This is a genomic window from Methyloceanibacter sp., assembly GCF_049590335.1.
Taxonomy (GTDB): domain Bacteria; phylum Pseudomonadota; class Alphaproteobacteria; order Rhizobiales; family Methyloligellaceae; genus Methyloceanibacter.
Genome location: NZ_JBAWCQ010000083.1, coordinates 1 through 51,921, shown reverse-complemented (window position 1 = coordinate 51,921; position 51,921 = coordinate 1). Strand labels below are relative to the sequence as shown.

Sequence of the window (51,921 nt, the reverse complement as noted above, 5' to 3'; positions counted from 1 at the left end):
CAGAATGACTGCGGCGACGACGACGGGTCCGGCCCATGGCCCGCGCCCAGCCTCGTCGATTCCCGCCACGGGAGCCTGGTGGAGATCCATCATCTCCGTCTCGAGATCGAAATTCGGATAACCGGAGTCATGCCGGGGTAAGGGTTCCATGGCGGAACTGTCCGACGAACCTCGGCCCTCGCGCAACCGTTCGCGTGCGGAGCCGCAGCACGCGTTGTGGAAAAGCTTCTAAAGCAGGCTGAGCTGCTGGCCGGGCAGGGTGGGCGGCGTGAAGAGATCGGTCCGCAACGTATGGGGTTTGTCGAGGCCGAGCCGTTCAGCGGCCATCTGAAAACGCCGGCCGATCATCCAGGCATAGGGGCCATCGCCCTCCATGCGGCCTTGCCACTGCCCGTCGTAGAGCTTGCCGCCCCGCGTCTGCCGCATCAGGGACAGCACGCGGTCTGCGCGGTCCGGGCAATTGGCTCTGAGCCATTCGACGAAGAGATCGCCGGTCTCCAACGGCAGCCGCAGTAGGATGTAGCCTGCCTCACAGGCGCCGGCGGCGGAGGCGCGCTCCAAAATGCGCTCGATCTCCGCATCCGTGAGGCCCGGCACAACCGGCGCGACCATGACGGAGGCGGGGACGCCGGCACGCGCGAGCGTCTCGACGGCCTCAAGCCTTTTGTCGGGCGTGCTCGCGCGCGGCTCCATGGCCCGGGCCAGCTTGCCGTCGAGCGTGGTGACCGACAGCGCCACCTTCACCAGACCGCGCTCGGCCATGGACTGCAGAATATCGAGGTCGCGCAACACGAGCGCCGACTTGGTGACGATCCCCACCGGGTGGTTGTTGGCGCTCAAGACCTCGAGAATGCGCCGCATGATTCGGTAGCGCCGCTCCACGGGTTGATAGGGATCGGTGTTCGATCCGATCGCGATTATGCGGGGCACATAGCCGGGCGCAGCACTTTCGCGCTCCAGCGCCTGCGCCGCATTGGTCTTTGCGAACAGCTTCGTCTCGAAATCGAGGCCGGGCGACATGCCGAGAAACGCATGGGTCGGGCGGGCAAAACAATAAATGCATCCGTGCTCGCAACCCCGGTAAGGATTGATTGACCGGTCGAAGCCGATATCCGGGGATTCGTTCTTGGTGATGATGCGGCGGGCAGGGACCTCCTGAACCTCGGTCCGGAGTGCCTCCAAGTCACCCTGAGACTCCCAGCCGTCATCCACCGGCTCATAGGTTTTTGGCTCGAAGTGCCCTGAACGGTTGGTTTGGGCGCCCCGGCCATGGCGGCGGCCATACGCGATGCCGCCCGCCTCATGCGGCAGGCTCTCATCGCGGCTCGGTTTTCGAATGGCAATGCTCATGCACGCAATATAGGCAAGGCATAAGAACAAATCAAGAACATGAGGGCGCCGGCATGGCTCGAATCCCTTGCGGCGATTGCCGCGTAGGGGGGAGCCGCTATAGTCCAGCCGATGATTTCAGTCGTAATCCCAACGTTCAATGCCGAGCGTGCCCTCGTTCCGACCTTGTCGGCGCTCGTGCCCGCGGTGGTCGATGGCATCGTCCAGGAGGCTATCATCTCCGATGGCGGCTCGACGGACGATACCTATGTGATCGCCGATGCGGCGGGCACTCATCTGGTCCAGGCACCGCGAGGCCGGGGAATCCAGCTTGAGGCGGGGGCGGCGGTCGCGAAGGGCGATTGGCTGCTCTTTCTTCATGCGGACACGGTTCTTGAGCCCGGCTGGGCCACCGAGGCCGCGAACTTCATCGAGCGCATCGAGACTGGCCGCCGCCCGCTCGCGGCCGCCTATTTCCGATTCGCGCTCGACGACGAAGGCTTCATGCCCCGTCTGATCGAGCTCATGGTCGGCCTGCGCTGCGGGCTGTTCTCGCTCCCCTATGGCGATCAGGGTCTATTGATTTCGCGCACGCACTATCGAAGGCTCGGCGGCTTCCAGCCGCTCCCCTTGATGGAGGACGTGGACCTTGTCCGCAGGCTGAAGCGCCGGGAGCTTTACGGGCTCAAGACGCGGGCGGTGACCAGCGCCAGGCGCTACCACGATGACGGCTATCTGATGCGCAGTAGCCGCAATATCGGACTGATGTTTCTGTATCTTTTGCGCGTCCCGCCGCGCGTGCTTGCCCGCCTCTATGATTGACGCCGGACATGCCTAGCGTGCCACCCACGCGTCGCGTCGCGTTTGCGCCGCGTCTCATCGTCATGGCCAAGCAGCCACGCGCGGGCGCCGTAAAGAGGCGTCTTGCGCGGGGGATCGGCACCGTTGCGGCCACGCGGTTCTACCGGACCACGCTGCGCCATACGCTCATGAGACTTGGCGCCGATCCGCGCTGGCAGACCTATCTGGCGGTCTCGCCCGATCGCGCGCTGCGCGAGCCCTTTTGGCCACGTGTGACGCGGATTCCGCAAGGTGAGGGCGATCTCGGTGCGCGCATGCAGCGCCTGTTCGATGCGATGCCTCCCGGGCCCGCTGTCCTTGTCGGCAGCGACATTCCCGCTATTTGCCCTACCCATATCGCCGAGGCCTTCCGGTGTCTCGGCCGCGCTGACGCTGTGTTCGGCCCGGCGGAGGATGGCGGTTACTGGCTGGTCGGGTTCAGACGAAGACCCGGGCGGCTGTCGCCGTTTGATGGCGTGCCCTGGTCGACCGACCATGCCCTTACCGCCACATGCGACAACCTCAAAGGCAGAACGGTCGCGTTGACAGACACGCTGAGCGACGTCGACACGGCGGAAGACTTCGGCCACCTCAAGCGCGGGTTCGGCAATGCGGTGTGGGCGACGGCTCCAAGAGGGTAAATTACTTTTTTTTCTTCTTTTTTTTGCCCTCGGTGAAGCGGGGCAGCAGCTCGACGAAGGAGCAGGGGCGGTGGCGGTTGTCGAGTTGAAGTTTGAGGATGCCGTTCCAGGCATCTTCGCAAGCACCGGGCGATCCGGGTACGGAGAAGATCAGCGATTTCTTGGCGAGTCCGCCGCAGGCGCGTGATTGCACCGTGGACGTGCCAACGGTCTGGTAGCTCAGCATATGGAACAGCACGGAGAATCCGTCGATCTCTTTGTCGAAGAGCGGGCGTACGGCCTCGGGCGTTACGTCGCGCTCGGTGAAGCCCGTTCCGCCCGTGGTGATGACCACGTCGACGCCGCCCGCCTTCACCCATCTCTTCACGGCCTTGCGGATAGACCTCCGGTCGTCCGGCACGACCATGCGATCGGCGACGATGTGGCCGGCCTCTTCGATCATCTGCACCAGTAGCGGTCCGGATTTGTCCGTCTTGGGCGTGCGCGTGTCGGAGATGGTGAGCACGGCCAGGCGCAACGGGATGAACGGGCGGGTGGGGTCGATGCGGGCACTCATAGTACGATTTCCTCTAGCCTCTGAGCGGCGTTCTCCAGACTTATGGGAGCTTGTCCAGTCTTGCCTTCAGCACGAGCAAGTCGCGCCAGGCATGGCGCTTCGCCTCTGGGGAGCGAAGCAGATAGGCCGGATGTAACGTCGCAAGCATCGGGATGTCGCGTTCTTTCGCGTGATATAGTTTCCACTTGCCGCGCAGGCGCATGATGCCTTCGGTGGTTTCGAGCATGGACTTCGCGGCCGCGCCGCCCAGGAGCACAATCACCTCCGGCTCCAGCAATTCGATCTGCCGGGCGAGAAACGGTGCGCAGGATCCTATTTCCTGCGGGGTCGGCGTGCGGTTGCCGGGCGGGCGCCAATAGATCGTATTGGTGATGTAGACCGAAGTTTCGTCCAGCCCGATCGCAGCCAGCATCTTGTCCAGAAGCTTGCCGGCACGGCCCACGAAGGGTTTGCCTTGCAGGTCTTCGTCGCGGCCGGGGGCCTCGCCGATCAGCATCAGCTTGGCCTCCTCGCTCCCGCGCGCAAAGCAAGTGGTCTTCGCTGTCCGCTTCAGCGGGCAGCCCTCGAAGACCGCCACGGCTTCTGCGAGTTCGGCAAGCGTCTTGATCCCGTCGAGCGCTGGCGCCGCCGCATTTGCCGGAGCCGGAGCCGGAGCCGCGTGCCGCGCCTTTGGAGGGGTCTTGGGCGGCGTCTTGGGTGCGTTTCTGGGCGCGTTTCTGGGAGCGCTCTTGGCCGAATTCTTCGGTGGTGGCGGGGCGGCGGATTGCGCGAAGCGGTCCACCGGCGCATCGCCGATGGCCTCGTCCACGCCCATGGCTGCGTACCAGGCAAGCAGGCCAGAAGCTTGATTTGCGGCGCTTTCACTCATTTGCGTGGGCAGGGCCGATCCGATATTTGTCAGTTCAAGGCAACAAAAATAACTTTAGCACCAATTTCGTCGTGGGCGCGGCACGGTGCGGCATCAGAACAGAAAGGGCTGAGATGAGCGATCAGGTCGAACGGGACGTGATGGAGTTCGATGTGGTGATCGTCGGCGGCGGGCCCGCGGGGCTCTCGGCCTCGATCCGGCTCAAGCAGCTTGCGGCCGAAAAGAACACAGAGATCTCCGTCGTCGTCCTGGAAAAGGGTTCTGAGATCGGCGCCCATATCCTGTCGGGCGCGGTGATCGATCCCGTGGGGCTCGACGCGCTCATCCCCGATTGGCGCGAGCAAGGCGCGCCGCTCACAGACGTGGTCTCCAAGGACTTGTTCTACTATCTCGGTGAAGCGGGCGAGATCCGGATGCCCAACCTGTTCATGCCGCCGCTCATGAGCAATCACGGTTGCTATGCAGGCAGCCTCAGCAATCTCACCAAATGGCTTGGGCAGAAGGCGGAGGGGCTTGGGGTCGAGGTCTATGCGGGCATCGCAGTGGCCGACGCGATCATCGGTGCGGACGGCGCGGTCGAGGGTGTGATCACCGGCGATCTTGGTGTCGCACGCGACGGTAGCCACAAGGATAGCTATACGCCGGGCATGGCGCTCCTCGGGAAATACACGTTCTTCGCCGAAGGCGCGCGCGGTTCGGTGACCAAGCAGCTCATCGAGAAATACGGCCTGGACGAAGATAGCGGCACGCAGAAATTCGGCATCGGCCTGAAAGAGCTCTGGGAGATACCGGCCGAAAACCATAGGCCCGGTCTCGTGCAGCACACCATGGGCTGGCCACTCAATAACAATACCGGCGGTGGGTCCTTCATCTACCATTTCGGCGATAACCTGGTTTCGGTTGGCTTCGTCGTCCATCTCGACTATGCCAACCCCTATCTCAACCCGTTCAAAGAATTTCAGCGCTCGAAAACGCATCCAGTCATTGCCAACCATCTCGAAGGCGGCAAGCGCATCGCCTATGGCGCGCGTGCGTTGACTGAAGGCGGGTGGCAGGCTGTTCCGCAGCTTGCATTCCCCGGCGGCGCGCTTGTGGGCTGCGGCGCGGGCTTCATGAACGTGCCGCGCATCAAAGGGTCTCACAACGCTATGTTGTCGGGCATGATGGCGGCCGATGCGGCATTCCAGGCCATGGAAGCGGGGCGGTCGCGGGACACGCTTCTGGAGTACATTCATGCCTTCGAAGACAGCGCGATGGCGAAGGAGCTGAAGAAGGTCCGTAACGTGAAGCCGCTCTGGTCGCGTTTCGGCACACGGCTCGGCCTCCTTCTCGGCGGAATCGACATGTGGCTCAATACTATCCTGCCGTTCCTCGGCCACACGCTGAAGCACAATAAGCCCGACTATGCGAGCTTGCGGCCTGCCGCGAAATCGAAGCCAATCGACTATCCGAAGCCCGACAACAAGCTGACCTTCGACATTCTCTCCTCGGTGTTCTTATCCAATACCAACCATGACGAAGACGAGCCCGTGCATCTGACGCTGGCGGACCCCAATGTGCCGGTCGAGCAGAATTTGCCGCATTATGACGAGCCTGCGCAGCGCTATTGCCCCGCGAATGTCTACGAGGTCGTGGAGGAAGGCGGTTCAGTGCGTTTCCAGATCAACGCGCAAAACTGCGTGCACTGTAAGACCTGTGACATCAAGGACCCGGCACAGAACATCACCTGGGTCGTGCCGGAAGGCGGCGACGGACCCAACTACGCCAATATGTAGCGCGGTCAACATTACGGAATGCTCATGTGGTTCAATTGATTGGGCCACAAACGCGCCGCCTTTGAACCCAAATATAGTTTTCATCAAAGGACAAAGCGCTTAGCCTGTCCGATAACTTTGGAACAACAAGCTTGGGGCGGCGAAAGCCGGGCCGACGATATGACGAATGCCGATAGCGGGCGTGTGGGAAAATGGGCCCTGCGCGCGGCCCTCTTGATCGCGATTTTCGCGGCTCCGGCCGCCTATTCGGAGGTCGCGGCGCCAAAGCCTGACGATCCGGGCGCCCGAACCCTTCTCGGCAACTACCTTGCGGGCCGCATGGCACGCCAGAACCGCGACACGGACGCGGCGGCCGATTTTTACACTAAGGCCTTGGAAGGCGATCCGGCCAACGAGGCCATTCTCGAACAGGCCTTTTTGCTGGAAGCACGTGCCGGCCATTGGGATCGTGCGAGCGAGCTTGCCAATGAGCTCATCAAGGTCGAGCCCTCGCACCGCTTCGCGCAATTCCTACTGGGCATCAAAGCGTTCCAGCGCGGAGACTACAAAAAGGCAGATGTGCATTTCGCGGCCGCGCGGCAGGGCCCCATCGCCGATCTCGCCTCCACGCTGGCGCGCGCCTGGGTCCAGGAAGCCGACGGCGAACATTCGAAAGCGTTCGAGGCGCTGGACCGCCTGAGCAACGCGGACTGGGCGCAATACTATCAGCGATACCATCGGGCGCTGATCGCCGACGTAGCCGGGCGGCATCAGCTTGCGAGTAAGTCGTATGACGCTGCCTTCAAGCGAAGCCCCACGACGCTTCGGATTGCCGACGCCTTTGCGCGTCATGCCGTCAACAGTAATCGGAAGGACTTGGCGATCGCGACGCTTAAAATGCACATGGCCAAGACGGCGCCGCATCCCATGACCGAGGCCCTGCTGGAAGAGATCGAGAGCGGCGGCAGACCGGAGCTGATTGCGGATAATCCGACAGACGGCCTCGCCGAGGTCTTCTATGGGATCGGTGACGCCGTGGCCGGCGAGGGCGGTCTTGAGATGGGCGTCATCTATCTGAAATTCGCGCTCCTGCTGCAGCCCGACTTTCCGCTCGCCCAGATCGCGCTTGCGGAGGCGCACTCGGCGGCAAAGAAGTACGAGGCCGAGATCGCGGCCTTCGACGCCATTCCCCGATCGTCTCCGCTTTGGGTGAATGTGCAGATTCAGAAGGCGTTTGCACTGACGTCGCTCGAGCGCATCGATGAGGCGAAGGCCCTGCTCAATGACATCATCGCCAAGAACCCGGATGATGTCCGCCCGCTCGATGCGCTCGGAAACATCCTCCGTTCCAAGGAGCATTATGAAGAGGCGCGCGACTACTACACGAAGGCGATCAGCCTGGTCGACAAGCCGTCCAAGCGCAACTGGGCCCTCTTTTACTCGCGCGGCGTCTGTAACGAGCGGCTGAAGGATTGGCCTGCGGCCGAGGCCGACTTCAACAAGGCCCTCCAATTAAATCCCGACGAGTCGCTGGTGCTAAATTATCTCGGTTATTCCTGGGTCGATCAGGGTTTGAATCTGGAACAGGCCATGGATTACATCCGCAAGGCTGTGAGCCTGAAGCCGGACGACGGCTATTACGTCGACAGTCTGGGCTGGGCCCATTACCGGCTGGGCAACATGCCGAAGGCAGTTGAGTATCTGGAGCGGGCGGTCGAATTGCGCCCGGACGATCCGATCATCAATGACCATCTGGGCGATGTCTATTGGCGTGTGGGCCGTCAGGTTGAGGCCAAATATCAGTGGCAGCAGTCGCTGTCGCTGGAGCCGGAAGACGACCTGCGGGAGAAACTGAACACGAAGATCGCGTCGGGACTCGAAGAGGAGACGGCGACCAAGTCCGCGTCGGAATCTGTTGAGCCCAAACAGAACACCTCGCAATAGAGGCCGGTTCGCGATACGTCACATCGCGATATGCGATTTCGGGACATTGCTTGGGCCAAGCTGAACCTCACACTTGAGGTCTTGGGCCGGCGTGGCGACGGCTTCCACGAGTTGAGAAGCCTTGTCGCTTTTGCCGGTGTCGGCGATACGGTAGAATTCACCCCTCACGTTTCCCCGGGGCCTAGACTTGTGGCTCGCGGTGCCGGCGCGCCTATGCCGCCCGATGCGTTCGCGCTTGAGATCGAGGGGCCCTTTGCCGGTGTGCTGGACGGTGCGAACCTCATTCTGGAGGCCGCTGAAGCGGCACGCGCGTCCGTCCCCGCACTGACCCCTGGGACATTCAAGCTCGTCAAAACGCTCCCCGTCGCGGCGGGTCTCGGCGGCGGGTCCGCCGACGCCGCCGCCGCGCTCCGATTGCTCATTGAGGCCGGTGATGGCGCGTTCTTGGCGACAGGGGCTGGCGTAATCGCCCCTGAACTCGGGTCCGATGTCGCGGTCTGCCTGCGTAGCGCACCTGCATTAATGACCGGCCGCGGCGAAGTGGTCGCCGCCGTATCGGGCTTCCCGCAATGCGGCGTTGTGCTGGCCAATCCCGGCGTGGAACTTTCAACGTCCGCGGTCTACGGGGCACTCGGCGCCGAACCGCTTGATGCGCCCCAAGACGCGACACCGCCGCAGGATTTCGGCGGAAGCTTCGAAGCACTGATCGCCTATGCATCGGTTCGCGGCAACGATCTGGAACCCGCCGCCCGCCGGTTGGCGCCCGAGGTCGGGACGGTGCTTTCGAAGCTGGAGACACTGAAAGGCGCCCGACTCGTCCGGCTGTCGGGCTCCGGCGCCACCTGCTTTGCTGTGTTCGCCACGCCGCGCGAGGCGCTGCGGGCTGCGATCGTGCTTGCAGAGAAAGCGCCGGATTGGTGGATCACTGCCGGGATCCTTGGAGACCCCCGGAAGACCCTGACGGCCTGAGGGCCGCCGTTAGCTAGAACGGCCGGCTCACAGAAAACTCGATTGCACCGAGCAGGGCAGACTTGACGTCCCCATCCGGGAAGATGGCCAGCGCGTCACGGGCGATCGCGCCGTAATGGCGCGCCCGTTCCATCGTGTCGGCCAGGGCATTGTTCTTGGCGATCAAATCGACAGCCGTTTTGAGATCGTCGTCGCCGATTTCGCCCTGCTTCACCGTCCGCTCCCAGAACTTTCGCTCCTCGGCGCTGCCCCGGCGGTAGCTCAGTACGACCGGCAATGTGATCTTGCCGTCGCGGAAATCGTCACCGACGCTCTTGCCGAGCTCCGACTGCTCGCCCGAATAGTCGAGGGCATCGTCCACAAGCTGGAAGGCGACGCCGAGATTGCGCCCAAAGGACCGCAACGCCGCGGCTTCCGATTTCGGGCGCTCGGCGATCGCCGCGCCCACTTCGGACGCCGCCGCGAACAGGGCCGCCGTCTTCGCTTCGATGACCGCGAGGTAGTCGTCCTCGGTGGTGTCGGTGTTGTTCGCGGTGATGAGCTGCATCACCTCGCCTTCGGCAATGATCGCTGCCGCATCGGACAAAATGCGCAGTGCGCCCAGGGAGCCGACATCCACCATCATCTTGAAGGATTGACCCAGCAGGTAGTCGCCGACGAGGACGCTGGCCTCGTTGCCCCACAACAGTCTGGCCGTGGTCTTGCCTCGGCGGAGGTTGCTTTCGTCGACAACATCGTCATGGAGCAGCGTTGCCGTGTGCATGAACTCCACGGAGGCCGCGAGCCGCTGGTGGCCATCGCCTTCATATCCGCACAGCTTTGAGGCGGCGATGGTCAGCATCGGGCGCAGGCGCTTTCCCCCTGAATCGATCAGGTGCCGCGCGAGCTCGGGGATCAAGTCGACATTGGAGCGTGCCTTGTCCAGGATGATCTGGTTGACACAGGCCATGTCCTCCTCGACAAGCGCGAAGAGCGGGGCGAGGCTTGCGCTGGGTTCGCGCGGGTCGGAAAGCTTGACGACGATGCCCACAGGCCAGTCTCCTCTTGTGGGGGGTTTCGTTTCCTCCTGTGCGGAGGGCTTATAGCACTGTCCGCGGCCCGAATTGAAGAAGAAGGCGCCGACGGCATGTCTGGAGCGGTTGTCGCGATGAAAGAACTAATACGGTCGAACGATCCCGTGCTCGTCTCATTTGTGAGCGCACTCCTCAAAGAAGCGGGAATCGCGTTTACGGTGCTCGACACCAATATGAGCGTGATGGAAGGGTCTATCGGGGTCCTGCCGCAGCGCGTGCTGGTTGAGGAAATTTCCGTCGACAAGGCACGCACGCTGCTGACCGAGGCTGGCGTAGGCAATGATCTCGAGCGCGACAATAGGTCCTAGCGGCTCCAGCGAGCCCGATACGACCGCCGATGCGTTCCTCGGCGGGCGGATCGAAATTCTTCAGCACAGGTCCGGGCATCGGGGCGGCAGCGATGCGGTGTTTCTCGCCGCCGCCGTACCGGCGCAAGCAGGCGAAAAGGTCCTGGATGCAGGGACCGGCGCGGGAACCGCGGGGCTTTGCCTTCTGGCCCGCGTTCCGGGGGCCGATGTCACCGGCGTCGAAATCGACTCGGGCCAATGCGCGCTGGCGCTTCGAAATGCGGAACGGAACGGTTTTGGCGACTGTTTCCGACCGATCGAGGCGGATCTCACCGCGCCCGCCAAAACATTGAGCGGCGCTGGGCTCATTCGCGAAGGCTACCACAAGGTCATGGCCAATCCGCCTTTCTACGGCGAAGGCTCGGTCCGGGTGGCGCCAGACGCATCGCGTGCGAATGCGCATGTGATGCCGGAGGGCGAGTTGGAGCGCTGGGTGCGGTTCCTAACGACCATGGCCGGGCCGAACGCGACACTGACCTTGATTCATCGCGCCGATTATCTGAGCCCGCTTCTGGACGTGCTGAAGGACCGGTTCGGCGGTCTGTCGATCTATCCGCTCTTTCCCAAGCGCGGGCTCCCGGCCAGCCGCGTCATCGTCCAGGGTCGGAAGAACAGCCGCGCGGCCGCGCGCCTTCTGCCTGGACTGGTGCTGCATGAGGAGGGAGGCGCCTATACCCCCGAAGCCGAAGCCGTCTTGCGGGCCGGGGCGGCGCTTCTACTCGAGCCGCCCGGATCTTAGGGGCTTCCGCCCAGTTGCGAGCGGGGCTAGGGAGGAAGCCGGGCGTTCGAAGACCTGCTAGGCGCAGACCTTCACGTCCTTCCCAACCCATTTGCGATAGGGATTTCCCCGGCGGTCCCAGACGTTGATGGAGACCTTGCGCGGGGCGTAGTGGCAGTAAGCCCGCCCGCGATAGTCGAACCGGTTCGGGCCGTAACGGTGCGAGTGGCGCGCACCATACCGGCCGGGATGGTGGCGACGATGGCCGGCATGGGGGCGGGGCTTGTAATTGTACTCGTAGCCGCCGTGTTTGCCGCCACGATAGCGACCGCCATCGTGGCCCGCATAAGCGGCGGTTGCCCCGAAGGCCACCAGCGCGGCAGCTGCAAGAAGAGTGGTTTTCAGCATGGTCCTTACCTCTGTTCCGGCGCCTCGCGCGGCGCCTCAGTTCCTCGGTCGTGAGAAAAAGGTTTAGAGGTGAGGGGCTGAACCGCGGTTGAGAGCCCTATTCATCGACGGTTCAGCGCAACAGACCAGGGTAAACGACAAAGGGCCGGTCCCCGATTGGAGACCGGCCCTTGCCGGAGTGCGATGCGTGTGGTGCGGCTAGTACCAGCCGCCCCACGAGCGTTGTCGCCAATAGGGATAGTGGGCGTACGGATAAGTGCCGCAGCGTTGGCGTGCCCGTATGCAATTCCGTGGCACGTAGTGCCCGGCACGCGGCCGGACATAGGCGTGGCGTCCAGGCGAAACAAAGCGCCGGCCAGCATAGCCCGTGCTGTAATACCCGTTGCGCCAGGCTTTGCGGCGCCAGCCGGCGTCGGCCGGTTGCGGCGCGAGCGTCACGAAGACGAACGCGACGCCTGCGGCCAGGCTCGCCAAGATCGCAAACTTTCTCATCGAACGGTTCTCCTCAGGACGGTGCCGGAAGAGCTCCTGGCTCTTCGATATGGTCAACGTCTTCCGCCTCGATCTCTTTGTCTACCACTCTAATGGGACCAGCTCGTGACCGAATGCGCATTGACGTCAATGCGTGGCGTTTGCCGGATACGATGGCAGGTGGCGTAGGCTTGCCCCTGTCTGGCCTTTATTGATCCCGATTTAGTGGACAACTCTTGATCTCAATTTGCCTGGGGGTACGGTGCGTTTATGAGCGAAAATGGTTTTATGACAGTCATGAAGTTCTTGCTTCCGGAGAAGTGGACCAAGTCCCGCCCCCTCGTGCCGGTCCTGCGCTTCAGCGGACCGATCGGTGTGAGTTCTCCCTTCAAGCAGGAACTCTCCATGCCCACCGTCGCCGCCGCGATCGAGAAGGCGTTCTCCATGCGCGGGGCCAAGGCGGTCGCCATTCAGATCAATTCGCCGGGCGGCGCGGCTGTCCAGTCCACGCTGATCTACAAACGCATTCGCGCCCTTGCCGAGGAAAAAGACCTCAAGGTTTATGTATTCTGCGAAGACGTCGCAGCCTCCGGCGGGTACATGCTGTCGGTCGCGGGCGATGAGATCTACGCCGATCCGAGTTCGATCGTGGGGTCAATTGGGGTGATTGCGGCCGGATTCGGCTTCCCGGGGCTCATGGAAAAGATCGGCGTCGAACGCCGCGTCTACACCGCGGGCAACAACAAGGACACGCTCGATCCGTTCCTGCCAGTGAAGCCTGCGGATGTGGAACGCGTCCAAGCGATTCAGCTCGACATTCACGAGGCCTTTATCGAAATGGTGAAATCGCGCCGGGGAGACAAGCTGACAAAGTCCGACGACGAGCTGTTCACCGGCGCATTCTGGTCGGGCAAAGTGGCCGCGGAGCTTGGTCTCATCGACGGCCTGTCGGATCTGCGCACCAAAATGCGCGAAGTTTTTGGCGAGGATGTCCGGTTCAAGCTCGTCTCCTCCAGCGGGTCCTGGCTCCGCCGCGGCAAGAAGTCTGTCTCTGTCGGTGGCGGCGGCATCAATCTTGGCAGCTTGCCCCAAGGCTTCGCCGCCGACGTGATCTCCGCGATCGAAGCGCGTGCGCTCTGGTCGCGTTTCGGGTTGTAGGACAATGCCGCAGGTCCTTCTATTGGCCGCCATCGGCGCGGGCCTTCTCCTGGTCAGGCGGTACCTGAAAAGGGAGCAGGAGCGCGTCCGGGGCGAACTGCGAAAGGCGGAGGAGGCCATGGAGAGGCGGGACATAGAAAGCACCGTGCCTTTGGAAGAGGACCCCGTAACCGGCGTCTACCGCCCCAAGGACCACCGCTAGACCACAAGCCGGAAGCCCCGAGGGGAACGCTTGCCTGCTATGGCTTCCATTGTTGGCCGCAAGGCAATAGCTTGCGGCGGCGATCCCGCCCCTCGACGAATCGAACATGTCCAAGCAATTGAAATCTGCCGGAAAGGCTCCCGCGCCGTCGTTCCAGGACCTCATTTTGAGGCTTCAGCGCTTCTGGGCCGATCAGGGCTGCGTCATTCTCCAGCCCTACGACATGGAAATTGGCGCGGGCACGTTTCATCCGGCCAGCACGTTGCGGTCACTCGGGCCCAAGCCCTGGCGCGCGGCCTATGTGCAGCCCTCGCGGCGGCCCAAAGACGGCCGTTACGGTGAGAATCCGAACCGTCTCCAGCACTATTATCAATTCCAGGTCATTCTGAAGCCGTCGCCGCCCGATATTCAGGATCTATACCTACAGAGCCTTTACGCCATCGGTATCGACCCCAAGAACCACGATATCCGCTTTGTGGAGGACGATTGGGAGAGCCCCACGCTCGGCGCCTGGGGGCTTGGCTGGGAGGTCTGGTGCGACGGCATGGAAGTGTCGCAGTTCACATACTTTCAGCAGGTCGGCGGCTTCGACTGCGATCCGGTCTCGGGCGAGTTGACGTATGGGCTGGAGCGCCTGGCGATGTATGTGCAGGGCGTCGACAATATCTACGACCTCAATTTCAATGGCGGGGAAGGGGATGCCAAGATCACCTATGGCGACATCTTCCTGCAGGCCGAACAAGAATATTCCCGACACAATTTCGAGCATGCCAATGCGGAGAAGCTGTTCGAGCATTTCCGCGACGCCGAGGCCGAGTGCAACGCGCTGCTGGAGGCGGGTGAAAACGGCGAACGGCATTTGATGGTGCTGCCCGCCTATGACCATGTCATCAAGGCGTCCCATATCTTCAACCTGCTGGATGCTCGCGGTGTGATCTCCGTCACCGAGCGCCAGGCTTACATTTTGCGTGTCCGCGACCTGGCCAAGGCCTGCTGCGCGGCCTGGCTCAAAACCGAAGCGGGAGGGGCGGCGGTATGACCAATGCCAAGATCCTGCAGCAGACCCCCGTGCTTTTTACGCGCGATCTCCCCAAGGCGGCGTCCTATTGGGAGGAGAAGGTCGGGTATTACACGCTTGGCGTTTGGGGCGAGCCGCCGGACTTCGCGATCGCGGCGCGGGAGTTCGCCCATGTCATGCTCAGCCAGGCACACGCAACGCACGAAATCGGTCCGCATTGGCGCATCAAGAACAAACTGTGGAACGCTTATTTTTGCATCGACGATGCCTGCGCGATGTATTTGGACCTCAAGGAGCTCGGCACGCTCATCGACTGCGATCTCGGTGAACAGCCCCACGGCGTTCTTAAATTCGGAATCCAGGACCTTGACGAACACGACATTGGTTTCGGTCAAGACCCTGCGCCGGCCGGCCAGAATTGATCGCGATGTCTGAACTCCTGCTCGAATTTTTGTCAGAAGAAATCCCGGCGCGGATGCAGACACGGGCGCAAAACGACGTCGCGCGCTTGCTCGGCGACAAGCTCAAAGCCGCCCGGCTCGACTTCGAGGGAATCAAGGCCTTCGCGACGCCACGCCGCGTGACAGCGGTGGTCGAGGGCCTGCCCAAGCGCTCGCCGGATGTGCGCGACGAACGCAAAGGGCCCCGTGTGGGTGCGCCGGACAAGGCCATCGAAGGCTTCCTGAAATCGGCGGGGCTGAATTCCCTCGATGAGGCGGAGACACGCGAAGACAAGAAGGGCAGCTTCTATGTCGCGGTGATCGAAAAGCCCGGCCGCGACAGTGCCGAGGTCGTTGCCGAAATCGTGCCGGAGATCGTGAAGACCTTCCCATGGCCGAAGGCCATGCGCTGGGGCGCGGGGAAGCTGCGTTGGGTGCGCCCGCTACATTCCATCCTCTGCCTCTTTGGCGGCAAGGTCGTGGATTTCGAGGTGGGTGGCATCAAGAGCGGCAAGACGACTCGCGGCCATCGCTTCATGGCGCCAAAAGAGTTCGCCGTGAAAGACTTCGCCGATTACGAGGCGAAGCTTCGCAAGGCGTATGTCATTCTCGATGGCGAAGAGCGCGCTGCGCGCATCCTGGATGCCGCAAGAGCGCGCGCTGGCGAGCACGGCTTCGCGCTCGTCGAGGACGAGGGACTGCTTGCTGAAAACGCCGGCCTCAACGAATGGCCGGTGCCCTTGCTAGGCGCCTTCGACGAAGAGTTTCTGAGCGTACCGCCGGAGGTGCTCGCCACCTCGATGAAGGCGCATCAGAAATGCTTCTCGGTGTCCAAGGGCGATGACCTTGCCAACCGTTTTGTCCTGGTGGCGAATCTGGAAGCGGAAGACGGCGGCACGTCGATCACTCAAGGCAATGAGCGGGTGATTGCGGCACGGCTTTCGGATGCAAAATTCTTCTTCGATCAGGATCTCAAGGTCTCGCTCGAGACCCGCGTGCCGCAGCTCAAGGACGTCAAATTCCATGAGAAACTCGGCACGCAGTATGAGCGCGTGCAGCGAATCTTCATGCTGGCGCGGGATCTGGCGCCGCTTGTCGGGGCCGACGCGGAAGATGCGGAACGCGCCGGCATCCTCGCCAAGGCGGACCTCGTGAGCGACATGGTCGGGGAGTTCCCCGAGCTGCAAGGCATTATGGGCCGCTACTATGCGCTCGATCAGGGCGAGCGTCCGGCCGTGGCCAACGCCATCGCCGCCCACTACAAGCCGGTCGGGCCCTTGGACGAAGTGCCGAGCGAGCCGGTCTCCATTGCTGTCGCCCTTGCCGACAAGCTGGACACGCTCGTGGGCTTCTGGGCCATCGACGAAAAACCTACGGGCTCCAAGGATCCATACGCTTTGCGCCGGGCCGCCCTCGGCGTCATCCGGATCGTGCTTGAGAACGGCATTCGTCTGCCGCTGCTCGAACAGGTTCAGACGCAACTGCCGGCCAATAGCGAGAGCAAGGCCGAGACCGCGCGCAGCCTCCTCGATTTCTTCGCCGATCGGCTGAAAGTGTATCTGCGCGATCAAGGTGCGCGGCACGATCTCGTGGACGCCGTCTTCGCGTTGGGCGGCGACGATCTTCTGATGATCGTGGCCCGCGTCGACGCGCTAGGGCGCCTTCTCGACACGGACGACGGCGCAAACTTGTTGGCCGGCACCAAGCGTGCGGCGAATATTCTTCGCATCGAGGAGAAGAAGGATAAGCGCACTTACGACGAGGCGCCCGATCCAAAACTGCTCGAAGCTCCTGAAGAAAAGGCGCTGGCCAAGGCCGTCGACGCGGTCGAAAAATCTGCCGCCAAGGCCATCGAGGATGAGGATTTCGGGGCGGCCATGACCGCCATGGCCAAGCTTCGCGCGCCCGTGGATGCGTTCTTCGACGCAGTCACCGTCAATGCGGACGATTCCAACGTGCGCGATAACCGCTTGCGGTTGCTCAATCGCATCCGGAGCACGACGAAGACTGTTGCAGATTTCTCCAAGATAACGGGGTAACACATGCGGCCTCATATCAGCATGATCACGCTTGGCGTCGCCGACATTAGCGAAGCGACGGTCTTTTACGAACGCCTTGGGTTCACGCGGTCGAGCGAGAGCCAGGACGCGGTGACGTTCATGCAGGCTGGCGCGGTGGTGCTGGGCCTCTTCGGCCGCGATGCGCTCAAAGACGATGCCAAAACCGACAGTATCTGGACCGGGAACGGCGGCACGGCTGTCGCGATGAACTGCGCCGGCGAGGCGGAGGTCGATGCCATGATGGAAGTGGCTAAGGCCGCAGGCGCGCGGATCCTGAAGCCGGCGGAGAAAGTCTTCTGGGGTGGCTATAGTGGCTATTTTGCCGATCTGGACGACCATGCCTGGGAGGTCGCTTGCAATCCGTTTTGGTCGTTGGACGAGAGCGGCCGCATCGATCTTCCCGCGTGAGCGACCCCGGCCATATCACGCCAAGTCATATCTTCGTCTACGGCACGCTGCGTAAAGGGAGCAATCATCCCATGGCCCGGCGCGTGATGGCGCAGGCGCGCCATGTGGGTCAGGCGCGCGCGGCCGGGAAGCTCTACGACATGGGCTGGTATCCGGCGGCGCAGTTCGACAAAGACGCATCGAAGCTGATTATCGGCGATGTGTTCGCATTGCCGCCTAGTGACCGGCTTCTGGCGGAGATCGACGCCTATGAGCGTGGCGATCCGAATTATGAGCGAATCCCGCTCGAGCTGTCGTTGATCGGCGGCGGGAGAGTTCTCGCCTGGACCTACGGTGTGTCCGCCCCTACGAGCCCCCAGGTCATACCGGGCGGCGATTTTTTGACGCATTGGAACGCCAAGGCGCGGCGGCCCATGCGGCCATAGAGCCGCGCCCTTAATGTTCCTGTCTTTGCCCGTTTGTGTGCGATGCACCAGCCGGGCTAAAAGAGAGCGCGAGCAGGGCAATCAAGGTCTTTCAACAGGAAGCGAGGGCGGGATGGCGGAACAGGCGCCCAAATGGGTGTACAGCTTCGGCGGAGGACACGCCGACGGCTCCGCCGCGGATAAAAATCGCCTCGGGGGCAAGGGCGCAAACCTGGCCGAGATGTCGCGCATTGGGCTCCCCGTACCGCCGGGCTTCACCATCTCCACGGGCGTTTGCGCGGCCTATTACGAAAATGGCGGCCGCCTCCCCGAAGAGCTGAAGCCCATGGTGGACGAGGCGCTGGCCAAAATGGCCGCGTACACCGGCGCGCATTTCGGCGATGTGGATCATCCGCTGCTCGTGTCCGTCCGCTCCGGCGCGCGTGCGTCCATGCCTGGCATGATGGACACGGTCCTCAATCTCGGTCTCAACGATGATACGGTCGAGGGTCTTGCCCGCCGGACCGGCGACCGCCGCTTCGCCTACGACACCTACCGGCGTTTCATCCAAATGTATGCCGATGTGGTGCTGGGGCTCGACCATGGCCTGTTCGAGGATGTTCTCGAAAACTACAAGGCCTTGAAGGGCTTCGAACTCGACCCCGAGCTTCACGCGGAGGATTGGATCGAGATCGTCGCCCGGTACAAGAGACTGGTCGAAAAAGAACTCACGCTGCGGTTTCCGCAAAGCTTGCGCGACCAGTTATGGGGCGCTATTTCCGCCGTGTTAGGGTCCTGGCAAAACGCGCGCGCCATCGCCTATCGGCGGCTGCATGATATTCCCGACGATTGGGGCACGGCCGTCACCGTTCAGACCATGGTCTTCGGCAATAAGGGCAATAACAGCGCCACGGGCGTGGTGTTCACGCGCAACCCGTCGACCGGGGCCAACGAATTGTTTGGCGAGTTTCTCCTGAATGCCCAGGGCGAGGACGTGGTCGCGGGGCTACGCACGCCGCAGCCGCTCACCGAAATGGCCAGCGCGGCCAATGGCAACGGCAAACCCTCTCTCGAAGCCCTGATGCCGGAGGCGTTCGCCAAGCTGAGGGATGCCTGCGTCGCGCTCGAAAAGCATTTCCGCGACCTTCAGGACATCGAGTTCACGATCGAGGCGGGCGAACTCTTCATGCTGCAGACCCGTGCGGGCAAGCGCTCCACGCAAGCGGCCCTGAAGATCGCGGTCGACATGGCCGAGGAGGGCGTCATCACCAAGGAAGAAGCGGTGATGAGGATCAATCCGGCGCAGCTCGACCAGCTTCTGCATCCTACTCTGGATCCCAACGCGGACATGACCGTGCTGGTAAAGGGCTTACCGGCATCGCCAGGCGCGGCATCCGGCGAGATTGTCTTCGACGCGGACGAAGCGGTCCACATGAAGTCCCAAGGGCATACGGTCATTCTGGCGCGGATCGAGACCTCGCCCGAAGACGTCCAAGGCATGCACGCCGCCGCCGGCGTCGTCACCACACGCGGTGGGATGACCAGCCACGCGGCCGTGGTGGCCCGCGGCATGGGCCGTCCTTGTGTGGCCGGGGCCGGGGCGGCCCATATCGATCTCGAACGCGAAACGCTTGAGGCGGACGGCGTCGTTCTACAGAAAGGCGACATCGTCACAATCGACGGCTCGTCCGGGAAGCTCATCAAAGGGCGCGTGACAATGCGGCAGCCTGAGCTGTCGCAGGATTTCTCGACCTTGATGCACTGGGCAGACAGTCTGCGGCGCATGGAGGTGCGGGCCAACGCCGACACGCCGGCCGATGCGCGCCACGCACGCGACTTCGGCGCCGAGGGCATCGGGCTGTGCCGGACCGAGCACATGTTCTTCCAGGAAAACCGTATCGTCGCCATGCGCGAGATGATCCTGGCGGAGACAAAGGAGACGCGCCGCGCGGCGCTTGCCGTTCTCCTGCCCGCGCAGCGCCAAGACTTCATCGAACTCTTCGAGATCATGGCGGGGCTGCCGGTGACAATCCGCCTGTTCGACCCGCCGCTCCACGAATTCCTACCGAACGAGGAAGACGCCATCGCCGACGTGGCTGAGGCGATGAGAGTCAGCGTAGCCCATCTCAAGCGGCGCATCGGCGTTCTCAGCGAGTTCAACCCCATGCTCGGCCAGCGCGGGGCACGCCTGCTCGTCACCTATCCGGAGATCGTCGATATGCAGGCCCGGGCGATCTTCGAGGCGGCCATAGAGACGGGCAAAGAGCTTCATCACCGCGTTCGGCCCGAAATCATGGTGCCGCTGGTGGCGACCAAGCGCGAACTCGACATCGTCAAAGAGCGTATCGCGGTCACCGCCCGCGCCGTGGAGAAAGAACGCGAGACGAGCGTCGCATTTCAGGTGGGTTCCATGATCGAACTGCCGAGAGCCTGTCTCGTGGCGGGTGAGATCGCCGAGGTGGCCGAGTTTTTCTCCTTTGGAACCAACGACCTGACCCAAACGACGTTCGGTCTCAGCCGCGACGATGCGGGCCGTTTCCTAGGAGAATACGCCGACAAAGGGATCATTAACCACGATCCCTTTATGACGCTCGATACGGCGGTTGGAGAGCTCATGGAGATAGGTGTGGAGCGCGGCCGCGCCGTCCGTCCAGACCTCAAGATCGGGATATGTGGCGAACATGGCGGCGACCCAGAAACCATTGGATTCTGCGAAAAAATTGGGCTCAGTTATGTCTCCTGCTCGCCCTATCGGGTGCCTGTTGCACGACTCGCCGCAGCCCAGTCTGCCCTGGAAAAGTGAGCAGTAACGAATCGTTAGCCAAGTGCCACCGAAATAGTAGGGCGTTGCCGATTTGCACACTTTGCTCTAAAATAATGGGTGGTTGTTAAGGCAAACAACGGCGTTCCGGGCTCGATCCGGTAGGGGGGCTTTTCCACCGACAGTCTGTCGGTGCTCTTCCAGCCAGCAGCTTGGGATGTATTTGGGGACGCCCCTGGAACGTGCGGCTCATTCGGCACGTTTGATTGGGGTAAGAAACTTCGGAGGTTTGTCCAGGGGGACGCTCGCCAAAGCGGGCATCTGGCAGACCATTCGTACGGGGACTTGGAGGGAAAATGGGCCGACGCTCGTTTCGTCGGATGTGGTACGCGGCCGCTGCGCTGCTATCGCTCCCGTTCATTGGTGTGGGTTACGCAGTTGCCAACGGCAGCCTGTTTGGCGCCGAGGTCGAGCTGTTCCTACCTGCTCCCGGCACAGTCTCCACCGTAATTCGCACCGCCGCCGAGCCCGAGCCCAGAATGGTTTCGACCGCGGCATCGCGCCTCTTCTACAAGAACGGCAAAGGCCCGCGTGCCGACCGCTTCGCGGTGTCCGCTTCACGGCCGGCGCGGCCTCTGATCACGGCGAGCCTCACCGGTATGCCCCGTTTCTCGAATGCCGCGGGCTCGGAGAAGGACGAGCGCGCCGAGGGTGCCGTCAAACCCGCCTCGCTCGTCGTTTCGGAGCGGCGGGACCCTGAGAGCGCTTTGTTCCAGACGGCTGGCTACGCCTCGCCGTTCAATTCCGATTTCCAAGTCGACGCATTCCGTCCGGACCCGCAGGACATTGCCTACCGTCCGTCGGAGACAGCCCTGGATTTCCGCTATAAGGGCGAGACCCAGGCCGAGTTCGAACAGCGCGAGCGCCACTGCCTAGCCACGGCCATCTATTTCGAGGCGCGCGGCGAGCCGGTCAAAGGGCAGATCGCCGTATCGCAGGTGATCCTGAACAGGGTGCGCAGCCCCAAATTCCCGCAGACGATTTGCGGCGTGGTTTACCAAGGACAGCATCGCCCGGGTTGCCAGTTCTCCTTTACCTGCGACGGCCGTTCGGACAATCCGCGCGACAAAGGCCAATGGGCGCATTCGCAAGACTTGGCCAAGAGCTTCATGGCAGGCGAGCATTGGTTGCCTGAAGTGGGCTATTCGACCTTCTATCATGCGAATTATGTGCGGCCGCGCTGGGCCCGCCGCATGAACCGGATCGACAAGATCGGCCGGCACATTTTCTACAAGAATCGCGGTGAGAAGCCCTACACGGTCGAAGCCGCGCTCGACGCCGAGACCGCGGCCGAACCGGACGATACAGACACCGATACAGGCTATCTTCTTCCGACGCTGTCGCTCGCTTCGGCTGTCCAAGCCGTCACCGAGTCCGTCAGCTCAGTGACCGGGACGGGCTCTGCGGCTCCCACTCAAATGATGAGTCTAGGTTACGGGGCGAGTGAGTAAGGGCCCCGACTGAGATCAGGTCGACACCCGTCTGTGCGATTGCCGCCACTGTCTCCAACTTGACGCCGCCCGACGCTTCCGTCAGCACTTTGCCCTGCGCGAGGGCCACGGCCTCATTCAGCGTCGGGATATCCATATTGTCCAGTAACACCGCATCGATCGGGAATTGCAGCACGTCGCGCAGCTGATCGAGCGTATCCACCTCGATCTCGATCTTGACCGTGTGACCGGCATGCGCCTGCAGTCGCTCCAAGGCCGCGCCAAGCCCGCCTGCCGCTGCGATGTGGTTGTCCTTGACGAGCACCGCGTCATAGAGGCCGAAGCGGTGGTTCACCCCACCGCCGCACCGTACCGCGTATTTCTCCAGACCCCGCAGTCCGGGCGTCGTCTTGCGCGTGTCAGCGATACGCGCTTTCGTGCCCTCGACCTTGGCGACAAAGGCCGCTGTCTGCGTAGCGATCCCGCAAAGGAGCCCGAAAAAGTTCAACGCCGTCCGCTCGCCCGTTAATAGCGCCCGGGTCTGCCCCTCGACTCGGGCAATCGTGGCGCCCGCCTCGGCGGTGGCGGCATTGTCCACAAGTCGCTCGAAAGTCACACCTGGATCGAGCGCTCTGAACGCGGCCTCGGCGAGATCGAGTCCGGCGATACGTGCCGGTTCGCGAACGACGATGGCCGCGGCACCCCGGGCGTCGGCCGGAATAATGAGGTCGGTGGTGATATCGCCCGCAAGGCCCAAATCTTCCGCAAGAGCCTCGCGCACGGCCTTCTCGATCAAGTAGTTGGGAAGCGGGTAATCCATGGGATGCCCCTCCGTGACACCGGGACCGCTCGGCGGAACCGGACTTATCCTTGGCTGACGATCCGCAAGCGCGGCGGACTGGCGATCCCTGCAGCCTTACGGGCAATCTCATCGGCACCTCTCAGAGTCAAGGCGCTGCGCCGTGCCAGTGCGTCGTCGGGCGCCGGATAGTCGCACCGAAAATTCGCGCCGCGGCTTTCGTTGCGCGCGAAGGCTGCAGAGGCCACGAGCTTGGCCGTGACGAGCATGTTCGCAAGTTGCAGGTCGCCCTCGTTGTCGCGCTCCAGCGCGATGATGGTGCCGAGCGCCTCCGACAGCCCGTCGGCGTCCCGGACGACGCCAACCTTGGCCGACATGGTCTCGCGAAGCGTCCGCTCCGCCTCGACGTGTCGATGCGCGGCTACGCTGCCGCGGGCGATCGCATGGAGGTTCTGCGGCGGCAGCGGGGGCAGGGCGGTGGCGATGTCCTTGGCCACGCGGGCGCCGAACACGACCGCCTCCAGCAGAGAATTCGAGGCAAGACGGTTCGCGCCATGTGCCCCCGTTGAGGTCACCTCACCGCAGGCCCACAAGCCATCGACGGTGCTGCGTCCCTGCACGTCCACCAGGATACCGCCCATGTGATAATGCGCCGCCGGCGCCACGGGGATGGGCTCGTGCACCGGATCGATCCCGGCCGACTTGCAGGTCGAAATCACCGTGGGGAATTTCTCGGCAATGCCGGGCCCGATTGGACGGCAGTCCAGAAACGCACCGCGTCCGCCAATGACCTCGCGATGCACGGCGCGCGCCACCACATCGCGCGGGCCAAGCTCCGCATCCTCGTGAACGGCGCGCATGAAGCGTTCGCCTTTGCCGTTGATCAGTAGCGCGCCTGCGCCGCGCAGTGCTTCGGTGGCCAGCGGCGCCGGGTCGCGCCCGATGTCGATCGCGGTGGGATGGAACTGAACGAATTCGGCATCGGCAATCACCGCACCGGCACGCGAGGCAATGGCGACGCCTTCGCCCCGCGCCTCGACCGGGTTAGTGGTCACCGAGAAGAGGTGACCCGCGCCACCCGTCGCAAGCACCACGGCTCGCGTCGGCACAACGAACGTATCGATTTGTGAATTTTCGCCGGTGGGCGCGAGCACAACGCCCTGGACGCGCCCATTCCGCACGACCAAATCGCGCGCGGACACGCCCTCGAGCACGGTGATCGACGGCGTCTTTCGAACCGTCGCGACGATTGCGCCCATGATGGCGCGGCCCGCCGTGTCGCCCTTCACATGCAAAATGCGATTGGTGCGGTGCGCGGCCTCGTGGCCGAATGTCAGCGTGCCCTCGAGGTCTTTGTCGAACGGCACGCCGTATTGCAGCAGATCCTCGATGCGCGCCCGCGCCTCCCGCGCCATCAGCAGCGCCACGGTTTCGTCGACCAGGCCTGCTCCGGCGCGCACGGTATCCGCCGCATGGTCCTCGGGCGTATCGCCCTCGGAAAGTGCGGCTGCAATACCGGCCTGCGCCCAGACACTGGAGGCTCCTTCGCCGATCGGCGCCGGCGAGATGACAGTGACCTTCAGCGGCGCAAGCTTGAGGGCCGTAAACAGACCCGCAAGACCTGCGCCCACGACGATCACGCCGTCCGCGGTATTGGCCGGCACAAAAGATGCGCTGCCGTTCTTCATCGCTCTCCTTTCGGCGTGTGGTTAGGCCTTGGCGTTAGTGATTGAGATTGATCATCCGCTCGACGGCCGCGCGGGCCGGCTCGACGACAGCCGGATCGACGGTCACCTCTTCCTTCATGAAGATGAGGCTGTCGAGGATCTTCGGCAGCGTGATCCGCTTCATGTGCGGGCAGAGATTGCAGGGGCGCACGAACTTGGTGTTCGGCGCCTCAACGGCAACGTTGTCGCTCATCGAACACTCCGTCACCAGCAGCACCTTGGAGGGCTGATTGTCCTCGACCCATTTGATCATGCCGGAAGTCGAACCCGTGAAGTCCGACGCATCGATCACATCGGGCGGGCATTCGGGATGAGCGATGATCTTCACGCCAGGATCGCTCTCGCGATAGGCGTGCAGCTCCTCGGCCGTGAAGCGCTCATGCACCTCGCAGTGTCCCTTCCAGGTAATGATCTCCACATCCGTCTGAGTCTGCACCCATTTGGCGAGAAACTCGTCGGGGATCATGATCACGCGCTTTGCGCCAAGCGACTCGACGACGCGTACCGCGTTCGACGACGTGCAGCAGATATTGGACTCGGCCTTCACGTCGGCTGACGTGTTCACATAGGTTACCACGGGTACGCCGGGATAGGCCTCGCGCAGCGCGCGGACATCCTCGCCCGTGATCGACTCCGCCAGCGAACAGCCGGCGCGCATATCGGGGATCAACACCCGCTTGTCGGGATTGAGAAGCTTCGACGTCTCGGCCATGAAATGCACGCCGCACTGAACGATCACGTCGGCATCCGCTTTCGCGGCCTCCCGGGCGAGCTGCAGCGAGTCGCCAACGACGTCGGCGACGCAGTTGTAGATCTCCGGCGTCATGTAGTTATGCGCCAGGACCACGGCGTTGCGGGCCGGCTTGAGGTCGTTGATCGCTTTGACGTAAGGGGCGAATTGAGGCCACTCGACAGCCGGAATCACGCGCGCGACGCGCTCATATAAATGCGCGGTCTCGCGTGCCACTTCGGGCGTATAGGCAAGGTCCGGAATGAGGGACGGCGGCAAAACAGCCTGTGCCTTGGCTTCCCATTCGCGGCTCCCGATATGAACAGACTCCATCGGTGTCGGCCTCCTCTAGATATACTCATTATGAGTATATATGGGGTCTAAAAAGGTCCGGCACAAGGCCGGCGCGTTTTCTCGTCCAAGCTTTTCGGCGCTATTCTCACGTTGAGTATAGTCAATTGTTCTTATTATTCAAGGGGTCGCTGCTTTGCACAAATTTCCTGCGGCCGATCAAGGCGTTACTCTGAGACCCAAGAGCGGCACGAATGTCCGATGCCAAAGGTTCAGGCCAGTTCTGGTTGGCAGAAAGGTGCAACCCGGACTACCCTAAGCGTGTAAGCGGGGTCTGAAGGATGCGTAGAAGGGCTTTGTTCGCGATCCTGAACGAGCGGGGTGTTTGCTCCCTTGCACTTGCGCTCCTGCTCGGCCTCATGTCGGCGAGCCTGCCGCAAACGGCCTTTGCCGATGACAGCGTCATTCTCGAAATCCCCGACCATCCGGGCGATGGCCCCGCGACGGCGCCTGAGAAGGAGGAAGAGGCCGCCGAGGCGCCATCGCAGGAGCTCCTCATCGCCGATGCGATCAAGGTGCAGCTCGACAAGCTCAGCTTGCAAAAAGAACAGCATACGGACGATGTCGAGGCGCTGACGGCGTTCTACAAAGCGCGCACCGGCCCCGCACTATGGCTCACGACCGCAGGGCTCTCGGAGGGCGGTGAGGCCATTCTGAAAGCCATCGCAAGCGCGGACGAATGGGGCCTAGATCCAACGGCCTTCCCGGTTCCGCCCAAAGACTACCAGCCAAGCACGGCGGACGATCAAGCCGCCACGGAACTTGCGATCAGTCTCGCCGCTCTGAAATATGCTCGTGCCGCTCGAGGAGGGCTGGCGGCACCCAAGGACATCAACGCCCTTTATGGTCACAGCCCAACGGTCCGTCCGCCAGATGAGGTGCTCAAGGAACTGGCAAGTGCGTCCGCGCCGGACACGGTCCTTCTCGGTCTTCACCCCAAGCACCAGCAATTCGCAAAGTTGCGTAAGGCGCTGGGCAAGGCGAAGTCCGAAGACGGGGATCTGCTCCTGCGCCGGAACATGGATCGCTGGCGCTGGATGCCCGAGGAACTCGGGGCCACCTATGTCTGGCTCAACATTCCCGAATTCATGCTGCACACCATTAAAGACGGCAAGACGGTCCAATCCGAAAAGGTCATTGTCGGCGCGGAAAGCTCGCCGACGCCCGTTCTCTCCGCTGACATGACGGAGATCGTGTTCAATCCCGAGCGAATCGTGCCGTCATCGGTGATCCGCCGGGACGTTCTGCCGAAGCTAAGGGGCGGGGGGTCCTTCTTCAGCAGCAGCGGCAAGACGGCCATTCTAGACCAGTACGGGCTGACCGTGAAGCGCGGCGGCAAGACGGTCGACCCCAAGACGATCGACTGGAAGAAGGTCAACGTCTCGACCCTTACCTTCGTGCAGAAGCCTGGCCGGACAAACATTATGGGCAATGTACAGTTTCTTTATCCGAACGACCGCAAGGTCTTCATGCGCGCCACGACATTCCGCGGCAAGTTCGCCCGGGATAAGCGGGCCGACGGCGCCAAGGACCCGCGTGTCGACAACGCCGATAAATTGGCCGCGACGATCCTGGCGGCAAGCAACGGCTCGAGCAGCGCGAAGGTGCGTCAGCAGATTGCAGGCGGCAAGACGAGCCGGTTCAAGCTAAGCAAGCCCATTCCCGTTCATATGACCTATTTCACGGCCGTGGTAAACGATGCGGGGGCGCTACAGACCTTCGACGATGTCTACAGGCTTGACGGTCTCGCGGCCGCCGGCGAAGCGGAGGGCACATCCTCCGACTCGATAGCGAGCCCGGGATCGTCCGGTGAGGCGACGACGCCAAAGCGGGAGCCGATCAACGGCAGCCTTGCGACAACGAGCCCTTAAGGGCACGTGAGGCAGAGCCGGGAAGGGCAGTCCTGGGGCAGGGCCCTCGCGCCTAGCTGTCTTTGCCGATCTCGCCGATAGCTTCCGGATCGAGCTGCCTCATCAGCACATAGATGAGGAAACACGCAAGCAGGAGCGCACCTGCAATGGCCGGGGCACGCCAGTCGCCCGTCGACACTCGGACGACGATCAGTCCGAGGCATACGAGAAAACCCATCGCGGGAATGATGCGGGGGATTTCGAACCGGCCCGGCGGTTCGCCTTTGCGCCCCTTCAAGATGAACAGCGCGCCGTTTACCACGGAGAAGACCGTGAGAAGCAGCAAGACCGTGGCTGCGGCCAGTTCGGCTATCGTGCCCATGAGGGCCAGCGGCACCAGGATGAGAAACAGCACCAGGATCGCGATGTGCGGTGTCCGGCGATGGCGATGGATCTTACCGAGGTGGTCCGGCAAGAGGTTCTGCCGCGCCATGCCGTAGAGCAGGCGCGACGCGGTGACGAAATTCACGAGCCCCGTATTGGCGACCGCGAAGACCGTGATGGCCGTGAAGAGGATCGGTGGAATCCACGGTGCGGCCCGCGCCACCACCTCGGTGATGGGCCCAGGCGCCGCGGCCAGGTCCTGCCAGGGAACCACGGACACCGCAGTGATGGCCACCGCAACATAGACAAGCGCGGCGATCAGCATCGCCGAGATCAACCCGATCGGAATTGTTGTCTCCGGCTCGCGCACCTCTTCAGCGATGTTGTACATATCTTCGAAGCCGATAAAGGCGAAGAAGGCGAGTACCGCGCCCTGAATGACGATCAGGAAAGTCTGGTCGCCGCCGGAGGTGGGGGGCGTTTCGAGATAGTCGACAGAGCCCCAATAGGACATGCCGACCGCGACCACGAGCACTAGGCCAGCGATGGAGACGACGGTGCACAGGATATTGACCCACATGGCTTCTTGAATGCCGCGAAAGATGATCACCGTCGTGGCGAACAGATAGCACAGCGCGAGCGCGGCGACCGGTATGGCGTCAAGGCCGAAGAGCTCGCTGAAATTGGCGCCGAACACGCGCGACTGGGTAGCGACCGAGGTGAGACCCGAACAGACCAAGGCCAACCCGACCATGAAGCTCAGGAGCGGGAAGCCGTACGCCCGCTGCGCCACATAGACGGCGCCCGCCGCGCGCGGATAGCGTGAACCGAGCGAGGCGTAGGACAAGGCTGTCAGCAGCGCGGCGATGAGCGCGACGAGAAACGCGAGCCAAACGGCGTTGCCGACTTCGCCCGCGGCCTTGCCGATCAGACCGTAAATGCCCGCGCCCAGCATGCTGCCGAGGCCGTAAAGCGCCATTTGAAACGGTCCAACCGATCGCTTAAGTGTCGGCTCGCCGTCCTGTTCTGATTTGTGCTGAAGGTCCGCCATAATCCGCTCAGTACCATGCACACGGTCCAACGCCTATCCTTGCCGGTGCATTCACCCTCTTGACGGCCGCGTTCCACACAATCTACCGGGGAGCCAATATGACCCGGCCTCAAGGGTTAGCTCTTGAGGCGATAGCCGGTCTTGAACACCCACCAGACGGCACCGAGGCACAGGACGAGGAACAAGGCGATCATGGCTAGGCTGATCTCAACGCCGACATCGGCGGTGCTGTAAAAACTCCAGCGGAAAGCACTAACGAGATAGACAACCGGGTTGAGCAGGGAAATCTTCTGCCACAGAGGCGGCAGCACGCTTAAGGAATAGAACGTTCCGCCCAAAAAGGTCAGCGGCGTGATGATAAGGAGCGGTACGAGCTGAAGCTGCTCGAAGCCCTCGGCCCAGAGCCCAATCACGAAGCCCAGAAGGCTGAATGTGAGGGCGGTGAGCACGAGAAAGAACACCATCCAAACGGGGTGATCGATCCTGAGATCAACGAACAAGGTCGCCGTCGCGAGGATGAGCAGCCCGAGAATGATCGACTTCGTTGCGGCGGCGCTCACATAGCCGGCAACGATCTCGAATGGCGACAGGGGCGCCGAGAGCTGCTCGTAGATGGTCCCCGTGAAGCGCGGAAAATAGATACCGAACGATGCGTTCGCCACGCTCTGGGTCAGAAGGTTCAACATAATAAGCCCCGGCACGATGAACGCGCCATAGGGAACGCCGTCGATCTCGGTGATGCGGCTGCCGATCGCGGCGCCGAACACCACGAAATAGAGCGAGGTCGCGATGACCGGAGACACTAGGCTCTGCAGCAAGGTGCGAATCCAACGCGCCATCTCGAATTTGTAGATCGCGACCATTGCAGGCAGGTTCATTGGTCGCGCCTCACAAGGTCGACGAAGATTTCCTCGAGGGAGCTCTGCGACGTATCGATATCTCTGAAGCGAATGCCTGCATCGGCCAGGTCCGTCAGCAAGTGGGTGATGCCGGTACGCTGGCCCGCGCTGTCGTAAGTATAGATCAGCTCGATCCCTTCCTTCGCAAGGACCAGCTGATGTTGTTCGAGCGAGGCGGGAATGGTTTGGATCGCTTCGTGGAGTTCGAGTGTCAGCTGCTTTTTGCCGAGCTTATGCATCAGCGCTCGCTTGTCCTCCACCAGAACCAGCTCGCCCTTGTTGATGACGCCGATCCGGTCGGCCATGTCCTCGGCTTCCTGAATGTAGTGCGTGGTCAATATAATGGTGACGCCGGAGTCTCTGAGGTGCTTCACGAGCCCCCACATTTCGTTCCGTAGCTCCACGTCCACACCGGCCGTCGGTTCATCGAGGAACAGAATTTGCGGCTCGTGCGAGAGCGCCTTGGCAATCAGCACGCGCCGCTTCATCCCGCCGGACAGCGTGATGAGCTTCGAATCCTTCTTTTCCCATAGGGCCAAGTCTTTGAGGACCTTCTCGATATGGGCCGGGTCCGGCCACTTCCCGAACAGGCCGCGGCTATGGGACACCGTGGCCCAGACCGTTTCGAACATGTCAGCGGTGAGTTCCTGAGGAACGAGCCCGATTATGGAACGCGAGGCCCGATAGTCGTCGATGATGTCGTGCCCGCCGACCGTGACAGTTCCCCCGCTCGGGGTGACAATCCCGCAGACGATGCTGATCAGCGTGGTCTTGCCAGCGCCGTTCGGCCCGAGCAGCGCGAAGATTTCGCCCTTCTCGATCTCGAGGTCGATGCCCTTGAGCGCTTGAAAACCCGACTTGTAGGTCTTCGACAAGCCTTTGATGGAGATGATCTGCGACATGAGCGGCGGCAACGATCGGTCGTTAGGGCAGGGCGGTTCTGCGAGATGCGGCGTGGGGCGGAGTTTGGGGCAGTCCGATGGGTGGACTCACCGGGAATCGGCTTCCAACCTATAGCGTTCCACGACGCTTGGCTGAATCACGTTTGCATGAAGGGCCAACAAGATGAGCTTTGCGTCGGAACTCGTACCGACGTCCAGCGCCGCGTCAATGCGATTCTCGACGGCGTCGGCGAGCTGCGATCCATTCGCGGCCGTAAACGTCTCCGCGCCCACCATGCAGTAGGCCAAAAGTTCGGCCGCCGCGCGACTAGAGGCCGCACTCGGGTCGGCCCCGGCCGTTCGCGCCATCAAGACCCGCAAGGCGGCAAGCTTAATCGCCTCCGGTACCAGATTCGGGTGAAGGTCGACGGCGCGCAAATCCGCATCGAATGTCCGCAAGGAAGCGGAGCGGCCGAAACGTCCCATGAAGCCAAGCGAGAGCGCCGGAATCATTCGCCGTCAGCCGTAAGGCGCAGGATCTTGCCGTCGTTTTCGTCGGTCAGAGCATACACAGCCCCGTCGGGCCCCTGGATCACGTCGCGTATGCGGACTCCGACGGGGATGCGTTCCTCGCCCGTCAGCGTCTCGCCGTCGATACTGAGGCGAATAATGCTCTGAGACGACAACCCGCCGACCAGCAGGTCGCCTGCCCAGGCTGGGATGGTCTTCGCCGTCCAGCCCGGAACCGGCTCGCCGGTGTAAAAGGTCGCGCCCGACGGCGAGATGACCGGTGTCCAATGGCGGACCGCGTCGGCGAACTCCGGCCGGGTTGGCGGATCGGGAATGTCGGTGCCGTCATAGTGCTTGCCCCAGCTGATCAGCGGCCACCCGTAATTCTCCCCGGGCGCGGGGCGGTTCAGTTCATCGCCACCTCTGGGACCGAATTCCAGTGTCCACAGCTTGCCGGTTTTGGGGTCGATCGCGGCGCTCTCCACGTTGCGGTGGCCAAAGGACCAAATTTCCGGCTGCGCATCCTTCTGCCCGATAAAGGGATTGCCCTGCGGCACCGACCCGTCCGGGTTGATGCGGACGATTTTCCCAAGATGGCTCGAGAGGTCCTGCGCGGGGTCGAATTCGAAGCGGTCACCGAGCGTGACGAAGAGCGTTCCGTCGGGCGCAAAGACCAGCCTGCCGCCAAAATGATTCGGGCCTTCCGCCTTCGGGGTCTGCTGAAAGATGACCTTGTGGTGCTGCAGCTCGTCACCCACCAGCCGGCCGCGCGCAACAGCCGTGCCGGCGCCGCCCTCGCCAGGCTCCGCATAAGACAGATAGATCAGCTTGTTGATGGCGAAATCGGGATCGAGCGCCACGTCGAGAAGGCCGCCCTGGCCCCTGGCGGCCACTTCGGGCACGCCGGCAAGGGGTTCGGAGACCGATCCGTCCGGGCTCACGAGACGCAGCGTGCCGACGCGCTCCGTCACCAGCATCCGGCCATCGGGCAGGAACACCATGCCCCAGGGACGGTTCAGCCCGTCCGCAACCGTCTCGACGGTGACCGGGCCCGTCTCGGTCGCGATGGTCTTCGAAAGCGCCAAGGCCGACCCGGGCGCAACTGTCAGGACGGCGATCAGTGCGGTCGCACCGGACCGAACAAGCGTCTTGAGGAGTCTTGTGAGGCTAAGGGACGTCATGGGCGGCCAACACTGAAGACGCGAGTGAGTTCAATTAGCAATGTCGTTCCTCCGCGGTTTACGTTCAAGAGACCGGCGCTAACCGCGGCCTGCACTTACGCGCAAACCGGGCGCGGGGCGCTCCAGGACAACTTCGCGGCGAAAGCGGTAGAGCTTGGCTGGACGTCCGCCCGTCTCGGTGGAGACGTTCCCCGTGGGCTCGACGAGGCCACCCTTTTCAACGAGCCGCCGGAAATTCTGCTTGTGCAGCAATGTGCCGGAAATTGCCTCCACGGTCTTCTGCAGGTCGTAAAGCGTGAATTCCGGGGGCAGCAATTCGAACACGACGGGCCGGTACTTCAGCTTGCCGCGCACGCGGCCCATGGCTGTTGCGAGAATGCGCCGGTGGTCGAGCGCCATGGGGCGGCCGATTTCGGGCAGATCGCCCCAACGGTCCGCCGCCGAGCGGCCATCGCGGCGCGCCTCCTCGACAAGGCCGGCCTCATACAGCAGCTCATAGCGCTCCAGAACTTTCTCCTCGTCCCAGCCACCGCCGATGCCGAAGCCGATCTTGAGCCGTTCGGGACGCTGCAAGGGCCGGATAGGCTCGCCCGGAGACGGGGGCCGCGCGGCCCATGTCTTCAAGCGCGGCTCGATCTCGTCGGTGAGGATTTGCGGCTTACCTTCCCGCCAGTCCTCCCAAGGGAAGTAGGTATACCAGGGCGACCAATGCGCCCCGCGCATGTCGGCGGTCGTGCCACGGGTCAGTGCCAGGTAACCGACAGATAGTGTGTGGGCGCCGCCTGGCTCCGCGTGCCGGCCGCGGTCGCCAAACGTGTAAAGCTGTTCCACGTAGCCGAGCTCAATCCCGGTTTGCCGCTCCACCCATTCGCGTAGTCCGATTTCGAGCGTGCGGTGCGCGCGCGGCGCGAAGGGACCGAAGGGCAGGGCATCCCGAGACTCATCGCCCGCGATCCCCGGTCGCACCACAAGGATATGCGGCTGCTTGTTCCCGACCATCACGATCGCCGCATTGAGGCCCAGTTCGATTTGCGGATCGTTCGCGGACGGGTCGCCAGCGGAAATCTCTCGGGCAACCGCGTCCTGGCGCCGAGTGCTGGTCATTTCGCTAAGCCGCGTGACGCGCGGGCAGCGAAAAGACCTTGCCTTCTTCGGCCAGAAGGCCGCGCCCGATATGATCCACGGCCGCGCTCATGCGGCCGCCACGGTCGAGCACGCTGTCCGCGAGGGCGACGATCCGCCGGTTGGGATAGGCCGTCGGGGATGCGCGGCGCAGGGCGCGGGCAAGCGAATGCTCGTCCGCACGCGGATTGAGCGCACACAGCACGACGAAGGCACCTGCTGTGGAACGGCTGATGCCGGCCCAGCAATGAATGAGAAGCGGTGCCTTCTGGTCCCAGTCCTCGGCGAACCGGATGAGCGTGGCCACATGATCCTCGCTCGGCACGACGAGTCCATCCCGGGGCTCGGCGATATCGTTCATGGACAGCCGCAAATGCCGGTCATGACCGATGGTTTCCGGCGTATCAATCAGGGTTTCCCCGTTGATCAGCGTTACCAGATGGCTCACGCGCGCCACCGTGACCGTCGTTTGGACAAGACTCAACGGGCAGACGAGCAGTGTCTCCGGGGACAGGGTCTCCGGCTCCGTCAGGGCATCTCTATCGAACGTCAACGTTTCCATGGGCCTCCCTAATTCAGCGATTCGACTGCCGTCTGCACGTTATTCATCTGGCAAGCTCGTGAAAGCGTTTCAAGAACCTTTCCTCGCCTTCTGACGCGGGAACAGGGCGTAACGCGGTCAGAGTTGTGACGAGAGCAGGGCTCAGGCCCTTGGGCTGACCGAAGAACTTCCGGGCTTCGGCTTGAGAGAACCCCGCAAGCCCCACGGCCTCGTAATAGGCGGCGATCTTGTCGGCGCGCTTGATTAGAGCGCTCGTCTCTTCCGGAAGCTCTGTCGGTAGCCCGAACCGGACATGGATCGCCGTGAGGAGCCTGCCTTCGAAGGTGCGGTAGTCGAGCGACAAGGCGGCCTTGAAGGGGCTGATCAGGTCGCCGATGACATATTCTGGTGCATCGTGGAGCAGCGCCGCGAGCTGGTTTGCCGGCGAAGCGGATGGGGCGATATCCCGCGCGATCGCCTCGACGAGCAGGCTGTGTTCGGCCACGGAGAAGGTGTGGTCGCCATGTGTCTGACCGTTCCAGCGAGCGACGCGCGCCAGCCCGTGCGCGATGTCTTCGACCTCGATGTCGAGCGGCGAGGGATCGAGAAGATCCAGCCGCCGCCCACTGAGCATGCGCTGCCAAGCGCGCGGCGCTTGCGTATTGGCTGTGACGTTCAAAGGTCTCTCTTCGTTGCGTGGCGCGACACTGATGGAAACAAGGCGCAAGTGTCAAACCAGCGCTGAGCACTCAGGCCACAGGTTAGAGAAGAGCAGGCCAAAAAAGACATGGACGATGTACTGCGCGGATGCCAATCATAACGGTCTTGAAGATGCATTAAGGAAACGACCAAGCACTATTGGGAGAACACAACATGGCGAAGTTGCCGAGATTTTCCCTCAGCTATAACGACAAGAACAAGAAGTGGGAACTGAAGCGAGAGGGATCTGGAGAAGTCGTAAAACGATTCAAGACCAAGGCCAACGCGACCAAGGGCGGCGTCTTGGAGCGGGCCGTCAAGAAGGTGGGCTCGGTGCGTATCAGAAAGCGCGATGGCAAAATTCAGGAAGAACGCACCTATCCGCGCAGCATGGATCCGCGCGGACGCGGCTGAACCTCTCGACTCTTAAAGGGCGGCGCAGGCCTTGTGTCTGTGGCAACTCGTCAAGTGATCGTTGACGAGACCGGTCGCTTGCATGAACGCATAGACGATCGTGGGGCCGCAAAATTTGAAGCCGCGCGCTTTGAGTTCCTTGGACATCGCGCGCGATAGCGGCGTCTCGGCGGGCACATCGTTCATGGCCTTGAAGCGGTTGAGAACGGGCTTTCCGTCCACGAAGTCCCAGAGAAACGCCGAAAATCCCGGGCCCGTCTCCATCATGTCGAGCCAAACCTGGGCCGACCGGATGGTACCTTCGATCTTGAGGCGGTTGCGCACGATACCGGCGTCGGCCATCAGCACCTCGACCTTCTTGGCGTCGTACCGAGCGATTTTCTCCGGCTCGAAGCCGTCGAAGGCGGCACGAAACGCGTCGCGTTTGCGCAGGATTGTGATCCAGGCCAGCCCCGCCTGAAAGCCGTCGAGAATCAGTTTCTCGTAGAGCGCCCGGGCGTCATACTCGGGCACGCCCCATTCTTCATCGTGATAGGCTACGTAGAGAGGGTCGGTCCCTGGCCAGGGACAGCGGGTGAGGTTGCCGGCGCTCATACGCCCTCGGCAACCGGCATTTCGAAGGTGGCATAGTCCGGAAGCCGGACCGTGATTGTCGTGTCTCCGGCCTTGAGCGGTATCCCTTGCGCTTGTGCCGAGGCCGCCCGATCCAGCCTCAGTAACGCGAGTCCATGCGTTCCGTCCACGGAACCGATAGTGCCCACAGGCAGTTTGCCCGTCATCACCTCCGCCCCCGCTTCCAAGGGCCCGTCGCCTTCGATGGGAACGACGCGCTTCCGCGCGGTGCCCCGGTGCTGCATGCGCGATACGACCTCCTGGCCGATATAGCAGCCCTTTTCGAAGGCCACACCATCCAGCTGGTCGTAAAGCGCTTCATGGGGAAAGGTTTCGCCATAGGCATAGTCGCGCCCCCCTTGGGGTACGCCGAGGGCAATACGGCGGGCGTGGTACTCGGCTTCGCTTGCTGGCGCATACGCGACCTCGTCCAGAACGGTTCCATTGGGCAACAGCACGCGCAGGCCAAGCGCCGGGAGCCTCGGGTCCGTGACGGCCAGGGTCCCGTCGGGCAGCACTTCATGGGGCAGGGCTTTTTCGGGCAGAGCGGACGCGTCACCCCAGACAGCGGCGACCGTCATGGTGGGCTCCGCGTCGATCATGACATCGGAGCGCAATTTGTAGAAAGAAAGGCGCTTCGCGAGTGCCTCGAGTTCGTCTGCTGGCACATCGATCAGATAGTCGTTCCCGCACCGTAGCACGAAGAAGTCATGCAGGATCTTCCCTTGCGGCGACAATAACCCGGCGTGAATCGCGCCGCCGCCGTCGGTTGTCTCCATGTCGTTGGTGAGGAGTCCCTGCAGAAACGTCTTGGCGTCCGCGCTGGAGACCCGCAATACGCCGCGATCAGCGAGGGAAGTTGTGCGGCAGGTGCCTTCTTCGCGATGACTCATGGGGTGCCCTTCTGCTACCAAAGTGAAGAGATTTGGGTGCCGGGCATTTGCCCTACAAGGAGAAGCCGATACGCGATGGTTGAGACGTTCGACATCCTCTTCAAGGGCGGAACGGTAGTAAACCACACCGGCGAAGCGCCTGTCGACATTGGCGTGCGCGATGGCCGGATTCGCGCTATCGGTGACATCGACGCGACCCGGGCGGGCCGCACTGTCGATGTGCGCGGCCTCCATGTCCTGCCGGGTGTGATCGACACCCAGGTCCATTTCCGCGAGCCGGGCATGGAGCACAAGGAGGATCTGGAGACCGGTAGCCGCGCAGCCGTGCTTGGCGGCGTCACGGCGGTTTTCGAGATGCCGAATACAAGCCCCCCGACCACGAGCTCCGAGGCTTTGGCCGCGAAGGTGGCAGCGGGCACCGATCGCATGCATTGCGACTTTGCGTTCTTCGTGGGCGCGACCCGGGACAATGCCGGCGATCTGCCGGAGCTGGAGAGGCTGCCGGGCGCGGCGGGCGTCAAGATTTTCGCAGGCTCGTCGACGGGCAACCTGCTTGTCGACGACGACGAAACGTTGACGCGCATCTTCTCGACGATACGGCGCCGCTGCTCGATTCATTCCGAGTGGGAGGCGCGCTTGCGCGAACGGCTCTCGGTTCGCCGTGTGGGCGATCCCTCGAGCCATTCGGAATGGCGTGACCCGGTCGCCGCGCTCAATTCGACCGAGCGTCTGTTGCGGCTTGCCAGAGCCACAGGCGCGCGCATCCACATTCTCCATATATCGACAGGCGACGAGATTGCGCTTCTGTCGCACAACAAGGACGTTGCGACCGTGGAGGTCACGCCCCAGCATCTGACGCTTGTGGCCCCGGAGGCCTATGAGCGTCTCGGGGTGAAGGCCCAGCAGAACCCGCCCATACGGGACCGGGCGCACCAGGAGCTGTTGTGGTGGGGGCTGCAACAAGGTGTCGTCGATATCATCGGCTCCGATCATGCGCCCCATACGCTGGAGGAGAAGGCGGGCACCTATCCCGCCACGCCGTCCGGCATGCCCGGCGTGCAGACGCTCGTGCCGATCATGCTCGATCACGTCAACGCGGGGCGACTCACGCTCGCCCGCTTCGTCGATCTCACAAGTGCCGCCGCGCAGCGACTGTTCGGGACCACCTGCAAAGGCCGCATCGCCGTGGGCTATGACGCGGACTTTACGATTGTCGATCTGAAGGCCGAACGCGTGATCGAAGATGACTGGATCGGCAGCAAGGCAGGCTGGACGCCGTTTGCGGGCCGCAAGGTCCAAGGTTGGCCTATTGGCACGGTGATCCGGGGCCATCTGGCCATGTGGGAAAGCGAACTCGGACAAGCGACCGGGCAGCCCGTCCGCTTCGGCGAGGGGCTTCCGCAAGGCGCGCCGGCATCGCTCTAGAGGCCGCTCTATTTCAGGAAAAAGTGCCAGATGCCGTTGGGCGCGACCCCAAGGCGGTAGCCGGTGTACTTTCCGGAGGCCAACATCGCCTTGGCCGTTTCGGGCGGGACCATCCGGTAAAGCTCCACCTGTTGCCGGGGCGTGAGCGTGGTCAGATCCGCCTCCGCGAAATAGGGCCAGAGATACATTTCATCGTCGCCCTTGCCCGTCAGGACAAATCCCGAGCTCAGCATGTTGAGCATCGTGGCGAGAATGTCGCGGCCCGTGCCGTCTACGGACTGCGCTTTCCAATAGGCGATGGGGTCGTCGATATGCTTTGCCGCGACCATGGGCTTGAGTTCGTTCGATTCGAGAACCGCACGCATCTCCTCGATGTCGCCGGACTGCGCCGTGACGATGATCATTTTAAGGATGCGCTGAACAAGTTTCGGCGTGGCGGTGGCGTCGTACAGCACCTTGGGGCCGGTCCTCGATCGCGCGGCCTCGGCGACAGGGTCCGGCAGTTTTTCGCCGGCGGCGCGTGTTCCGCCCGGGGCGTAGACAAGCAACGCGACGCCCGTTACCAAAGCCGCAAGGGCGACCATGACCACGTTATTCCGTAGTTTCATGCCAGACTCCATAGGATTTGCGTCAATCTCGCAGAACCGCGGTCAGTTGCAAGTTCGGTCGTTAGGAATTAACTGCGGGATTGTGGCGATCGAGCCCGATCGATAGCCAGCGAATAGGCGACAGAACTTGGAAGCAGGCGCGCAAATTGTGCTGTCCGTTATCCAGCTCGTGCTTGCCGGGCTCGGGATCGGACTGCTGATGGCGGCGCCGATCGGCCCTGTGAACGTGTTGGTGATTCAGCGGGCCATGGCGAAGGGGTTCTGGGGAGGCCTGGCGGCCGGTCTTGGTGCGGTCCTCGGCGATGGCGTTCTGGCTGCGGTCGGCGCATTCAGCATCGCGGCAATTTCCGATGGGATGCTCGCTTACGGCGATACGATTCAATTGGTCGGCGGCGTACTTCTGGTGGCTTTCGGACTTGCGCTCCTTTTGCGGCGGCCAGTGATGACGACCCCACCCCATGAGCGTTCGCATATCCTCGATCACATGGGCATCATTCCCCAAACCTTCATTCTGACCGTCACGAATCCCGGCGCGGTGTTGGGCATGGCAGCCATGATCGGCGGTCTGGGCTCGCTGATGGGCGGCCTCAACACAAACCTCGAAGCTCTGATTCTGGTCGCGGCCGTCATGGGCGGCAGCCTCTTGTGGTGGCTCGGCCTGTCCGAGCTGATCGCCACGATCCGGCACAAGCTGACCGACAACCGGCTGAAAATGATCAACCGCGTCGCCGGGTTCATTCTATTGGCTTTCGGGGCCGCTCTAATTATCGAGATCGGACTGCGGCACTTCGGCTAAGCGCGCCGAACTATTGTGCCGTGCGACGCAAGGTGAACTCACCGTGATGAATACGGCGGGGTAGGCGGGAAGTCATATCGGCTACGGCATCTTCGCCATAGACTTCGATCAGGTCCGTCAGCGCGACGAACAGCGCCGCATTAGCCAGCATCTCGGGCTCGATACCGTCATGGAGTGCATCCTCCCAGGCATCGATGATGTACTGCAGCGCCGCCTGTTTCTGGGTGTCGCCGTCGTCGCTCCCATGCAGTTCCGTGCCGATTTCGGTGCTCACGCCCGGGGTGCTCCCTCGCTCGCGATAGAATTTCGCCTGACACACTTACAATGCGTGCCGCCGCTCCGCTGGAAGATAGTAAACTGACGGTTAATTTCGGGCCGCGTTAGGAGCGCCCGGCTGTGCGCCTTGGGCTTCGGGCTGCGGCGCCTGAATTTGCGCTTGAGGACCGCTCGCGAAGACCGATGTCTGCGACAGCGCGGACGCGAGTTCGGCGCCCTCGGTCGAAAATCGGCGCGTAGCCCGCGTCGCGGACTCCGTGCAGGTCCGGTAGGTCCGGCGGTAGCCCCGGTAGCCGTCGTTGAATTTGTTGACCAGCTTGGCGCGGCGAACGCCGGTGGTCCCTTCGTTCCGCAAGATTTCGCCCATCTGATCGCGCCAGAGCTGCCCTTCTTCGGCGCCGCAAAGCTCCCGCAAATAGTGAACGGCCCCCAGAATTTCGGCGAGCCGCATCAGCTTCTCATCATAGGGCCGATCGTCAGGCGGCGGAGGGGCGAGGGATTCTTCCGCAGGGGGTGCAATTTTGGGGAGGCTTGACCTGCGCCGCCGCGCGGGCCGGGTCCGCTTTTTCTCTTTTTTCTGCTCGAAGAGCCAGAAAAACTGGGCGTTTGCCGGGGAAACATGGCTCACAGTGCCGGTGCTGGCCCAAAAAAGCCCGCACAAAAGCAGCGCTAAAGGTTTCGCAAGCCGTCCCATAAGGTCTGACTAACGCCAATTCATGGTGAAATCTAGCCGTGCTGCGCGAAGGGGCCCCGTATAGAGTGGGGTCTTGCCTCACAGCGCCCGCCTTCAGCCTTTGCGGAGCCGGAAAAGCGTGTCGATGGTAATCTGGCTGCGCCTCTCGTCATCGCGGCCGTCTTCCTCCGCAAGGTAGCCATTGGCAATGGCATTGGCGTCGTCGATGAGAACGCGCAAGCGCGCCGCAGCCCCGTCGCACGTCATTTTGAGGTCCGCCGGACCGTCGAGGGCCTGTGCGACCCTCGCCACAAGCCTCAACGCTTCGGCCTGAAGCCGCGCAATGGCGGAATCGAACCGTACACGTACCTTCTCGGGTGATCGCCGATAGGCCGCGATGGCGAGGTCCTTGTCGTTGAGCCGGGAGCGATGGAAGTGCTCTTCATAGTCCACCGCGTGCCAGCTGTTCAGATCGGACGCAAAGCTCGAGGGGTCCGCGGGAAGCGCTTCCAGCAGCATCGCCAGCTCGTGGAACTGGTTCAAATAGTCAGCCGCCAGAAAGGTCTGTTCGTTGATGTTCGTGCCAGGAACATGGGAGCGCAGATGGCTGACCATGGCTTTCTGGAAAGCCGAGGCAATAGCGTCACGGCTCACGTCTTCCTGGATTTCCGGGCTGGTCGCGCTAAGCTCTTGTCGCTTTGGCATGTTCATGTTTGGCTCCTCGATTAAGAGTTGTGCAAACATGGTTACCAGGAGGTTAACAAAGGCTGAGATTTCTGAACGTTGAACCATGTGCTCTCGCTATGATCTGACCTCGCCGCCTGAAGCGGTCCGCGCCTATTTCGGCTATCGCGACAAGCCCAACTTTCCGCCGCGCGACAATATCAGGCCGACCGAACCGATCGCGGTCGTTCTGCTGGACGAGACTGGTGCGAGGCGGTTCCGCTTGATGCGGTGGGGCCTGCTGCCGCACTTCGTCAAGGATCCGAAGACTTTCCCAACCCTGTTCAACGCCCGCTCCGAGGAACTTCTCGCCAAGCCGTCCTTCCGCAACGCCGTGCGCCGGCGCCGCTGCTTGATCCCGGCGGACGGCTTTTACGAGTGGACGGGCCCCAAAGGTCAGCGCCGCCCCTATCAGTTGCGGCCAGAGCCGCCCCATCTCTTCGCCTTCGCGGGGCTTTACGAAAGTTGGAGCGAGCCGGACGGCGGCGTCATCGACACAGCAACCATGCTCACCTGTGCGCCGAATGCCACGGTCGCTCCGCTCCACAACCGCATGCCCGTCATCATCGCGCCGGACTGCTATAATGCGTGGCTCGATACAAAGGATGTCAGTGTTGAGGAAGCCCTTGCCATGACGGGGCCCGCGCCCGACGATCTACTCGAGGCGATTCCCTTGCCCGGCAAAGTCGGCACGAAGCCGAAAACCGGGCAAGATCGAAACGAAAAACAAGATCGAAAAGACGAAGACGACAAAAACAAGCCGTCGCAGCCGCCATTGCTTTAGGCCAACCGGCGACAAAGGGGAGAGACATGCTGCCAGACAAAATTCTCGACCGTTACCGGGTCACAAAGGGCGACGGCTTCAAGCTTAAGGATTTCGACCCCGACGATTCGGGGAACGTCGATTTCACCAAGAAGGACGGCGAGGAGCTTCTCGAACTCGGCGTCAAGCGTCTATCGAGACTGCAGCAGCGCCTCTACGCGGAAGGCCATTGGGCCGTTCTCATGGTCCTGCAGGGGATCGATACGGCCGGCAAAGACGGCATCATCAAACACGTGCTGACGGGTGTGAACCCGCAAGGGGTCTCCGTAAGTTCCTTCAAGCAGCCGAGCCATTTGGAGCTAGCGCACGATTATCTCTGGCGCGCGTATCGGGCACTGCCCATGCGCGGACATATTGGCATCTTCAATCGGTCGTACTACGAGGATGTTATCGTCGTACGCGTGCACCCGGAGCTGCTTCAGCATCAGAATCTGCCGCCCGAGCTCGTTACCAAGGACATCTGGAAAGAGCGCTATCAGGACATCAACAACTTCGAGCGGCATCTGGCGCGCAACGGCACGTTGCCCATCAAGTTCTTCCTCAACATCTCGAGGAAGGAGCAGCGGGAACGTCTGCTCGCGCGTTTGGAGGATCCGGACAAGATCTGGAAATTTTCGGCCGCCGACGTCGCCGAGCGAAGGCTCTGGGACAAATACCAGAGCGTCTATGAGGACATGATCCGCAATACGGCGACGGAGCATTCCCCATGGTATGTGGTGCCATGTAACAAGAAGTGGTTCGCCCGGCTCGTCGTCGCCGGCGTGGTGGCCGAACACATCAAGGCGCTCGATCCCAGCTTCCCGAAAATGTCCAGCGATGACGCAGCGGAAATCGATGCCGCCCACAAAGAGCTCTTGGACGAGGATAAGTAGGCGCGCGTTACGGCGCTTGCGTAACCTGCACGATGGCAAGACCGTCATGGCCCTTATGCCCCACGGTCTGAAACGCGGTCGCGGTCACGCGCGGATCGGCCGCCGCGCGTGCATAGAATGCGCGCAAGCCTTTGATGTGCTTGTTGTCGCTTTGTGCGGCGAGGATCGCGCCCTCGCGCACGACGTTGTCCACGACGATGAGCGACCCAACGCGGGCGAGCTTCACGGCCCAGTCGAAATAGTCGGGCGTGCTGGGCTTGTCGGCGTCGATGAACACAAGGTCGAATGGGCCGAAGCTTTCAGAATGCAACGCGGCCATGCTCTCAAGCGCAGAGCCGACGCGTACCGTGACGCAGTCTGCGAGCCCGGCATTTTCGAAATTTCTTTCGGCAATCTCCGCATGGCGGGGATCGAGTTCGAGCGTGGTAACGCGGCCGCCTTCTGCGAGTCCGCGGGCAAGCCAGATCGTGCTGTAGCCGCCAAGTGTGCCGACTTCCAGGATGCTGCGCGCCTGTAAGGCCCGGGCGAGCATCATCAGGAGCTTGCCCTGCAACGGTGCGACCTGGATTTTCGGCAGACCCGCGGCGTCGCAGGCAGCCTGAGCCACCTCAAGAGCCGGGTCTTCCTCCAGGAAGGTCTCGACGATGAAGTCGTCGATCGCGTTCCACTTGTCGTCCTGAGTCATGTGGGGTGGTTTTTGTGGCGGCGTATTTTTGCTCATAGCAGCTTGCCTGGGTTGAGAATGCCGTTCGGATCGAAACTCGCCTTGATCGACCGCATAAGGTCGATTGCGACGGCGCCTTTAGCATGAGGAAGAAGTTCGCGCTTCATGCGCCCAATTCCATGTTCGGCGCTGATGGAGCCGCCGAGGTCCAGTACGATCTCGTGCACGGCGGCATTCAGCGCCTCCCAATTCGACAGATAGACGTTCTTGTCCATGCCGACCGGTTGGCTGACATTGTAGTGGATATTGCCGTCGCCGAGATGGCCGAAGGGGACGGGCCGGGCGCCGGGGATCATCAGCTCCACGAGCTGGTTTGCCCGGTCGATGAATTCCGGCAAGCGTCCAGTCGGGACGGACACGTCATGTTTGATGCTGCCGCCTTCGTGCTTTTGGACCTCGCTCATCACTTCGCGAAGCTGCCAGAGTTCGCGCGTCTGCTTGGCGGACTTCGCCAGAACCGCGTCCTCGACCTCGCCGGCGTCGATGGCATCGCCAAGCTGCGATTCTATCAGCGTCAGGACCGCATCGCCGGCAAGCGGGCTGGAGATTTCCATGAGCACATACCAGGAGTGAGGCGTTCTGAGCGGGTCGTGCAGGGAGGTGCCGTGTTTGATGGCGAAGTCGAGACCGATCCGCGGAAGAATCTCGAAGGCGGTGAGCATGGGGCCAGCCGCCTCGCGCATCCGGGCTAGAAGCTCCGTCGCGTCCTCCAGGTCGGCCAAGCCCGCCAGGCAGGTGACCTGTTCGGCCGGGCGAGGAAAGAGCCGCAAAACGGCCGCCGTGATCACGCCGAGTGTCCCCTCGGCGCCGATAAAGAGATTTTTGAGGTCGTAGCCCGTGTTGTCTTTGCGCAAGGCCTTCAGCCCATGCCAGACGCGCCCGTCCGCGAGCGCCACCTCAAGCCCCAGCGCGAGATCCCGGGCGTTCCCATAAGCAAGCACAGCAAGCCCGCCCGCATTGGTGGAGAGCACGCCGCCGATCTGGCAGCTCCCCTCCGAGGCAAGGCTCAACGGAAACAGGCGCCCCACGCTTTTGGCGCTCTCCTGGGCGCCGGCAAGCGTGAGGCCCGCCTCGACCGTCATCGTATTCGAGGCCAGATCCACATCGCGAATATGCGTCAGGCGTTCCAAGGACAGCACGATCTGGCTGCCGCTCTCGTCGGGTATCTGCGCGCCCACAAGCCCGGTATTGCCGCCTTGGGGCACGATCGCGGCCCGCGCCGCGTTAGCGGTTTTCAGCACGGCCGCGACCTCGTCGGTCGAGCCGGGCTTCAGCACGATTGCCGCTTCGCCCCGGTAGCGGTCGCGCCATTCGGTAAGATAGGGCGCCATCCGATCCGGATCGCGCAACGCGTGCTGCGCGCCCACGATGTTCGCGAGCGCGGTCATTGTCTCCGCGGTAGGCGGCAGCAGCTTGTTGGTCGCGCGGGTGGCAGCGTCGCTCATGGCACAGGGCTAACCCGCCTTGGCCGCGCGCCGCAAGCGGTCGTTGATCGCTTCGCCGAGGCCTTCTTCGGGAATGGGCATGACGGCGATTCCACGCGCGCCGCTTTCGTCAAGCGTTCGCAGCGCCGCGAAAAGGTGTGTGGCCGCTTCGTTGAGGTCGCCTGAAGCGCTGAGATTTATGGTCATGCCCGCGCACTCGGGCGTGTCCGGACCGAAGGCCAGTAATGCTTCGCCGGCCTCCACGATCGTTGCGTTGAGGCGCAAGGGTGTCTGGGGCGCATAGTGGCGTTCGAGCTGGCCGGGCGAGGCGATAGGAGCATCTTCGCCCGCAAGGCCGATGGGGTGCCCCAGAACGGCTTCGATTTCGCCCCTCGGTACGGCGCCAAGGCGCAGTAAAGTCGGATGCGTCCCCACAACGCTCACCACGGTCGATTCAAGGCCGCGCGTACACGGACCGCCATCTAGGATCATAGCCGGGACCTCGCCAAGTTCGGACGCCACATGGGTGGCCTCTGTCGGGCTGATCCGGCCCGAGCGGTTGGCGCTCGGCGCAGCGATAGGGAACCTCACCGTCTCCAGAAGAGCCCGCGCGACCGGGTGTCCGGGCACCCGCAAGGCGACCGTGTCGAGCCCGGCTGTGACGAGGTCGGCCAGCCCCGAATCTGACCGTTTCGGCGCCACGATTGACAAGGGACCGGGCCAGAAGGTGTCGGCCAGCGCGCGCGCCTCCGCACCGAACACCGCATGTGTTTCGGCGGTGGCGGTATCGGGGACATGTACGATCAGCGGGTTGAAACGGGGCCGCTCCTTGGCGGCGAAAATCTTGGTGACGGCTTTCGAATCGCGGGCGTCGGCGCCCAGTCCGTAGACGGTCTCGGTGGGGAAGGCGACAATATCTCCGGCGGTCAGCGCGGCCGCGGCGCGGGCGATCGTCTGGTCTGTAGCGGGGAGAACAGGCATGTCCCGTCCCGTGTCGCCTGTCCTCCGTGAGAGGTCAAGTTGAGAGGCCACGCTGACCCGACGGTCCAAGTGAGGTATCATGCGGGCCGGAAACCCCAAGGATCGCATGACAACGCTGCTTCTCACCCACCCGGCCTGCCTCGCGCATGACACGGGTTTCGGCCATCCCGAGCAGCCCGCCCGGCTGCGCGCCATCGAACGCGCCTTGGCCGCCAAGGACTTCTCGGGTCTGCAGCGCGAGAAAGCGCCGCTGGCCGAGCTTGCCGCCATCGAGCGGCTGCACCCGGAGGCGTATGTCGCCAAGATCAAGGCCGGGATCCCCAAGGAGCTGCATAACTCGCTGGACCCGGACACTGTGGTCTCGCCGGGAAGCTGGGAGGCGGTCTTGCGGGCGACAGGGGCCGCCACTCGGGCCGTGGACCAAGTCATGGCCGGGACGGCGGACAATGCATTCTGCGCCGTTCGTCCGCCTGGCCACCATGCCGAGCCGTCCCGCGCCATGGGCTTTTGTCTGTTCAATTGTATCGGGGTCGCGGCGCTGCACGCGCGCGCCGTTCACGGGGCGTCCCGCGTGGCCGTGGTGGACTTCGACGTCCATCATGGCAACGGCACCCAGGCCGCGTTCTGGAACGACAAGGACCTGTTTTACGGCTCGACACATCAGATGCCGCTGTTTCCGGGGACCGGCGCCAAGGACGAGACGGGCGTCGGCAACATTTGGAACGCACCGCTCGCGCCTGGGGATGACGGGGAGAATTTCCGGTCGGCGTTCTCGACGCGCATCATGCCCGCGCTCAATGCCTTCGCGCCAGATTTCTTGCTTGTTTCGGCGGGTTTCGATGCCCATGTCAAAGATCCGTTGGCGCAACTGAGGCTGCAAGAGGACGATTTCGCGTGGGTCACGGAGACGCTGCTCGAGGCGGCGGCGAAACATTCCGGTGGCCGGCTCGTTTCGGTTCTGGAGGGGGGCTACGATCTTGACGCACTCGCTTCGTCCACCGCAGTCCATGTCAGGACGCTGATGGGTGCTTGAGGGAAAACCTGGAAACCGCTAATTCAAAGCATGGCTAAATCGTCCGGCACGACCGATATCACCACGCTTAGCTTCGAGGACGCGCTCAAGGAGCTTGAGACCATCGTCGACCGCCTGGAAAAGGGCGATGTGGAGCTTGAAGCCTCGATTGCGATTTACGAACGGGGCGAAGCCCTACGCGCCCATTGCGACAAACTTCTGCGCAGCGCCGAGGCGCGCGTGGAAAAAATCACCCTCAATCAAGATGGCGCGCCGAGCGGCGTTGAGCCCCTCGACGTGGGAGAATGACCGGCGCTTAATCGACGCTGGCATTGAAGTATTTTTGGAGACGTTGCCAGCGTGAGGCGGGCCAGATAAGCTTGCGATAACGCGTTGATACTGCGGAAGATTTTAACACTAGAGTGTTCGCGAAGAGAGCGCTCCTATAGGAAAGCGTATGAGCGCCGAGAACGCCACGCCATTGCTGGACAAAATTCAGACGCCGAAGGATCTGCGTCAGCTCACGGATGGCGAGTTGAAGCGCCTCGCGGGCGAGCTTCGCCAAGAGACCATCAGCGCCGTGTCGGAGACGGGCGGACATCTGGGCGCGGGGCTCGGCGTGGTCGAATTGACAGTCGCGCTCCACCACGTCTTCGATACGCCCGCGGACCGGCTGATCTGGGATGTGGGCCACCAGTGCTATCCCCATAAGATCATCACAGGCCGGCGCGACCGAATCCGTACCTTGCGCGCACCCGGCGGCCTGTCCGGCTTCTGCAAGCGAGCGGAGAGCGAATACGATCCGTTCGGCGCGGGCCACTCTTCCACGTCAATCTCGGCCGGCCTCGGCATGGCTGTGGCGCGGGATCTGTCCGGCGGGGCCAACAATGTCGTGGCTGTGATCGGCGATGGCGCCATGAGTGCCGGCATGGCCTATGAGGCCATGAACAACGCGGGCGCAATGGACTCGCGGCTGATCGTGGTCCTCAACGACAACGACATGTCGATCGCCCCGCCTGTCGGCGCCATGAGTGCGCATCTGGCGCGGTTGATCTCAGGGGGTACCTATCGCAGCTTCCGCCGCTGGATGAAGCAGGCGGCGCGTAAAGTGCTGCCGGGCCGCTGGCAGCGCCAAGCCGCTCGCGTGGAAGAGTTCACGCGTGGCTTCTGGACCGGCGGCACGCTGTTCGAGGAGCTGGGGTTCTACTATGTGGGCCCCATCGATGGGCACAATCTCGACCACCTTCTGCCCGTGCTGCGCAACGTCAAGAAGATGCAGAACGGGCCGATCCTGGTCCATGTGGTCACCCAGAAGGGCAAGGGCTACGGCCCGGCCGAAGAGTCCGCCGACAAATATCACGGCGTCAGCCGCTTCAATGTCGTGACGGGCACGCAGGAAAAGGCGGCCCCCGGCGGTCCGCCCGGCTATACGAAAGTTTACGCCAAAGCGCTTATCGAGGAAGCCAAGGCCGATGACAGGGTCGTGGCCATCACGGCCGCGATGCCGTCTGGCACGGGGCTCGACAAGTTCGGCGAGGAATTTCCCGACCGCTGCTTCGATGTTGGTATCGCCGAACAGCACGCTGTAACCTTTGCCGCAGGGCTCGCATCGGAAGGGTACAAGCCATTCGCCACGATCTACTCGACCTTCCTGCAGCGCGCCTATGATCAGGTGGTTCATGACGTGTCGGTGCAGAAGCTCCCGGTCCGGTTCGCCATCGACCGTGCCGGCCTCGTTGGGGCTGACGGTCCCACACATGCGGGCTCGTTCGATACGGCGTTTCTGACCTGCCTGCCGAATATGATCGTTATGGCGGCGGCGGATGAAGCAGAGCTCATGCATATGACGGCGACGGCGGCGGCGGTCGACGATCGCCCCACTGCCTTCCGCTATCCGCGGGGCAATGGCACTGGCGTAGACCTGCCCGCGCGCGGCACACCGCTCGAAATCGGCAAGGGCCGTATTGTGCGGGAAGGCTCGACGGTTGCGCTCCTATGCTTCGGCGCGCGTCTCGGCGAGTGCCTTGCGGCGGCAGACGAGCTTTCCGGTTTCGGGCTCCCGACAACCGTGGCCGATGCACGTTTTGCCAAGCCACTGGATGTCGATCTCATCCGCGACCTCGCCAAGAACCACGAAGTGCTGCTCACCGTGGAGGAGGGGTCTACGGGCGGCTTTGGCGGTCACGTGCTGCACCAGCTGGCCGCGGACGGTCTCATTGATGGCGCACTCAAAGTGCGGACACTGGTGCTGCCTGATCGCTACATCGATCAGGGCAAGCCCGCAGCGATGTATGCGGCCGCCGGCCTCGATGCGGATGGGATCATTAAGGCGGTCTTCATGGCGCTGGGCAAGAACGACAAGACGGGCGCGGCCCGGCTCGCCTAGTCTAACGAGCAATCCTTGGAGAACTCCGCCACCGTTTCAGCGCGGCCTTGTATCGAGAGTTCGACGTCGTTCGCACCCACTTTAATCGTGACCGGGCCCTTCTCTTTGAGAATGTTGAGAATAGGCGTCACGGCGATGTCGCCGGCCTCGCCATAGATGACTCCCGTACCGTCCTCCGCCGCCGTTTCGCCGGCCACCGGCGCCGTTTTCCCACCGGCGCTAAATTCGATGGTGATGGCTTCGCCCGTCTCCCGCTCCGGGAAGTCCATATGCACTGACAGGACCGCGATGCCGACGCCGTTTAGGCAGGAGAGTAGAAAGACGGGTTTCTCTTGCTCGTCGAGGGCGCCGTAGCGCAGCGCGACGAAGCTGCCGCTCGTCTTCACGCGCCAAATGTCTGCCGCATGCGCAACAAAAGCTGTAAACCCAGCCGTGCTTGCGAGGACGGCGAGAAAGAGACAAATAGGCAGAGGTCGGATTTTCATGGAAGGCTCCGGCGCGGGGTTGGGCTGACTTGGCTTAGTCGAGCAGTAGTGCTTTGGCAAACCGAAGCAGGCCGCGGTCCCACTCCAGATGCCGATCAGATCGCCTGTAGCGATGACCGAGCAGGGGAAAACGCCGAAGCCGCCGGACACGCCGCGATATCGGAGCGCGCACTTTTCGGTTAGGTAAGCCGAACTGTCTCGGCTAACGGACTCTTGGCCCATAGGGATTCTTGGCTCAAGTAGGCCGTGCCTCAGGAGATAGGCGCGGCGAACATTCGCGCCGCAGACCGGAGCATGTGAGAAAGCATCGTGGCCAACCATAGAAAACAGCGCATCGATCGGCGGTTGGTGGACGAGGGGTTGGCGCCCTCACGCGCGCAAGCCGCCGATCTCATTCGCCGGGGCTGCGTCTTGGCGTCAGGCGAACTTGCGACAAAGCCCGGTGCGACGATTGCGGACGATGTGGAGCTTGCTCTCACGCCAGGCACGGACACACATGTTTCCCGCGGGAGCTTGAAACTCATCGCCGCGCTGGAGGCCTTCCAGCTCTCGCCCGATGGTCAATTTGCGTTGGATGTCGGCGCCTCGACCGGCGGCTTCACGGAAGTTTTGCTCACCCGGGGCGCGGCGAAGGTCTATGCCGTCGATGTGGGCCGCGATCAACTTCATGCACGTTTGCGGACCGATCCACGTGTGGTCAGTCTGGAAGCGGCCGATGCGCGCCATATCGATCAGACCATGGTGCCCGATGCGGTCTCGGCCATCACCGCCGATGTCAGCTTCATCAGCCTGACCCAGGCTCTGCCTGCCGCGCTTGTCCGCGCCGCTCCCGGCGCGTGGCTCGCGGCGCTGGTAAAGCCGCAATTCGAGGCGGGCCGCGCGGCGGTTGGAAAGGGCGGCCTGGTGCGCGACGACGCGGATCGGCAGCGTGCCATCGGCCGCGTGCGGGACTTTCTGGAGGCCGAAGGCTGGCGTGTTCTTGGCGTGATCGAGTCGCCGATCACCGGGGGCAGCGGCAATGTGGAATATCTGATCGGGGCCCGGCATGAGGGTTGAGCTGACAATCGACCGGCTTGGCGCCCAAGGGGACGGGATCGCCGAATCGCCCGGTGGGCCGCTCTTCGTGCCGTTCACGCTGCCGGGCGAGCGGGTCATGGCCGAGGTGGCTCGGGACGGAAAACATGCCGACTGCCTCGCGGTGCTCGACGCCAGCCCGGAGCGTGTCGCGCCGGTTTGCCCGCATTTCGGTGCGTGCGGCGGCTGCTCCCTGCAGCATATAGAGACGCAAGCCTATTTGGCGTGGAAGCGCGAACTCGTGGTCCAGGCCTTGGCTTCGCGTGGGCTCGATGTGCCGGTTGAGCCAGTGCGCCCGGTGCCGCTGGGAAGTCGGCGGCGTGCGACCTTCTCTCTTGAACGGCGTGGCAAGGACGCCGTATTGGGATATCGCCGCGCCCGCTCCCACGACACGATCGAGACGGAAGTTTGCCCGATCCTGTCGCCGGCGATCGTCGCGGCCCTGCCGGCCCTCAAGGCGATGCTGTTTCCGTTGCTGGGCAGCCGGTCCGAGGCGCGGGTCGGCATCACCGAAACCGAAAACGGGCTCGACGTAGTGCTGGAGGGTGCGCCACCGCCCGAGACGGCGCTCGCGAAGCTCGTAGGCACAGCTGGCGCACAGGGCATCGCGCGCATCACCGTGGGCGATGAAAGCGTGATGCTCACGCCACCTACGCTGCGCCTCGGCAGGGCCGAGGTCCGGTTGTCCCCGGGAGCCTTCCTCCAAGCCTCCCCCGCCGCCGAAGCAGAGGTTGTCGCCCTTGTTTGCGAGGGCGTGGGGAAGGCGAAACGCTTGGCCGATCTGTTTTCCGGCCTTGGGACGTTTTCCTTCGCGCTCGCCGAAAGCGCATCCGTCGATGCTTATGAGAACAGTGCCGAGGCCCTTGCGGCGCTCGAGGAAGCAGCCCGGCATACGCCGAAGCTGAAGCCCATGCGCGGACACCGGCGCGATCTGTTTCAAGACCCCCTGGGCTGGCAGGAGTTGAAGTCATACGACGCGGTTGTCTTCGATCCGCCGCGTGCAGGCGCAGCCGCCCAAGCCGAGCAGTTTGCCAAGTCGCAAGTGGAGTGCCTTGTCGCTGTCTCGTGCAATCCAGGTACCTTGGCCCGTGACTTACGCATTCTCGTCGACGGGGGTTACCAGATCACGCGCGTGA

General features: G+C 62.8%; 53 protein-coding genes and 1 pseudogene. 26 read left to right on the top strand and 28 right to left on the bottom strand.

What is annotated here, in order from left to right; translation table 11 throughout:
* Positions 1-90 (bottom strand): annotated as a pseudogene (locus WBQ77_RS06615) (ribonuclease HII); the annotation flags it as partial.
* A gap of 138 nt (positions 91-228) precedes the next feature.
* Positions 229-1,350 carry a PA0069 family radical SAM protein gene (locus tag WBQ77_RS06610; protein WP_424042109.1) on the bottom strand — a complete coding sequence of 374 codons (1,122 nt, stop codon included), beginning with the start codon at positions 1,348-1,350 and terminating at the stop codon, positions 229-231.
* 111 nt (positions 1,351-1,461) lie between these two features.
* Here WBQ77_RS06610 and WBQ77_RS06605 point away from each other — a divergent pair, with 111 nt between their 5' ends.
* On the top strand, positions 1,462-2,151 hold the full coding sequence (locus WBQ77_RS06605; protein WP_424042108.1) for a TIGR04283 family arsenosugar biosynthesis glycosyltransferase: 690 nt from the start codon (positions 1,462-1,464) through the stop codon (positions 2,149-2,151).
* 17 nt (positions 2,152-2,168) lie between these two features.
* Positions 2,169-2,810, top strand: coding sequence for a TIGR04282 family arsenosugar biosynthesis glycosyltransferase (locus WBQ77_RS06600; RefSeq protein ID WP_424059466.1), 642 nt, complete (start codon positions 2,169-2,171; stop codon positions 2,808-2,810).
* Position 2,811: 1 nt separating this feature from the next.
* Here the strand turns inward: WBQ77_RS06600 and moaB are convergent, their stop codons facing one another.
* Both moaB and WBQ77_RS06590 read right to left on the bottom strand, forming a co-directional pair.
* Entirely contained in the window at positions 2,812-3,366 is a 555-nt protein-coding gene (moaB, locus tag WBQ77_RS06595; RefSeq protein ID WP_424042105.1) for a molybdenum cofactor biosynthesis protein B, read from the bottom strand.
* 40 nt (positions 3,367-3,406) lie between these two features.
* A complete protein-coding gene (locus WBQ77_RS06590; RefSeq protein ID WP_424042103.1) occupies positions 3,407-4,234 on the bottom strand; it encodes a uracil-DNA glycosylase in 828 nt (275 codons plus the stop codon).
* A 113-nt stretch (positions 4,235-4,347) separates the two neighbouring features.
* On the opposite strand from WBQ77_RS06590, the gene WBQ77_RS06585 reads away from it, so the two are divergent.
* From WBQ77_RS06585 to WBQ77_RS06575, 3 genes are all read left to right on the top strand, one after another.
* Positions 4,348-6,009: an electron transfer flavoprotein-ubiquinone oxidoreductase gene (locus WBQ77_RS06585; protein WP_424042100.1), complete on the top strand. Its 1,662-nt coding sequence runs from the start codon at positions 4,348-4,350 to the stop codon at positions 6,007-6,009.
* Positions 6,010-6,168: 159 nt separating this feature from the next.
* Positions 6,169-7,932, top strand: coding sequence for a tetratricopeptide repeat protein (locus WBQ77_RS06580; RefSeq protein WP_424042099.1), 1,764 nt, complete (start codon positions 6,169-6,171; stop codon positions 7,930-7,932).
* Positions 7,933-7,962: 30 nt separating this feature from the next.
* Positions 7,963-8,901 carry a 4-(cytidine 5'-diphospho)-2-C-methyl-D-erythritol kinase gene (locus tag WBQ77_RS06575; protein ID WP_424059464.1) on the top strand — a complete coding sequence of 313 codons (939 nt, stop codon included), beginning with the start codon at positions 7,963-7,965 and terminating at the stop codon, positions 8,899-8,901.
* A 13-nt stretch (positions 8,902-8,914) separates the two neighbouring features.
* Here WBQ77_RS06575 and WBQ77_RS06570 read toward each other — a convergent pair whose 3' ends face one another.
* Positions 8,915-9,931, bottom strand: a complete 1,017-nt coding sequence (locus WBQ77_RS06570; protein WP_424042096.1) for a polyprenyl synthetase family protein — start codon at positions 9,929-9,931, stop codon at positions 8,915-8,917.
* Between the two features lie 117 nt (positions 9,932-10,048).
* Between WBQ77_RS06570 and WBQ77_RS06565 the strand changes: the two genes are divergently transcribed.
* Positions 10,049-10,282, top strand: coding sequence for a DUF2007 domain-containing protein (locus tag WBQ77_RS06565; protein WP_424042128.1), 234 nt, complete (start codon positions 10,049-10,051; stop codon positions 10,280-10,282).
* On the top strand, positions 10,254-11,060 hold the full coding sequence (locus WBQ77_RS06560) for a tRNA1(Val) (adenine(37)-N6)-methyltransferase (RefSeq protein WP_424042094.1): 807 nt from the start codon (positions 10,254-10,256) through the stop codon (positions 11,058-11,060). Before WBQ77_RS06565 ends, WBQ77_RS06560 begins: the two co-directional genes overlap by 29 nt.
* Positions 11,061-11,117: 57 nt before the next feature.
* Here WBQ77_RS06560 and WBQ77_RS06555 read toward each other — a convergent pair whose 3' ends face one another.
* Both WBQ77_RS06555 and WBQ77_RS06550 read right to left on the bottom strand, forming a co-directional pair.
* On the bottom strand, positions 11,118-11,447 hold the full coding sequence (locus WBQ77_RS06555) for a hypothetical protein (protein ID WP_424042092.1): 330 nt from the start codon (positions 11,445-11,447) through the stop codon (positions 11,118-11,120).
* A 198-nt stretch (positions 11,448-11,645) separates the two neighbouring features.
* Positions 11,646-11,939, bottom strand: coding sequence for a hypothetical protein (locus tag WBQ77_RS06550; protein WP_424042091.1), 294 nt, complete (start codon positions 11,937-11,939; stop codon positions 11,646-11,648).
* A 267-nt stretch (positions 11,940-12,206) separates the two neighbouring features.
* Here WBQ77_RS06550 and WBQ77_RS06545 point away from each other — a divergent pair, with 267 nt between their 5' ends.
* From WBQ77_RS06545 to WBQ77_RS06510, 8 genes are all read left to right on the top strand, one after another.
* Entirely contained in the window at positions 12,207-13,076 is an 870-nt protein-coding gene (locus WBQ77_RS06545) for a S49 family peptidase (protein WP_424059462.1), read from the top strand.
* Between the two features lie 308 nt (positions 13,077-13,384).
* Positions 13,385-14,317 (top strand): glycine--tRNA ligase subunit alpha, encoded by a 933-nt coding sequence (locus WBQ77_RS06540; protein WP_424042088.1) that lies wholly within the window; start codon positions 13,385-13,387, stop codon positions 14,315-14,317.
* A complete protein-coding gene (locus tag WBQ77_RS06535; protein ID WP_424059460.1) occupies positions 14,314-14,718 on the top strand; it encodes a VOC family protein in 405 nt (134 codons plus the stop codon). Before WBQ77_RS06540 ends, WBQ77_RS06535 begins: the two co-directional genes overlap by 4 nt.
* Before the next feature lie 5 nt (positions 14,719-14,723).
* Positions 14,724-16,775 carry a glycine--tRNA ligase subunit beta gene (gene glyS, locus WBQ77_RS06530; RefSeq protein ID WP_424059458.1) on the top strand — a complete coding sequence of 684 codons (2,052 nt, stop codon included), beginning with the start codon at positions 14,724-14,726 and terminating at the stop codon, positions 16,773-16,775.
* Positions 16,776-16,778: 3 nt separating this feature from the next.
* Positions 16,779-17,204, top strand: coding sequence for a VOC family protein (locus WBQ77_RS06525; protein WP_424042084.1), 426 nt, complete (start codon positions 16,779-16,781; stop codon positions 17,202-17,204).
* Positions 17,201-17,629, top strand: a complete 429-nt coding sequence (locus WBQ77_RS06520; RefSeq protein ID WP_424042083.1) for a gamma-glutamylcyclotransferase family protein — start codon at positions 17,201-17,203, stop codon at positions 17,627-17,629. Before WBQ77_RS06525 ends, WBQ77_RS06520 begins: the two co-directional genes overlap by 4 nt.
* Positions 17,630-17,741: 112 nt before the next feature.
* Positions 17,742-20,411, top strand: coding sequence for a pyruvate, phosphate dikinase (ppdK, locus tag WBQ77_RS06515; protein ID WP_424059457.1), 2,670 nt, complete (start codon positions 17,742-17,744; stop codon positions 20,409-20,411).
* A gap of 314 nt (positions 20,412-20,725) precedes the next feature.
* Entirely contained in the window at positions 20,726-21,880 is a 1,155-nt protein-coding gene (locus tag WBQ77_RS06510; protein WP_424042079.1) for a cell wall hydrolase, read from the top strand.
* Here the strand turns inward: WBQ77_RS06510 and nadC are convergent.
* From nadC to nadA, 3 genes are read right to left on the bottom strand one after another with little or no spacing between them, the layout of a single operon-like run.
* Positions 21,807-22,679, bottom strand: a complete 873-nt coding sequence (nadC, locus tag WBQ77_RS06505; protein ID WP_424042078.1) for a carboxylating nicotinate-nucleotide diphosphorylase — start codon at positions 22,677-22,679, stop codon at positions 21,807-21,809. The two genes, WBQ77_RS06510 and nadC, sit on opposite strands and share 74 nt — an antisense overlap.
* Positions 22,680-22,723: 44 nt before the next feature.
* Positions 22,724-24,346 (bottom strand): L-aspartate oxidase, encoded by a 1,623-nt coding sequence (locus WBQ77_RS06500; protein WP_424042077.1) that lies wholly within the window; start codon positions 24,344-24,346, stop codon positions 22,724-22,726.
* A gap of 34 nt (positions 24,347-24,380) precedes the next feature.
* Positions 24,381-25,448, bottom strand: a complete 1,068-nt coding sequence (nadA, locus tag WBQ77_RS06495) for a quinolinate synthase NadA (RefSeq protein ID WP_424059455.1) — start codon at positions 25,446-25,448, stop codon at positions 24,381-24,383.
* A 299-nt stretch (positions 25,449-25,747) separates the two neighbouring features.
* On the opposite strand from nadA, the gene WBQ77_RS06490 reads away from it, so the two are divergent.
* Complete coding sequence (locus WBQ77_RS06490) at positions 25,748-27,337, top strand: L,D-transpeptidase family protein (RefSeq protein ID WP_424059453.1); 1,590 nt, start codon at positions 25,748-25,750, stop codon at positions 27,335-27,337.
* A 52-nt stretch (positions 27,338-27,389) separates the two neighbouring features.
* On the opposite strand, the gene WBQ77_RS06485 is transcribed toward WBQ77_RS06490, so the two are convergent.
* From WBQ77_RS06485 to WBQ77_RS06450, 8 genes are all read right to left on the bottom strand, one after another.
* Positions 27,390-28,751 carry an APC family permease gene (locus WBQ77_RS06485; protein ID WP_424059451.1) on the bottom strand — a complete coding sequence of 454 codons (1,362 nt, stop codon included), beginning with the start codon at positions 28,749-28,751 and terminating at the stop codon, positions 27,390-27,392.
* 116 nt (positions 28,752-28,867) lie between these two features.
* Positions 28,868-29,629 carry an ABC transporter permease gene (locus WBQ77_RS06480; RefSeq protein WP_424042073.1) on the bottom strand — a complete coding sequence of 254 codons (762 nt, stop codon included), beginning with the start codon at positions 29,627-29,629 and terminating at the stop codon, positions 28,868-28,870.
* Positions 29,626-30,552 carry an ABC transporter ATP-binding protein gene (locus tag WBQ77_RS06475; protein WP_424042072.1) on the bottom strand — a complete coding sequence of 309 codons (927 nt, stop codon included), beginning with the start codon at positions 30,550-30,552 and terminating at the stop codon, positions 29,626-29,628. The genes WBQ77_RS06480 and WBQ77_RS06475 overlap by 4 nt, the downstream gene beginning before the upstream one ends.
* A gap of 87 nt (positions 30,553-30,639) precedes the next feature.
* On the bottom strand, positions 30,640-31,044 hold the full coding sequence (locus WBQ77_RS06470) for a hypothetical protein (RefSeq protein ID WP_424042071.1): 405 nt from the start codon (positions 31,042-31,044) through the stop codon (positions 30,640-30,642).
* Entirely contained in the window at positions 31,041-32,222 is a 1,182-nt protein-coding gene (locus tag WBQ77_RS06465; RefSeq protein ID WP_424042070.1) for a PQQ-dependent sugar dehydrogenase, read from the bottom strand. The genes WBQ77_RS06470 and WBQ77_RS06465 overlap by 4 nt, the downstream gene beginning before the upstream one ends.
* Before the next feature lie 78 nt (positions 32,223-32,300).
* Positions 32,301-33,326 (bottom strand): NUDIX hydrolase, encoded by a 1,026-nt coding sequence (locus WBQ77_RS06460; protein ID WP_424059450.1) that lies wholly within the window; start codon positions 33,324-33,326, stop codon positions 32,301-32,303.
* Between the two features lie 4 nt (positions 33,327-33,330).
* Positions 33,331-33,906, bottom strand: a complete 576-nt coding sequence (locus WBQ77_RS06455) for a tyrosine phosphatase family protein (RefSeq protein WP_424059448.1) — start codon at positions 33,904-33,906, stop codon at positions 33,331-33,333.
* 43 nt (positions 33,907-33,949) lie between these two features.
* Positions 33,950-34,564 (bottom strand): YfbR-like 5'-deoxynucleotidase, encoded by a 615-nt coding sequence (locus WBQ77_RS06450; protein WP_424042066.1) that lies wholly within the window; start codon positions 34,562-34,564, stop codon positions 33,950-33,952.
* Between the two features lie 194 nt (positions 34,565-34,758).
* On the opposite strand from WBQ77_RS06450, the gene WBQ77_RS06445 reads away from it, so the two are divergent.
* On the top strand, positions 34,759-34,998 hold the full coding sequence (locus WBQ77_RS06445; RefSeq protein WP_424042065.1) for a DUF2188 domain-containing protein: 240 nt from the start codon (positions 34,759-34,761) through the stop codon (positions 34,996-34,998).
* Between the two features lie 12 nt (positions 34,999-35,010).
* Here the strand turns inward: WBQ77_RS06445 and WBQ77_RS06440 are convergent, their stop codons facing one another.
* Together WBQ77_RS06440 and WBQ77_RS06435 are read right to left on the bottom strand one after the other, a co-directional pair.
* The gene (locus WBQ77_RS06440) at positions 35,011-35,592 is read right to left on the bottom strand and encodes a DNA-3-methyladenine glycosylase I (RefSeq protein ID WP_424042063.1); all 582 of its coding nucleotides are present in this window, start codon (positions 35,590-35,592) and stop codon (positions 35,011-35,013) included.
* Positions 35,589-36,503 carry a YgfZ/GcvT domain-containing protein gene (locus WBQ77_RS06435; RefSeq protein ID WP_424059446.1) on the bottom strand — a complete coding sequence of 305 codons (915 nt, stop codon included), beginning with the start codon at positions 36,501-36,503 and terminating at the stop codon, positions 35,589-35,591. Before WBQ77_RS06435 ends, WBQ77_RS06440 begins: the two co-directional genes overlap by 4 nt.
* Before the next feature lie 75 nt (positions 36,504-36,578).
* On the opposite strand from WBQ77_RS06435, the gene WBQ77_RS06430 reads away from it, so the two are divergent.
* Complete coding sequence (locus WBQ77_RS06430) at positions 36,579-37,928, top strand: dihydroorotase (RefSeq protein ID WP_424059444.1); 1,350 nt, start codon at positions 36,579-36,581, stop codon at positions 37,926-37,928.
* 8 nt (positions 37,929-37,936) lie between these two features.
* Here WBQ77_RS06430 and WBQ77_RS06425 read toward each other — a convergent pair whose 3' ends face one another.
* Positions 37,937-38,536, bottom strand: coding sequence for a hypothetical protein (locus tag WBQ77_RS06425; RefSeq protein ID WP_424041374.1), 600 nt, complete (start codon positions 38,534-38,536; stop codon positions 37,937-37,939).
* A 148-nt stretch (positions 38,537-38,684) separates the two neighbouring features.
* Between WBQ77_RS06425 and WBQ77_RS06420 the strand changes: the two genes are divergently transcribed.
* Positions 38,685-39,332 (top strand): LysE family translocator, encoded by a 648-nt coding sequence (locus tag WBQ77_RS06420; RefSeq protein WP_424059443.1) that lies wholly within the window; start codon positions 38,685-38,687, stop codon positions 39,330-39,332.
* Positions 39,333-39,342: 10 nt separating this feature from the next.
* Here the strand turns inward: WBQ77_RS06420 and WBQ77_RS06415 are convergent, their stop codons facing one another.
* The 3 genes from WBQ77_RS06415 to WBQ77_RS06405 all read right to left on the bottom strand — a co-directional run bounded on the left by WBQ77_RS06415 (position 39,343) and on the right by WBQ77_RS06405 (position 40,986).
* Positions 39,343-39,606 (bottom strand): hypothetical protein, encoded by a 264-nt coding sequence (locus tag WBQ77_RS06415; protein ID WP_424041370.1) that lies wholly within the window; start codon positions 39,604-39,606, stop codon positions 39,343-39,345.
* 90 nt (positions 39,607-39,696) lie between these two features.
* Positions 39,697-40,302: a TIGR02301 family protein gene (locus WBQ77_RS06410; protein WP_424041368.1), complete on the bottom strand. Its 606-nt coding sequence runs from the start codon at positions 40,300-40,302 to the stop codon at positions 39,697-39,699.
* A 93-nt stretch (positions 40,303-40,395) separates the two neighbouring features.
* Positions 40,396-40,986, bottom strand: a complete 591-nt coding sequence (locus WBQ77_RS06405; RefSeq protein ID WP_424059440.1) for a hypothetical protein — start codon at positions 40,984-40,986, stop codon at positions 40,396-40,398.
* An 85-nt stretch (positions 40,987-41,071) separates the two neighbouring features.
* On the opposite strand from WBQ77_RS06405, the gene WBQ77_RS06400 reads away from it, so the two are divergent.
* The gene (locus tag WBQ77_RS06400; protein WP_424059438.1) at positions 41,072-41,788 is read left to right on the top strand and encodes an SOS response-associated peptidase; all 717 of its coding nucleotides are present in this window, start codon (positions 41,072-41,074) and stop codon (positions 41,786-41,788) included.
* Positions 41,789-41,814: 26 nt separating this feature from the next.
* Positions 41,815-42,699, top strand: coding sequence for a polyphosphate kinase 2 family protein (locus WBQ77_RS06395; protein ID WP_424041362.1), 885 nt, complete (start codon positions 41,815-41,817; stop codon positions 42,697-42,699).
* A gap of 7 nt (positions 42,700-42,706) precedes the next feature.
* Here WBQ77_RS06395 and WBQ77_RS06390 read toward each other — a convergent pair whose 3' ends face one another.
* From WBQ77_RS06390 to WBQ77_RS06380, 3 genes are read right to left on the bottom strand one after another with little or no spacing between them, the layout of a single operon-like run.
* Complete coding sequence (locus tag WBQ77_RS06390) at positions 42,707-43,384, bottom strand: O-methyltransferase (RefSeq protein WP_424041361.1); 678 nt, start codon at positions 43,382-43,384, stop codon at positions 42,707-42,709.
* 32 nt (positions 43,385-43,416) lie between these two features.
* A complete protein-coding gene (locus WBQ77_RS06385) occupies positions 43,417-44,868 on the bottom strand; it encodes an FAD-binding oxidoreductase (protein ID WP_424059436.1) in 1,452 nt (483 codons plus the stop codon).
* Between the two features lie 9 nt (positions 44,869-44,877).
* Entirely contained in the window at positions 44,878-45,828 is a 951-nt protein-coding gene (locus tag WBQ77_RS06380) for an L-threonylcarbamoyladenylate synthase (RefSeq protein WP_424059434.1), read from the bottom strand.
* A gap of 106 nt (positions 45,829-45,934) precedes the next feature.
* Here WBQ77_RS06380 and WBQ77_RS06375 point away from each other — a divergent pair, with 106 nt between their 5' ends.
* The 3 genes from WBQ77_RS06375 (at position 45,935) to dxs (ending at position 49,226) form a co-directional block, all read left to right on the top strand.
* Positions 45,935-46,861, top strand: coding sequence for a histone deacetylase family protein (locus WBQ77_RS06375; protein WP_424041357.1), 927 nt, complete (start codon positions 45,935-45,937; stop codon positions 46,859-46,861).
* A gap of 30 nt (positions 46,862-46,891) precedes the next feature.
* A complete protein-coding gene (locus WBQ77_RS06370; RefSeq protein WP_424041356.1) occupies positions 46,892-47,149 on the top strand; it encodes an exodeoxyribonuclease VII small subunit in 258 nt (85 codons plus the stop codon).
* 148 nt (positions 47,150-47,297) lie between these two features.
* Entirely contained in the window at positions 47,298-49,226 is a 1,929-nt protein-coding gene (gene dxs, locus WBQ77_RS06365; protein WP_424041354.1) for a 1-deoxy-D-xylulose-5-phosphate synthase, read from the top strand.
* Here the strand turns inward: dxs and WBQ77_RS06360 are convergent.
* Positions 49,223-49,711 (bottom strand): hypothetical protein, encoded by a 489-nt coding sequence (locus WBQ77_RS06360; RefSeq protein ID WP_424059433.1) that lies wholly within the window; start codon positions 49,709-49,711, stop codon positions 49,223-49,225. The genes dxs and WBQ77_RS06360 overlap by 4 nt on opposite strands.
* Before the next feature lie 309 nt (positions 49,712-50,020).
* On the opposite strand from WBQ77_RS06360, the gene WBQ77_RS06355 reads away from it, so the two are divergent.
* Together WBQ77_RS06355 and WBQ77_RS06350 are read left to right on the top strand one after the other, a co-directional pair.
* Positions 50,021-50,767: a TlyA family RNA methyltransferase gene (locus WBQ77_RS06355; RefSeq protein WP_424059431.1), complete on the top strand. Its 747-nt coding sequence runs from the start codon at positions 50,021-50,023 to the stop codon at positions 50,765-50,767.
* Positions 50,757-51,921, top strand: a 1,165-nt coding sequence (locus WBQ77_RS06350) for a class I SAM-dependent RNA methyltransferase (protein WP_424059429.1), incomplete at its 3' end; no start/stop codon positions are given. The genes WBQ77_RS06355 and WBQ77_RS06350, both read left to right, overlap by 11 nt.

What these genes read in the sequence shown, in the direction of transcription:
- nadC (WP_424042078.1), bottom strand. Translation starts at nt 22,679, where the DNA reads ATGGATTACCCGCTTCCCAACTACTTGATCGAGAAGGCCGTGCGCGAG.
- WBQ77_RS06560 (WP_424042094.1), top strand. Translation starts at nt 10,254, where the DNA reads ATGATCTCGAGCGCGACAATAGGTCCTAGCGGCTCCAGCGAGCCCGAT.
- WBQ77_RS06610 (WP_424042109.1), bottom strand. Translation starts at nt 1,350, where the DNA reads ATGAGCATTGCCATTCGAAAACCGAGCCGCGATGAGAGCCTGCCGCAT.
- WBQ77_RS06400 (WP_424059438.1), top strand. Translation starts at nt 41,072, where the DNA reads ATGTGCTCTCGCTATGATCTGACCTCGCCGCCTGAAGCGGTCCGCGCC.
- WBQ77_RS06390 (WP_424041361.1), bottom strand. Translation starts at nt 43,384, where the DNA reads ATGACTCAGGACGACAAGTGGAACGCGATCGACGACTTCATCGTCGAG.
- dxs (WP_424041354.1), top strand. Translation starts at nt 47,298, where the DNA reads ATGAGCGCCGAGAACGCCACGCCATTGCTGGACAAAATTCAGACGCCG.
- WBQ77_RS06445 (WP_424042065.1), top strand. Translation starts at nt 34,759, where the DNA reads ATGGCGAAGTTGCCGAGATTTTCCCTCAGCTATAACGACAAGAACAAG.
- WBQ77_RS06535 (WP_424059460.1), top strand. Translation starts at nt 14,314, where the DNA reads ATGACCAATGCCAAGATCCTGCAGCAGACCCCCGTGCTTTTTACGCGC.
- glyS (WP_424059458.1), top strand. Translation starts at nt 14,724, where the DNA reads ATGTCTGAACTCCTGCTCGAATTTTTGTCAGAAGAAATCCCGGCGCGG.
- WBQ77_RS06405 (WP_424059440.1), bottom strand. Translation starts at nt 40,986, where the DNA reads ATGCCAAAGCGACAAGAGCTTAGCGCGACCAGCCCGGAAATCCAGGAA.
- WBQ77_RS06485 (WP_424059451.1), bottom strand. Translation starts at nt 28,751, where the DNA reads ATGGCGGACCTTCAGCACAAATCAGAACAGGACGGCGAGCCGACACTT.
- WBQ77_RS06510 (WP_424042079.1), top strand. Translation starts at nt 20,726, where the DNA reads ATGGGCCGACGCTCGTTTCGTCGGATGTGGTACGCGGCCGCTGCGCTG.
- WBQ77_RS06545 (WP_424059462.1), top strand. Translation starts at nt 12,207, where the DNA reads ATGACAGTCATGAAGTTCTTGCTTCCGGAGAAGTGGACCAAGTCCCGC.
- WBQ77_RS06370 (WP_424041356.1), top strand. Translation starts at nt 46,892, where the DNA reads ATGGCTAAATCGTCCGGCACGACCGATATCACCACGCTTAGCTTCGAG.
- WBQ77_RS06425 (WP_424041374.1), bottom strand. Translation starts at nt 38,536, where the DNA reads ATGAAACTACGGAATAACGTGGTCATGGTCGCCCTTGCGGCTTTGGTA.
- WBQ77_RS06590 (WP_424042103.1), bottom strand. Translation starts at nt 4,234, where the DNA reads ATGAGTGAAAGCGCCGCAAATCAAGCTTCTGGCCTGCTTGCCTGGTAC.
- WBQ77_RS06410 (WP_424041368.1), bottom strand. Translation starts at nt 40,302, where the DNA reads ATGGGACGGCTTGCGAAACCTTTAGCGCTGCTTTTGTGCGGGCTTTTT.
- WBQ77_RS06550 (WP_424042091.1), bottom strand. Translation starts at nt 11,939, where the DNA reads ATGAGAAAGTTTGCGATCTTGGCGAGCCTGGCCGCAGGCGTCGCGTTC.
- WBQ77_RS06605 (WP_424042108.1), top strand. Translation starts at nt 1,462, where the DNA reads ATGATTTCAGTCGTAATCCCAACGTTCAATGCCGAGCGTGCCCTCGTT.
- WBQ77_RS06585 (WP_424042100.1), top strand. Translation starts at nt 4,348, where the DNA reads ATGAGCGATCAGGTCGAACGGGACGTGATGGAGTTCGATGTGGTGATC.
- WBQ77_RS06575 (WP_424059464.1), top strand. Translation starts at nt 7,963, where the DNA reads ATGCGATTTCGGGACATTGCTTGGGCCAAGCTGAACCTCACACTTGAG.
- WBQ77_RS06435 (WP_424059446.1), bottom strand. Translation starts at nt 36,503, where the DNA reads ATGAGTCATCGCGAAGAAGGCACCTGCCGCACAACTTCCCTCGCTGAT.
- WBQ77_RS06460 (WP_424059450.1), bottom strand. Translation starts at nt 33,326, where the DNA reads ATGACCAGCACTCGGCGCCAGGACGCGGTTGCCCGAGAGATTTCCGCT.
- moaB (WP_424042105.1), bottom strand. Translation starts at nt 3,366, where the DNA reads ATGAGTGCCCGCATCGACCCCACCCGCCCGTTCATCCCGTTGCGCCTG.
- ppdK (WP_424059457.1), top strand. Translation starts at nt 17,742, where the DNA reads ATGGCGGAACAGGCGCCCAAATGGGTGTACAGCTTCGGCGGAGGACAC.
- WBQ77_RS06395 (WP_424041362.1), top strand. Translation starts at nt 41,815, where the DNA reads ATGCTGCCAGACAAAATTCTCGACCGTTACCGGGTCACAAAGGGCGAC.
- WBQ77_RS06470 (WP_424042071.1), bottom strand. Translation starts at nt 31,044, where the DNA reads ATGATTCCGGCGCTCTCGCTTGGCTTCATGGGACGTTTCGGCCGCTCC.
- WBQ77_RS06565 (WP_424042128.1), top strand. Translation starts at nt 10,049, where the DNA reads ATGAAAGAACTAATACGGTCGAACGATCCCGTGCTCGTCTCATTTGTG.
- WBQ77_RS06465 (WP_424042070.1), bottom strand. Translation starts at nt 32,222, where the DNA reads ATGACGTCCCTTAGCCTCACAAGACTCCTCAAGACGCTTGTTCGGTCC.
- WBQ77_RS06555 (WP_424042092.1), bottom strand. Translation starts at nt 11,447, where the DNA reads ATGCTGAAAACCACTCTTCTTGCAGCTGCCGCGCTGGTGGCCTTCGGG.
- WBQ77_RS06440 (WP_424042063.1), bottom strand. Translation starts at nt 35,592, where the DNA reads ATGAGCGCCGGCAACCTCACCCGCTGTCCCTGGCCAGGGACCGACCCT.
- WBQ77_RS06360 (WP_424059433.1), bottom strand. Translation starts at nt 49,711, where the DNA reads ATGAAAATCCGACCTCTGCCTATTTGTCTCTTTCTCGCCGTCCTCGCA.
- WBQ77_RS06480 (WP_424042073.1), bottom strand. Translation starts at nt 29,629, where the DNA reads ATGAACCTGCCTGCAATGGTCGCGATCTACAAATTCGAGATGGCGCGT.
- WBQ77_RS06475 (WP_424042072.1), bottom strand. Translation starts at nt 30,552, where the DNA reads ATGTCGCAGATCATCTCCATCAAAGGCTTGTCGAAGACCTACAAGTCG.
- WBQ77_RS06525 (WP_424042084.1), top strand. Translation starts at nt 16,779, where the DNA reads ATGCGGCCTCATATCAGCATGATCACGCTTGGCGTCGCCGACATTAGC.
- WBQ77_RS06380 (WP_424059434.1), bottom strand. Translation starts at nt 45,828, where the DNA reads ATGCCTGTTCTCCCCGCTACAGACCAGACGATCGCCCGCGCCGCGGCC.
- WBQ77_RS06455 (WP_424059448.1), bottom strand. Translation starts at nt 33,906, where the DNA reads ATGGAAACGTTGACGTTCGATAGAGATGCCCTGACGGAGCCGGAGACC.
- WBQ77_RS06580 (WP_424042099.1), top strand. Translation starts at nt 6,169, where the DNA reads ATGACGAATGCCGATAGCGGGCGTGTGGGAAAATGGGCCCTGCGCGCG.
- WBQ77_RS06490 (WP_424059453.1), top strand. Translation starts at nt 25,748, where the DNA reads ATGCGTAGAAGGGCTTTGTTCGCGATCCTGAACGAGCGGGGTGTTTGC.
- WBQ77_RS06430 (WP_424059444.1), top strand. Translation starts at nt 36,579, where the DNA reads ATGGTTGAGACGTTCGACATCCTCTTCAAGGGCGGAACGGTAGTAAAC.
- WBQ77_RS06540 (WP_424042088.1), top strand. Translation starts at nt 13,385, where the DNA reads ATGTCCAAGCAATTGAAATCTGCCGGAAAGGCTCCCGCGCCGTCGTTC.
- nadA (WP_424059455.1), bottom strand. Translation starts at nt 25,448, where the DNA reads ATGGAGTCTGTTCATATCGGGAGCCGCGAATGGGAAGCCAAGGCACAG.
- WBQ77_RS06385 (WP_424059436.1), bottom strand. Translation starts at nt 44,868, where the DNA reads ATGAGCGACGCTGCCACCCGCGCGACCAACAAGCTGCTGCCGCCTACC.
- WBQ77_RS06375 (WP_424041357.1), top strand. Translation starts at nt 45,935, where the DNA reads ATGACAACGCTGCTTCTCACCCACCCGGCCTGCCTCGCGCATGACACG.
- WBQ77_RS06500 (WP_424042077.1), bottom strand. Translation starts at nt 24,346, where the DNA reads ATGAAGAACGGCAGCGCATCTTTTGTGCCGGCCAATACCGCGGACGGC.